A 57,671-nucleotide genomic window follows, 5' to 3' on the forward strand; every position below is an offset into this window, starting at 1 on the left:
ATAGATAAAGCCCGTTTATTTGTTTCCACCACATGGCGCTTCAGCATGTTCTGTTCCTCCAGATTATTGAGAATCCGGGATACAGTCGCACATTCCACATCACACGCTGCAGCGATTTCCTTCAGCATGCAGTTGCGATTCGCTGCCACATAGCGCAAAACCTTTGGCTGTCCGGGAGATAATCCGAATGCCTGCATATTTTGACGGATTCTGTTTCTCTGTGCATGAAATGTTTTAAACATCATAAAGTGAAATGCAGTTTTCATAGTGCCACCTCCATAATTAGCATCCTAATTATTAGCAACCTAACTATACTGCCCAAACGATCATCTGTCAATAAGTCTTATCTCTGTTTTACAAATGGCACGAGCTAAAATTGCAGGTTGCCTTACATGCCTTTATCCCCCTGCATGTTGCACACAGGTAGACTATTCATCCGACGTTGATTTTCAATCACTATGGAATACCAACTGGCTATTCCTTCACACATTCTCCCCTAAGAGTATGATTTTTTCATATTCTGCTTTGATAGCGCAGCCGTGTGCAATGACCTTTTCTTATCAGCTCAGGATTATCAGCCTCCGCTTCTTTTATGTGCCTGTTTCCGGATGGCTTGCCTCATAAAATATCAGAAAGAGGTCCCGATTGCGATGGTTGCATAGCCGTATATCCTGTAGGATAAGCTCCATCGTACAGCTTACACGCGCAATCACCACTTCAAAAGGAAAACATTCCCCAAACCGTCACTAAGGATTACCCTTGATGCACATGCACGGTACAAATCATCACCACTCATAACATTTTCCTCTTTCCTATTGTTTTCCTTTTTGAAAGGACTTTTCAAATAAAAATGAAGGCCCCATATCAAAGGGCCATATTATATTCAGGTTATTTCGGTGTCCAACAGCTCCATTCAAGACGATGCTGAATATCCTTTCAGACACGAGGCTATAAAGGTGAATATTCAATAGAACACATGCTTTGGTTACCCTGATAAGCATGGTAAAAAGGAATCGACTTCATTTGAATGAAATTGATTCCTTATATGATACCAGTATATACTTTACAGCAAACGTCCCTTCTTCCAGATTATCCAACAGTATTAATTTCCACAATAGGAGGCATCTGTCACATATATTGCGGCTATCCTTTTACTGTCCTCTGTATCTGTGTATTCCCTCAAAAACCTCTCCACCCGGCGATACCCTGCCTCATAATCTTTCCTCACCTAAGACCTTCCTCTTAGCAAAGTTACCTAAATCCGAAATTTTTTATAAATTTCATCGTACTGCAACCGAATAGAGGATCCGCCTTCTAAGGTATTCTCCGAATTCCACACATGAGCAGAGCGTTCAGGAGCAGCATGAAAGATATCGCATGAATCAGCGTATTGCGCTTAATAATCGGATGCTGTATCCGTCAAATCAGATAAAGGACTGAGAGCTGCTCCGCTAAGCTTACTGCTTCTTCTGCTTGTGTCTTGGACCCTGCACCGCCATGCGGTATCCGTAATACGTAATCAGGAAATATGTGCCATAAATCAGCAGGACGATACCCGCAGTCATCAGATTTGTTTTCCACATATTCTGCAGTCCAAACAGGAAGGAGAAGGCACCGGATACCACCGGAACACCGACCATAGCATGCACAATGGCAAGGCTGAGCGGCAGCATAAAATATATGGCAATCTGTCCCAGAATGGAATGATCTATCATCCTTTGCGGTGTACCGATTTTACGCAGGATGTCGTAGTTCGATTTGCTGTCATCTGCATCACTCAGCTGCTGAAGTGCCAGAACAGCTGCACTGGAGACAAGGAATACAATGCCCAGATACAGGCCGATGTAAACAAAGAGCATACCGGAGCCGAGAGAGCTTTCCCTGACCTCATCTCGTGTGATTCCGGAATACCGGTAATCCTGCATTCCTGTCTGCTTGGCATAATCCGTGATATTTTTTTCAACCCGTGCTTGATATGCGGAAACCTGCGCCTCCCTGGCAAGATCGATATTCCAGTAGGTCCTGACGGGTGCTTTGGATTGTACAACCGCATCCGGTACAACGACTGCCAGCATGATTTCCGGCATGGGACTGGTGCAGAGAAAGCTGGAGGTTTCCCGGGCGTTTACCAGCTTGAGCTTGTGACCATATACGGATATCGTCTTATGCGCATCACCGACGGCAGTGAGAGCATCCAGAATATCTTCCTTTGCGCTAATGAAGAATGCTTCTTTGTTATGAATGGATACGGGCTTATTTCCCTGTGATTCCATAGCTTTATTGTAGTCGCTCACGGATATATATTCCAAAGGTGCACCGGCATACAGCTTACCGGTATCATAGTCTTCCATAAGCGGAAGAATCGCCTTCAGTGTATCCCTGTCGGTATACACATTCACCCTGTTCCAGCGTTTGGCCTTTTGCACGTTCAGCAGCTGCTTCATATTTTCTTCGCTTATATTTTCGTCCTGCATGTACGTATACATATACGGTGTCGTCTGATCCACACTGTCAACCAGGCTGTGATGCAGTGAAAAGCCGCAGGACAATGCACCGATAGCAAGCAGCAGCATGAGACAGACGATTCCCATAGAGGTACTTGCAGAGCTGATTTTCGCATTGATCTGCCGCAAAACAACCATATGCAGATTGCGGTAATAGGTACGCTTGCTGAGACGGATAAACTGTAACAGAAAGCCGGACAGAGACATAAAGAACAGGATTGTCCCGATACCGCCAATCACCAGAATTGGTACAAGCATGACAGCAAATGTCTGCAGCGAGGATGTTGCCAGATAATAGGCCGTTGCAAGCAGTGTCAGAGAAATCAGCAGAACAAGCACGGACATCCATGGTCTGCGGATTCTTGCCTTTTCCATCTTCTTTTTTGATTGCAGCAGATCAATTAGCTTCACCTTTGCGATCACTCTGGAATTCAACAGCATGATAATAACGAATATCACCGTAAAGGATATACTTGTTGTTATTGCACTCGGTATGGAAAATATTACACGAAAGCTCATCGATACCTGCAGCATTCCAGCGCTGAAGATTCCCAGCAGCTGGGAGCATAGCGCGCCCAGCAACAGACCGCTCAGCAGAGAAAGAAATCCGACTGCCATTGTTTCATATACAAGAATTCTGGAGATATCCCGTTTCGGCATTCCCAGCAGCATATAAATCCCAAACTCCTGCTTCCTTCTGCGAATCAGAAAGTTATTCGCATACAGAATCAAAAAAGCCAAAACGATTGCGACAAACACAGACAGTACATTCATAAACTGTCCGACCGTCTTCAGTACGGTTGACTGCGACGTACTCAGATTCAATACCTGCTCCTGAGAGGAAAAGGAATTGAAGGTGTAAAACAGACATACGGAAAACATCAGTGTCATAAAGTAGACAAAATAATCCTTATAGCTTTTCTTTACATTTCGTAAAGCCAATTTTGAAAATTTCATAGCAGCACCTCATCTCTACAGAAATTATAGAAAATTTCACAGAAGTGTGCCATGGATGTCCCTTACATTCACCTTTCATAATTGTAATACAGCAAGCCATCTTTGTAATTTATCTAATGGATTTTCCCTTTATCAGTGTTTATACGCTTGCCTGGAGGCAGTTAATAGCGCCTGTAAACAGTGGAAAAGTATGCGATGCCGGTATGGTTGCTTCTTACATAAAAAAAGGGCCCAGATCCACCGTTTGAACGATGTACCAGCCCCTGTTCTATATCATAATCCAGCTTATTGAGATCCATGCAGTCCATGCCATTTCTTTATTTACATGGAACACATATCACCATATGATTATAATAAATAATTATTCTCACGATCCGCAATTTGCAAGGTAACCAGCTGATAGGTGGCATATCCCTGGATAACCAGCGGCTCCTGTTCGCATAGCGCTTCCGCTTCCTCACGACTGTCTGTTTTCAGAATATACATGCCAGCCATTCCCGGATATCCCTTGAACACACCGCAGATTTCCAATTTTCCCGCATCATCCAGTCCTCTTATGTTTTCCACATGCTCCGTAACTGCCTTCTTTGTCATTCTGTTGTAGGTCTTGCTTTTTTTAAGCATCATCATGTATCTGTATTTTTCCATTCGCCTTCTCCTTTAGCCTTTGTAAAGACATTTATATCCTAAGCTTATTTCATACAGCTTGCATCAGCAGCACATGTGTATCCCAGGCACCGGGTTACTCCGTATGGACAGTCAGATAGCCGATAATATCCTCAAATTCAATATGTCTTGCTTCATAAAATCTTCCGTTATAATATAAAGCAAGATGGTTCTTTGGTTTATCCCGTACCGTAACGATACAGCATTTGGGAAATGCAAAGGCCTTTCCTCTTGTGTAGGTCATCCTATCCTCATGAGATATACCAAAATAATGCAATGCCTCCATCACTCTCGATAAGGAACACTGCCATGGCTTCGTCTGCATGAAGTCGATAACATCTTCTATAGGAAGACCGCTGAGCATAGCGATACAGATTTGCCCGCAATATCCCGGTTTCGGATATACCACCTCCTGTATGTGATCTATTTTTCGTACGGGATGGTCTGTTGTATAGGGACTGTTCTTGTTAATTCTGGTTAATTCACGGATGATTTCAAACGAAACAGGTATCTCACCATCGCTGTTAAGCTGCTGTACAACAGCCTTCGCAACCGGTATGAAATAAGTGCCTGCCCCTTTGGAAATCAGCTTGCATTCAAACACAGTATCTTCCACCGTTACCCTTGCAGGGAGCATCCCCTTTTGATTACATGTCTCCCAGACATTAAAGGGGATCCTAATAAAATATCGGTTTCCCTGTCTGTATAGGTTTTCTGTGAATGTATACATCATACGTGTAATCTCCTCATACAGCCTCAATGGCTGATCGTTGCAATACTTTCTAATTTTTTTGTATGACAGCGTCCTCCTGACAGGAAATCCGGAAATCCTGCCCTGTCCTCAAGCATACCGGCTTACAGTCTCGTAAACAACCTGAGACTTCATTATCAGGAAGCTTTTTTCTCTGCTGCGTGCAGCATTCATTCCATCCTTTTTGCATATAAATCATAATTGACCTGCCACTCCCCGTCTTGCTGTACCATAATATCCTGCCAGTGGAAGTGATTTTCTGCAATCTTTGCAAACACCCACTTTCTGTGCTCGTCTTCGAGACTGGAAAGAACGATCCTGTCTTCCTGCTTTCTCGCCTCAAAGCGCATGATTCTTCCGGTATAGCCATAGGCAATTTCCCATGTACGGGTAGCCGGATTATACATGCGAAGCGTTGTCCCGTATTCAAGGTGCGGCAATACAATCACATCCTACACTGCCATTCCTTCCAGCACCCGGGAAAAATGCCATTCCCCTTTTCGCACTGCGCCTGTTGCATTGTCCATGTAATCGATATACCAGCTGCCAATCAGCATTCCGAAGAAATCATCCTCCTTGGGAATTGCTGCGTTTCTTTCGCTGCTTGCAAGGGCTTCATAGAAATCCTTCATATAATATCCTCCTCTGGTTTCACATTATTCATTTCCATGAACAGGACATCACACTACAAATATTTCAAAGTGTGTTCTCCTTCAGACGTTGTTTTCCTTTACTTGTGCGTCCAGCAGCGGCTGATACATCATCATTGCGTGGTTTTCTGCAACCAGCTGCTCCTCCAGAAGCGTCCCCTCCTTTGACAGCATCATACGGTAGAGCTGATTATGACGACTGTAGCCGCCCCACCATTCCCTACGCATTTCATGATTGCGCTCAACAATTTCATAGCGTACCTGCAGAGGATGCAGCATTCTCCATTCTCCATGCAGATGAGTCTTTCCCACATGAAGCCGCAGCTGAAAGGGCTGATCTGTCGGATTGCTAATCATCAGGTCACCATAGGGATAAAAGCAGGTGGCCCCGCTGCCGAAGGGCTGTGTGCGATTGGCATCCGGGAACACATCATACCCATGACGGTGGCGCTCCACAACCTGTAGCGGTGTATGTATCGTAATCCAGAACAGCAGGTTGGACAGCTGGCACAGCCCGCCGCCAATTCCGTATACAATTGTTCCATCCTTCAGCATTATGCCTTTCTTATAGCCCTTGGATGCCGACGGTTTCCCTATTGTTTTCCAATAGCTCAGCGTTTCCTGCGGATAGACGATGATACCGTCCAGCTTCTCCACCGCTAGGCGAAGGTTCACAATTTTATTCTCCTGATAAACCTCCTCTTCCTTTGTCAGATTTCGCTTCAGCAGACTTTTATGCTGAAAGCAGACATTGGGATAGTCCTCACTTCCATGTCCGCTGGCAAACTGCCGTTTTGATGTATACCATCCAATATATCTGCACCACGTATAATACCAGCCTCCCAGCATCAGCCGAATATCCGAACGCTTCTTTGTACGCAGATCCTCCTGTTTCTTTTTCATAGCACCACTCCTTTTCCTTCTATACGATTAGCCTTTTTACTTTATTTCAGTCTGCACAATCATCGTAAGCAGTTTTCAGAAAATAGCCTGCAGAAGTGCATGAAAAATACCAATCACGGCAATACCGCACAAAACCCCGCTCACAAATCTTCGCACATTCGTCGATGGAAGAACATCTGCCGCCTGAAGTCCCCAGTCAATCAGCATACTCAGCATAAACAGACCGTAAACAGCAAGCGGCAGCGTTACAGAAAACATCCATAGCAGAATGCCAAAGCCATACCCGAGATACAGTCCGCTGCATCTTGCACATACGGGACACTGATAGCCGTGAATAAAGAAGCTGCGCTCTGCTTTCTGATGGCAGGAACGGGAAAACAGATGCATCAGGGAGAGCCAGATGTCATCCGGATTCATCGATTAAATCTGGTACCGCAGTTATTGCAGATACAGATGGTTCTTCTGCGCTCGCCATCGGCACAGCACAGTCCGCACAGCATCCCGATCGGACCAAAACAGATAGCCCCAAGAATGCCGCTTGGCAGATTGTAGCTTTCATTGTTTCGCTCCTCGATGATGCGTAGATTCCTGCTGCCGCACGATGGACAGCAAACATGATCATAATTCCGATACATATAGATACCTGCCTTTCTGGTTTTATTATACTATAGGAAAGCAAGCTGTGCGCATCAATGTGTTTTCCATCATGAATTTCATTTTTATTGAAAATAGAAACAAACTGTTTCTACATATATATGGTTCACACGCAATGCTTACTTCCATACAAGACTGGTCCGCTCTTTCTTCATAAGGTATAGAAAAAAAGGAAGCCGAATTTCTATTTTGCAGAAAGGAATCCCTCTGCCGAATCCGGCTTCCTAAACATCTATTTACAGATGGCTTTTGTGCTGTTTTTTTTATACTTCTTCCTGTTTCATTTCCGAGTCGGGAATGGCTATGTTTTCTTTCTGACTCCATCTCTGAACGGTGGAAACCCGCTGGCCGTTTTTCTCATCCGTTGTCGCAATCAGCGTCGCATCCGCAACCTTGCTCAGATTGGATATCTTATCCGTCGGTGTTACGATAATTGCCTGAAAGCCGAGTGATTTCAACAGGTAAATGCATTCCTCGATTCGCTCATTATCCATTTTATCGAAGGCCTCATCAAAGATTGCCAGCTGCAGACCGTCGTTTCCTGCATCATATACGCTGAACAGCGATACCAGTACAGCGACATAAAACGGTGTCTGTGTTTCTCCACCGGAGCTGGAGCCGATCGTGGCACGCAGCGAGTTTCCGTTTTCCAGAATATCAAATTTCAGATAGGTGGTGAAGCGGGAAAGCAGCTGAACCTCTTTTTGCAGCTCCTGATACTTTTTGGGGTCCTGCATGGAGGATAAGGAAGAAATTTTATTAAACAGCTCATGAATCAGCTCCTCATTTTCCTCATACACCTTCGTGTTCAACAGATTGTGACCGTTTAATTCCTTGTTGGTGATCAGATTGTAATACTCACGGTAATCCTCATTGCAGGTACACACAAATTCATAGCTGGAGCGACCGAATTTATGCCTGCGGATAGAGCGGTTCAACCGGTCAATCTGCATTCGCACATTTTCAATTTTACTATTGAGCGCACTAAAGAAATTATTCTGGAAGCACTCATATGCCTTCTGCTGTGCGAGGCGGCATTTATCGATATAGTCCTCAACAATATTATCCGAATGCTTTTCATATTCCCGCTCATAATCATCGCATAAAAAATTCGGGTTGAGGGCAATGCGGAAGGTATCATTGTAATGAGTTTTTTTCGTTATCAGCTCCTGCTTGGAAATTTCAACACGGCTGTTCAGCTCCCGCAGTGCTTCCTCCAGCTGTTTCTGTTTCCTGCGGATACCGTCTGCCGTGGTGATTGCCCCGATTGTGTCCGGTATGCCTTGCTCGGGCTTTTTCGCTTCCTTAACCTGCTGCTGAAGCTCCTGTATACGTGCATTGCAAAGCTTCATATCCTCTTCCAGCTGACGGCGCCGGCTTTCCTGTTCCACCTGCAGCATATACAGTTCGTTTTTCTTTTTCTTTGCCTCATCCAGTTTTTGATCCAGCAGCAGAAGTTCCTGCAGGGATTCCGGTGTCTGAGCGGCACGCAGCTCTTTGATCTTTTGTTCCAGCTGCTCCACCTCTTTGGCCTTGCACAGTCCATCCTCCAGCTGACGGATAAAGTCATCACTGATAACGGTTTGCAGCTGTACCGCCTGCAATGTCCTTGTGACTGTTTCCAGCTTGCGGCAGGTGGAGGTGAGCTTTTGCTGGCGGATAATCAGCTCCTGCAGCTGCTTTTCTATGGAATCGGCACCGATAAAGGGTACCTTATACAATTCCGGATTCATATGCGACACTGCATAGCCGCTGTACAGCATACAGTCGCTGGTGATGCTTACCGGATAGCTTCGCAGTGTCTCCTCCGCTTCACAGCACACGACTCTGCCCAGCAGATATTCCACATAGGGGCGCACATCCTCGCGTTCCACCTGCACGCAGTCATACAGTGTTTTTGCATCGGGACGTTTCCCCGGCTTTGCCTTTGCGATATCCACAATGGAATAGGTATGAATCTTTTTTTCTTCCTTAATGGAGCGGTAAATGCGATAGGCATCCATGAAATATTCTGCCTCAACCACCAGATTCAGCTTCTGGTTATGGATGTAGCCTTCGATCGCATTTGTCCACGCCTCCTCCTGAATACTGAACAGGTCTGCGAGTATGCATACCTCTACCGGTTTTCCCACCTGCTGATAAAGCCGTTCCTCCAGCTCCTGCTTTAAAACGAGCAGCTTTTTCGGATATGTCTTTTTCCCGGCTTCCAGCGCACGGCGATTTGCCGCAAGCACCTCCTGTTCCTCCCTGCATGTCTGCAGGCTGTTTTGCATGGTTTGGCGCACAGTGGACAGGGTATTCTCGATGTCTCTCATCTGTCGCTGAATATCCATATAGGCATCCAGATCAAACGCAGCCAGCCGCTGTGCCGCATGCACGGACCTTTGTATAGACAGCTTGATTGCGGACAAATCGAAGTCCTCCAGCTGCAAGCCGTCATAATCCTCGATTTCCTCCAGCTGCTCTATCTGTTCCTTCAGAAATTCTCCCTTCGTAACCAGCTGCTGCTGAACGGCGGTCGTATCTCTTTGCAGGGTGTTTCTCTGCTCCAGATGCGCCTGTATCTTTCGTTCCAGAATATCTGCCGCATTATCCCTGCGTGCATCCCGTAAGGCTTCCATGTTCTGTTCCAGCAGTGCCCGCTGCTCCTCGGTTTCCCTTGATTCCTTTGTCAGCTTCTGATAGTTCCTTGTATATACCTCATATTGTGCGGCTGCCTCATCATGTTCCACCAGCATACCGTGATATACAGCTGCCTTTTGCTCCACACGCAAGTTCGCAACACGCTCCAGTTCCCCGCATATATCCGTATACTGTTCATGGATCAGGGAAAGCTGGGCCTTTTTCTGCTGTACCGTTTCCAGCTGTTCCTTCATCTGCCGGTAATCCTGAATTTCCTCCTGCATCTCTTCGAGATTAAGGTCTTCTTCCTCCTGACAGATATTTTTTACGATGAATTCAGAAATATTCATCATCGGTGTGTAAGCAACTGCCATTTTAAAGACATCGAAAAACCGCTGGTCCTTGATCAGCATGCGCTGACGGAAATAGTTTTTGTAATCCATATGTGTGGTAAAGGAACGGCAGCTGCGATCCTGAAAGCTGGCCAGCAGCTTCTTCATACGACGGATATTGAATACCGTTCCCTCATCCGTAAAGCAATGCTCGGGAATCGGCTGATTCATCATATAGTAGCAATGCTCCATGTCCCCCCGCGTAGGCCCGTTTACGTCAAATACGATACCAAAGCAGTAAATCCTATGCTGTTCATCCTCAAATTCCATACACAGATGTGAGCTGAACATCCCTTTATCACGCTTAAAGGTACCATCCTTGTATTTGCCCTTCAGATATCCCATCAGATCACGGGTTGTTTTATCATTTGCGGATTTATTGAAAATGGAATTGTCGGTTCGACCGAGAATGACCAGCTGCATGGCATCAATCAGCGCTGACTTCCCCTCACCGGTTTTACCGCTCAGAAAGACGATATCCTCAAAGCTCAGGATCGTCTTCTCGTAATACAGCCAGTTGACCAGCAGCATTTTCTTCAGCTTCATCGTCTTCCTCTCCTTCCTCATTACGCAGCTTCCTCAGAATTTCCTCCACCCGCTTCGGTGTGAGAACACAGGTGATATAAGGCAGTACCCAGATCAGCTCCTCATCCCCCTGTGTGTATTTCTGAAGAATATTCAGTCTTTGCAGGGACTGTAATGCCGCATGGATGTATTGCATCGAAGGCCTTACGCTTACCATCGCATGCACATCAACCAGCAGCTGCAGCAGCTCATTGACAGAAATACGTATGGTGAGAGATGCATCCAGCTCCAGCATTTTCTCCTCATAATAATTACGCAGAATCAGCAGAAGCTGCGTTTCCAGCTTTGTCAGACGATAGCGGCAGCTGCAGTCCTCCCGCTCATTGACCAGATAAATCATCCCCATATAAGATGAACGCTCCCTGCACAGCAGCCATCCCGCATAGCGGAGATATTCCTCGAAGCAGTCCCAGTGATCATGGATAAACACATAGTCTGCATTTCGTTCCTTTTTCTCAAACTGCCTGATTTTCGCATACTGGTAAATGCAGTTTTCTGCCAGTAATATATTGACGATCCGTCCGAATTCCTCGCGGTCCTTCAGATCCAGTTGTTCTACCTTCATTTTGTTACCTTCCTTTTAATCAACAGATTGGGGTAATGGAAATCCCCTTCTGTAATCCCTTCCGTCTGATTCGGAATCAGGGTTGCCTGCACATCCATTTTGCGGTCTCTTCCATATACATACACCAGAATGGAGCGGATATAGTCATCCATATCCTTTACCCCGATATCCTTCAGCTTTCCTACCGCTTCCCCATGCAGCTTCTCTGCATAGTAAGCCGATATGCTTTCACGGGTAAAGCGGGCATAGCGGTCAAAGCCAATGCGCTTTTCAAGCTCCTCCTGATTCTGGGTGCTCTCTTCAAAGGTGAAGGTCATCACTTCCCGCTCATCCCTACGCCTGCGTCGTTCAAAGGTGTACACCTCATCACGCTCCATGTAGCGGGTCTGCTGGATATTGATGGATTCACTGATCTGCTCACACACTCTCTGCGGCTCTTCCTTCATATGATGGATCAGTTCCACCAGCTTTCCCTTTAACCCCTGATCACTGTTGCACAGATACATAATTTTCTGCTTTGCCAGTCTGCGGTAACCCGCGTCGCTGTCCACCAGCTGGGCAGTCAGCGTTTCCACGATATTCAAATCATTGTACATGGCATACAGCATTTCCTCGATATGCTTTTTTGCCGTATCACGGCTGGCAACACGATAGTGACTTACCGCACTGTCTACAATTTTCTCCTTGACTGCTTCCTCCTGCAGAAGGGTTTCCAAAATACCTGCGACCGGGTTTTTAAACCGTTTTAAGCTGTCCTCCACAAGAGTTGGAAAAACATAGCCCTCCACAATATCACCATAATAAACATCAAAGAAATCATGATAGATTTTCGTCGATGCCTTTTTCACCTGAATCGCATAATAATCCCGTATTCTGGCATTGGTCTGTTCCAGTGTCAGAATCAGCTCCTTGAAATCGGCATAGGCATTGCGGATATGCTGATAGCTGTCTTCTATTTTCACGGGATCATCCATATCCTTTAGGGAGGCATGGATGCGAATCAGATAGCCGATCTGTTCCCGCTCCTTGATAATATCATTCACAAAGGAGATGAACACCCGGCTGTGATAGGGCAGAGACACCATTTTTTTCATCGTATCCATATGCAGATCGACATTGATCCAGGTATGCTTCTCAAACAGCCGTAACAGAAACTGGATATCCTGGTCATAAACATCCTTCTCACTGCGCAGCTCATTCTCGATATCGCTGTATTCCGCTTCCTCCTGAAAGTCGATTTCATATTTTTTATCCTGCACATAATCTTCCAGTAAATCCTGAAGCAGGGCACGCTCCATGCTCATGGTCTGATTGCGATAAATGCAGTCATGAATCTGCAGAAGCAGATCCACATAAATATCCCGGTTCTTCGATACCAGTATGGTAAAGAAGGATGGATCCATTTTCTCAAATAAGGACATGCAAGCCCACCTTTCAAACATTCGTTCCTTTATTTTACTATAAGCGAGGTAAAATATCCATGACTTTAGTGTATCGCAGAAAAGAAAAACAGCAGCTCCCTTCAAAAGGATGGGAACTGCTGTGAAATGCTGCACATAACTATTTTTCAAATGTCATCCTATGTGGACCAGGTCTGTCCGGTATCCTGCTTATGCACTGCTCTGGGACGCATGCAGCAGTATCCAAAACATGAGGTTACGGATATATCAAACACATCTTCCATCGATTGTATATTCGTTTTCCTGCTCTGCCAATGTCTGTTTTTCAGCTTCTATTCTACCGATTTCAGGGATTCCACCATCGGTATTTTTTTCAGCTTGCGATACATTACCAGATTCACAATGATGGCAAACACCATCGTGATTGCCACGGAATACAGGAAGGAAAGCTTTTCGATATTTCTTCCAAACATCACCGTATCCAGCTCTGCCAGCGACATAATCAAGGAGTGCAGGACGATTCCCAGCACCAGCCCTGCCAGCGCACCGATCAGTGTCAGGAAAATATTCTCTCTGTATACATAGGCACTGACCTCCTTGTCATAAAAGCCCAGTACCTTAATGGTCGCAATCTCACGCAGTCTCTCCGATATATTGACATTCGTCAGATTGTAAAGTACGACAAATGCCAGCAGTCCGGCTGAGATAATCAATACAACAACAATGAAGGAAAGGGATGCAATCGTATCCTGGAAGGATGCTGCAATTCCGGAATAGAAGGATACAGAATCAATGGTATCCTTTTTCATAAAGGCATTTCCCAGCGCCTGTTCATCCTTTTCACTGCTGTCCCGCATGATGGCAAACATGCCGGTATTTTGCGGTGTCTTGTGATAGACACTCTTATAATAGGAGGGTGTCATATATACGATATGCCCCACATAGTTCTCTGTAATAGCCGCAATTTTCACATCCTTCTTTACACCGTCCCCATTGTCGATTGGGAAGGTATCGCCGACCTTCAGATGTTTATCCTTGGCGATTTTCTCTGTGATAACTGCTCCGTCATTGTTTAAGCTGATCGCTTCATTGGAGCCGCGCTGACGCAGGGAGATATACGTATGCAGGCTTTCCACATCCTGAGGAACATACAGGTCGATTCCCTTATCCTCTCCCTCATCCGCATAGAAGCCGTGATATACCGCCATAGCAGTGGCAGACTTCACACGGGAGTCCTTTTGCAGCTCGTTCAAATCCTGTTCCTTCTGGCTGAGCGTATCCTCACCTTTATATGTCATGGTGACATCAAATTTGAAGATATCCCCATACTGCTTCACCGCAATTTCCCCGATGGAATCCTGAATACCAAAGCCGGCTACCAGCAGGGCACTGCAGCCGCTGATTCCAATCACCGTCATGAGGAAACGCTTTTTATAGCGAAAGATATTCCGCGCGGTCACCTTGTAAATAAAATTGAATCGCTTCCATATAAATGGAATACGCTCCAGTAAAATCTTCTTACCGTTTTTCGGAGCCTTGGGACGCATGAGGAGGGCCGGCGTTTCAACCAGCTCCTTATAACAGGCCGCAAGTGCTGCAGCTACCGTTATCATGGAGGCAAGCCCGATGGCAAGGGCCGCCAGTCCGATATCCGCCTGCAGCTGAACATCCGGCAGTGTATACATAATTCCCCAGGCATTGAAAATCACTGTCGGGAAGACAATCATGCCAATTACTGCCCCGCAGATTCCACCAAGGATACTGGCGATCGCCGCATAGGCTACAAATTTCATCGCGATATCCGGCTTGGAATATCCCAGTGCCTTCAGGGTACCGATTTCCTGACGCTCTTCATCGACCATACGGGTCATCGTCGTCAGACATACCAGAGCCGCAACAAGGAAGAAGAACAGCGGAAACACCTTGGCAATCGCTCCCATGCGGTCCGCAGCACTTCCATAATCCATATAGGAGTAATGCGAATGGCGGTCCAGTACATACCATTTCGGCGTTTCCATGCTGTTGATGTCTTCCTCTGACCGATCCAGCTTTTCCTTGGCCTCCTGCAGCTTGGCAGCACCGTCCCTTTCCTGCTTCTCAAGCTCCAGCTTTCCCAGCGCGATTTCCTTTTGTCCGTTTGTTATCTTATCTTGTGCGGCCGCACTTTCCTGCTGTGCGCTCACTCTGGCGGATGCCAGCTGCTGCTTTCCCGTCTCAATCTGCTGCTGGGCAGTCGCAATCTGGGTTTCGAGTGCATGCAGCTGAGAGGCTGCCATGGTTACCATTTCCTGCATTGTTGATATCTGTGCTTCCAGCATCGTTAATGCAGGAGAAGCAACCTGCCGCGAGGTTTCCAGTGCCGCCTTTTTCTCCTGCAGCAGCTGTTTTTCCAGCTCTGTTAGATTCGGATCCTGCAGCTGCGTATCCACTTTGGCAAGTTCCTCATCCAGTGAGGACAGCTTTTCTTTGGCTTCCGCTATCTGCTTTTGTATCTGCGGCAGATTGTCATCCAGCTTTTTCTGCTGCGCGTCCAGATAGCTTTTCGCACTGGAGTACTGAGATTTCAGCTGGGACAGGGTCTGTTCACTCTGCTGCAGCTGTGCATCCTTTTCCTGTATGGTTCTTTCCGCACTGCTTTTCTCTGCATTCAGGGTGGCCTGTCCAACAAGCAGTTCATCTTTTGCATTCTCCAGCTTGTCCTTGGCATTTTTTATTTCTGTCTCATATTTCTTTTTATTCTTCTCATATTCCATACGACCAGCTTCAACCTTGGCAAGGGCTTCCTTTTTGATATCGTCAAAGCGTTCCTGTGCACGCTCCTCTCCCAGTGCAGTGATTGTGGTCTTCTTGGGATCGATGATATCGAAATAAGCATCCGCATAGGAGTTGGGCTTCTTTGCGCCGTCAACCGTCACATACACCTCCGTATAGTAAGAGGATTTGAAGTTGGTATCCGGAATCACCGCATAATTATCAATACTGCCGCTGCCGATGGCAGAGCTGCCCTTTTCATAGGACAGATAATACGGCATCGTTACCTCTCCGACGATTTTATAGGTTGAGCGCTTTAATGACGCATCCAGTTTTTCGTCCGTACCGCTCGCAAAGGTTATCGTTTCTCCGATTCTGGAATCCGCTCCCTTGATATTGGTGTATTCGATGACGCATTCATCTGCTTTCTGAGGAAGCCGCCCCTTGATCAACCGCATCTGATTGATATAGTTTTCATCCTCTGCCTTCGCATTCATCGGATAAGACAGCAGCTTGTAGACACGCTGCTGATTGTTATGCGTATTGAGTACATCCATGCTGTAGCTGCCATACACGCCGGCCACTCCATCCACCTGCCGGATAGCGGAAACATCCTCCTTTGTCATGCCGATGGTCGACATAATCTTCAGATCCATGAAATTATAGTCATCAAAATAAGTATCCGCAGTATTTTTCATCACCGGTACACTGTCCCGTACTCCGGCGAAGAAGGCGACTCCGATGCCGACGATGGCAAAGATGGAAAAGAAGCGACCGAAGGATTTGCGGATTTCCCGCAGGGTATCTTTCAGAAGGGCTTTCTTTTTCATATCAGTATTCAATCCTTTCTACCGGTAAAGGATGCTCATTGATCGTGATGCTGTCAATTTTTCCGTTTCGTACCTTGATTACCTTATCTCCCATGGCAGTCAATGCCAGATTGTGTGTAATCACTACAACACTGACTCCGCGCTGCCGGCAGGTATCCTGCAAAAGCTTCAAAATCTGTTTTCCGGTATTGTAATCCAGTGCCCCTGTCGGCTCATCACACAGCAAAAGCTTCGGATTTTTGGCAAGTGCGCGGGCAATTGCCACACGCTGCTGTTCTCCACCGGACAGCTGTGCCGGGAAATTGGAGGCACGCTCCTTCAGTCCGACAGCTTCAATTGTTTCATCGATATCCAGCGGCTGCTTACAAATCTGAGTTGCCAGCTCCACATTTTCCTTTACAGTCAGATTCTGCACAAGATTATAGAACTGAAAAACAAACCCAATATCATAGCGCCGGTACGTTGTCAGCTGCTTGGCATTAAATTTACTGATTTCAGTTCCATCCACAAAAATATTGCCGCTTGTTGAGGAGTCCATGCCGCCAAGAATATTCAGTATTGTGCTTTTACCGGCACCGCTGGCTCCTGCAATTACTACAAACTCCCCTTTATCAATGGTAAAATCCACACCGGCAAGTGCCTGGATTTCCACTTCCCCCATTTTATATATCTTTTTCACATTCTGAAATTCAATATAAGCGCTCATACCGGTTCCTTCTTTCTGTGCTTTTCTATATTATACTAGAAATATATCGGAGAAGACAGCCATTTTCCATAAAAGCTGATGCAAAGTTTTCGCTGATGATACATTCATCCCCAAAGGGCACCTGATGGACAAGTGCGAGGAAAGGCAGAAGGATGATGCGGTGTGGTAAAGTGCAGCGATTATGCAGATGAAAGAGACACGTTCCCGCTGTATAACAAAGCTGAAAACAGAGAATAGGGTCTTGACGGATGCACTATCTTGTTTTACAATATAGCTGTAACTTGTATAACAAGATAGTGAGGAGGTGACGCCATGCTGCCAAGTCAGATGATGAAGGGGATTCTGGATAACTGTATCCTGATCGTGATTGCACAGGAGGATACCTATGGGTATGATATTTCGCAAAAGCTGAAGAGCTACGGATTTTCCGATATATCGGAGGGTACGATTTATCCGCTGCTTCTTCGACTGGAGAAAAACGGATGTATCAACAGTGAATTTCGCAAATCGGCTTCCGGCCCCAATCGAAAATACTATACCATTACAAAAGCCGGTCATCTGGAAATACAGGATTTTATGAAGCATTGGAAGGAATTGCAGCAGGGTGTTGCCGCTGTGATGGGAGGATATGCATATGAATCGTAACATGCGAATGCTGCACAACGAAAATAATCGTCTGGATAAGACTTTATGTGAAGATTACCAAAAGCTTATGACAGATATCGTATGTTATCTGCGAGGTGCCGATATCAGTGAGCTGCAGCAGGAAAAGGTCCGCTATGATTTGACACTGATGCTGCTGGAGGCACAGCAGCGCAATGCACCTCTGGATGAGGTGTTTCCCGAGGATTACAAGGCATTCTGTGACACGGTTATCAAAGAGCTGCCACCGCGCTCACAGCTGGAAAAGCTGCGGGAGCGTTTGCAGATTGTCTTTCTCCTGATTGCCATTCTGGGCGTTATCAATCTGTTTCTTTCAAAGGACGGCCTTCATGCATTACTGCAGCTCGATATACAAAGCACCTATCCGCTTTCCTTATCAACACTGCTGCTGGATATCCTGCTGGGCATAAGCGCCGTTTGCATTGTGCAGTGGATTTGCCGCAGCAGCTTTGAAAATGACGATAAGACAGTAAAACGGCGGTTGCTGCTCCTGTGGCTGTTTACATTATGCATCAGTGTTGGCTGTATGCTGCTGTTTCAGAATATCATCGTGCTGCGAATTCCGATATGGCTGTTTGTACTGTTTTGCTTCAGCTCCTATCTGCTGTATCTGGCTCTTGCGTTCTGCAGCTGTAAGGATGTGGCTTCATGATTCTGGAAGAACTGGCCCTATATGCAGACTGTTCTCTATGCAGGGGACTTTGCTGCAGAGCACTTTATTTTTCAAAGCTGGATGGTTTTCCGCAGGATAAGCCTTGCGGTGTATCCTGCAGCTATTTATGCAGCGATCATACCTGCAATATTCATCATGAGCTGAAGCAGAAGGGCATGAAGGGCTGTCTTGGCTACGACTGCCTGGGAGCGGGACAATTTGCCGTTCAAAAGAATGTACCTGCGGACCAGGATATGTTTGCAGTATACAGAAAGCTGTTTTCCCTGCATCAGATGCTCTGGTATCTCGGGGAAGCACTGCTGCAGAAGGAAACTGCTTCCTTCCATGGGGAATTGCAGGTGCTGATTCAAACACTGGACACGGTACGCAGACAGCCCTGGAGAAAGGTACTTACCGCTGATATCGACTCCCTGCATGAACAGACCAACCGCCTGTTAAAAAAGACGATGCAGCAAAAGCAGCTTCGGCATCCTTATCCTCATAAGCATCCAATGGGAAAGCGGTTCACCAATAAAAGACTGCGAAGCACGGATTTCAGTATGAAGTCTCTGCTTGCCGCTGATTTGTCAGGCTGCGACCTGCAGGGCTCCTGTTTTCTGGGAAGTGATATGCGGGACTGCCGCATTGCCGGCAGTGATTTGCGTAATTGTTTCTTTCTGACCCAGATGCAGCTCAACACCGCCATCGGTGACAGCTTGACTAGGCTCCCCAATCACCTGCACATACCCACCCACTGGAACACGGTATCATAAAGCGGATGGCGTCAGAAAGGAAAGCCGATGCCTGATGAAACGTATTTCGCCCCTTGCCCGGTTATCGTTCTTTGGACATGCGGAGATGCTTTTATAAATGGCAAACAGGAAGTCTGCTTCATCCTGAACGGATATGTTCCGTACCCGGATGTTCACATGACTTCCTGTTTTTTTATCTGATTTCCATAAAAGCTGGAGGCAGCATGGCATCTACCGCAAAAGCTCCTCCAGTTTCTCGGGATGCATCGGTTTTCCAAAATAATAGCCCTGAATATCGTCCAGTCCCATGGTTTTTACCTTCTCATATTCCGCCTTTGTCTCCACACCCTCCAGCAGAACACGAATGTTCACATCATGGCATAGTCTGACAACAAACTGAATAAAGGTCGCATCAAATTCACTGTTTAAAATATCCTTAATGAAAATCCGGTCGATTTTCACAATATCCGCAGGGGAATTTTTCAAAACACCGAGAGAGGAGTATCCGGTTCCAAAATCATCCATGGCGATACGCACACCGATGCTTCGTATCTCCTGAAAGATCGCCTGCAGCTCCTCACTGCTTTTCACCATATAGCTCTCCGTCATTTCCACAATGATATTGCGGCTGGGAACATGGCACTTCTTCAGCGTTTCCTTCATGAATGTGATGAATCCTTCCTCATACAGCTGCAGGTAGGATAAATTCACACTGACACAGAAATCCGGACACTTTTTCAGCCATGCTGCACATTGCCTGAGGGCTGTTTCAAATATCCATTTACCGATGGTGAGTATCATCCCGCTCTTTTCCAGCAAGGGAATGAACACCACAGGCGATACATTGCCATACATGCTGCTGTGCCATCTGGCCAGTGCCTCCGCAGCGATTATACGGCCGCTGTCTGCCTCCACCTGCGGCTGATACTGCAGGGAAAAGCCTTCGAAATCATGTTCCATGCTGTAACGCAGCTGTTCCAGCATATCCAGCTCCTGCAGCTCTGTTTCCGACATTTTCTTCTCATAGAACGTCAGTCTGTTCTTACCATTGCGCTTGCTTGCCTCCAGTGCATAACCGACGTTCTTCGTCAGTGACATCATATCATCGCCATCCTTTGGAAAGCAGGCACAGCCGGCAGAAACCGTGCAGTGGTATTTCTTTCCGTTCAGAATGCGCTGATGCCCCAGCTCCTGCTGGAGCCTGTGATAAAAGCCGGCAATCTCGTTGGAATCGGTACAGCTCCTGAGCAGAACGATAAATTCATCACCATCATTGCGGTACAGCCTTGCATATTCCGGAAGAACAGACTGGATGATCTGCGCCGTCTTGGCCAGCACCTCATCTCCAAACTGGTGATTGTACAGCTTGTTGATGCTGGAAAAACCATCCAAATCCAGGATCATCATGAAGAAATGCTCCTCCTTGGCAACCATCATCTGCAGCGTATCCTCCAGCTCATATTTGTTAAACTGACCGCTCAGATAATCGATTTTATTCTTACGTCCCAGATTGGTGATAATGCCGGCAAACAAAACCGGCTGTCCATCCTCATCCCGCTCCACATGACCGCGGCATCTGAGCCACACCCACTCGCCTCTGCGGTTTCTGGCACGATACTCCACATTGTGAAAATCCACACGGCCATCGGCAATTTCCTGATTCCCTTCCAGAAATATCTTCTGGTCTGCCTCATGAATTCTTGCGCCCCATACATTGGCAGCATCATGCACGATTTCCGATGGGAGATCAAATTCCTCAACCATGGCACGGGAATATCGGAAGCAGGAAGGGTCCTCCTTCATATTGCATACATAGATATAATCATCGCTGCTCTGCATCAGGGCACTCAGCAGCAGATCCTTATCATAGGAAAACTGGCGCACCTCCTCACTTTCATGGTAAGGGCGCAGCGCAAAGGCTTTTCTTGACTGCTCCAGATGATAGCGGCGTTTTGACAGATACATTTCATCATCTGCACGCATAATGATTTTTTTCACTGACAGCTCCATATCCGCCATGATCTGTGTAATTCCGAAGCAGAAGCCCATGGTATAGGGAAACTCCCTGCTTTCTTCCTCCAGTTCATTCAGAATTTGATCCAACAGGTTGCGTACCTCTTTTTTGGAAAGCTGTTGAAAAACAAGGAGAAACTCATCACCGCCCAGACGGATTGCGAAATCCCCGGTCTGCAGACTGCTGCGAATTTTTTCCGCTACCCTTTGCAGGATCCGATCCCCCTCCTGATGTCCACAGCGTTTGTTTACGGTATCCAGATCATTGATATCCAGAAGGACCGCAAGAAAGGAGGTACTCTGCGCTTTGGCTGTACGGATACAGGAATCCAGCAGCTCCTCCCCTGCCTCCTTATTCCACAGAGCAGTGAGATGATCATGCTGTATGTCCGCCTTACTGTTTGCCTTGCCTTTGCTTTGCATAGACGTCACCACCTTTTTGTTTCTTCTTTCATTGTACAACAAAAAGATGACGAAACAAATCAAAAACTGAGATTTCTGCCATATACTAGAAAGAAATCCGGCAGAGAAGGAGCCTCACTTAATTTCTTACAATTTATGGAAGGTTCTTTGTAAAGTTAAAACCGGCATGGAAATGCTTACCTGACCATGGTAAAATAGAAACATAAAATGAGGAGGTGCTTGCTTTATGACAGATAAAAAGAAACTCTGGGGGATCGCCGGTATCGTTGCGGCAGTTGCAATCGTTGCGGTTGCGGCGTATTTCTTATTCAGCGGCGGTTCAAAGCCGGAGTCCGTATTGCTTTCCTATACTGATCTTTTGAAAGAAGGCAAATACAAGGAAATGTATTCCCTGATCAGCAGCGACGCGAAAAAGAAATGGAAGGAAGAAGATTTTATTACGCGAAACAAAAATATTTATGAGGGGATCGACGCATCTGATTTCTCGATGGAAATCAAAGACAGTTCGGATACAGGGGATGACGGAAGCGAAATCAGCTATCATGTTCGTATGAAGAGTGCAGCCGGAACCATTGATTTTGACAATAAGGCGACGGTGGTTAAGGAAGACGGTGATTACCGTATTGTATGGGACAGCACGCAGATATTTCCGCAGCTGCATGATTCGGATAAGGTGAATGTGTCCGTTACCGAGGGGGAAAGAGGATCGATTCTTGACCGGAACGGAAAAGCACTGGCACAGCAGGGAAGTGTATTTCAGGTTGGCCTGATAGCAGGAAAGCTGGGAAATGAGGCGGACACGGTTTCTGCCATGGCCAGAGTTCTGGATGTCAGTGAGGACAGTATCAAAAAAGCACTGTCAGCCTCCTGGGTACAGGATGATATGTTTGTACCAATCAAAACCATCACAACAGCGAAGCGTGCGGAAATCATTGAGGAGCTTCGAAAAATTGACGGTGCCTTTGTACAGGAAACCACCGGACGCGTGTATCCGTATGGCGAAATGACAGCGCATATCACCGGATATGTGCAGAATGTCACCGCTGAGGATTTGGAAAAGCATAAGAAGGAAGGCTATACCGCAACCAGTATCATCGGTAAGAGCGGTCTGGAAAGTATTTATGAAAGCAAGCTGAGGGCAGTCAGCGGCTGTAAGATCATTATTGTGGATGAAAATGGTGATCTGAAGGATACCGTTGCCGAACAGAAGGCCAGAAACGGTCAGGATATTCGTACGACCATTGATATCGAAGCACAGCGCTCCGCATACAATCAGCTGAAGAAGGATGCAGGAAGTGCGGTAATCATAAATTCCCATACCGGTGAGGTTCTGGCAATGGTCAGTACACCGGCTTATGATCCCAATGATTTCGCAATGGGCATGGATAGCAAAACATGGGACTCCCTGAACAGCAACAAGCAGAAGCCGCTGTTGAATCGCTTTGTTTCCACCTATTGTCCGGGTTCTACCTTTAAGGCGATTACCGGAGCCATCGCTCTGGATTCCAAGACGATCACAGCGGAAACCACCTTTATAAAAACAGACAAATGGCAGAAGGATTCCAGCTGGGGAAAGAATTATGTAACGACGACGCAGTCCTATGCAGAGCCAAGCAATCTGAAAAACGCCTATATCTATTCCGATAATATCTTCTTTGCACAGGTAGCGGATAAGATCGGTGCAGAGACATACACCAGCTATCTCGATAAAATCGGATTCCGCAAGCAGATGGATTTTCCGTTCACAGTTGCGAAGTCCACGTATGGGGATGAACTGGAGAATGCACAGAAGCTTGCGGCAACCGGCTATGGACAGGGTGATCTGCTGGTATCCCCGCTTCATCTGACGGCCCTGTATACCGCCTATGTCAATGACGGCAGCATCCTGCAGCCATATCTGGTATATGAGGATGGAAAAGCAAAAACCATGGTGAAGAACGCGTACAGCGCAGCTACTGCGAAAACAGTGTTTGAAGACCTGCAGGCTTCCATGTCCGGATATGGGGATAACCCTACCAAAGCAGCCGGGAAAACCGGTACTGCACAGGTGAATCACGGGGAACAGGAAATCGGCTGGCTGAGTGCAGTCAATGATAACATAGCGGTTACCGTTATGATTGATGATACCAAGGATATTGGTGAAAGCCATTATGTCATACCGAAGGTGCAGAGTATTTTAAACGAGGTTAAATAGTACGTGTAAGGTATCCGGTGTTGACCGGATACCTTTTTGTACTTGCAGAAGCTTATGACTACAGCATTGTTTTTTGGCACTACTCTGTTCATTCCTGAAAGAACACGGTATAATACAGAGGTAGACGGAGGTGGAAATATGGCATTTCGCATTGTACACTGTAATATCAATGTAACGGATTTGAACAGAAGCATCGCCTTTTATGAGCAGGCACTGGGACTGCAGGTTGCCAGAAAGCTGGAGGCGGAGGATGGAAGCTTCACGCTTTGTTATTTGCAGGATGATACCGGCAGCTTTCAGATTGAGCTGACCTGGCTCAAAAATCATCCGCAGCCCTATGAGCTGGGCGAGAATGAGAGTCATATCGCTTTTGCAACAGATGATTTTGAAGCAGCACACAGACTGCATGAGGAGATGGGCTGTATCTGCTTTGAGAACAAAGAGATGGGAATTTATTTTATTCATGATCCGGATGACTACTGGCTGGAGGTTGTTCCGGCATAGGAACTTGTTTGGCTATACGTAAACATCTGCATTTTTTTGCAGGTGTTTTTATATGCAGTTATCGATGAATTCCCGGTTGTTTTTCAGTGAATCCCCTGAACAGAACCGCACGGTGATCGCTCTTTTATTGACACAGACAGGCGATATTTCTTCCTTTCATCATAGAGGTATCCTTTAAAAAAGAAAAAGTTCATAAAAACCATAACATTTTAGGAGTTTACCCCTTTTCATACAGAATTGCAGATGGAGGATGCGGCAGTCTATCTTCTGGAATTCGATACGTAGGATGCTGTAAAAGCCAGGCTTACGAATACAACGTCTGCATAATGTCCATATGAAAAAGCTGAGTCCTGTATCGGATTCAGCTTTTTAGATAGTGCGATTCTTTGTACAGTGAACGTGAAGCTTACTCTTTGCTTTCATAAATGGAAGCAGCGCAGATCAGCTGACACCGGATCATTTTTCTGTTGCCAGGTTTTTAAAGGGCTGTGTAGGCAGAGCCCTCTGCAAACATAAGCATTTTGCCGGTAGCACTGTATACCTGCTTTCAGTTCCTGAAAGAGTGTATGCATGTATGATCATTTCCATATCATATGGTGTGTCATTTGCAAAGCACTTTTCTACAAATTTTCATTTTGCATGAGTATCTACTGTCGTGCTCTTTTTCTTTTTGCGGATACTGCCGCCATACCTGCACCGGATGTCAATAAGGTAACCAGCAGCAGACCCGTGGAAGTCGCATCCGCTGTATTCGGCGCTTCCTCCTGATTCGTTTGCGTGGATGCTTCCTGCTTCTTATCACCTACGGTAAACTTTGTTTCTGCATAATTTCCGTCATGATACGTAAAACGTACCGTGTAGCTTCCCTTTTCCAGCGTATTCAGATACTCCGGCTTCAGGGTTAACACCGTGCTTCCGGATGTGAGTGTATAGTAATCACTACTGAGTGCACTGCCGTTGATAAAAATACCATACAGATCTCTCAGCTCTCCGGAACAGATCAGCTCCAGGGGCTTATTGCTTCCCATGATATAGGTTTGGTTTCCTTTCGTGATCACAGGTGTTTTCGTTCTAGCTTGGATAAGCCATGTACTGCCGGCAGGATCAACCTTCAGGATTCCGTTATTGGAATTGGTGATGTATTGATCTTCTATCATGATATCAATGGAAGCATTGCTCAATTCCGTCGGTTTTCCACAGAATTTTATTTGCATTCTCGTATCACCTTTTGCTACTCCATCCGCTGCAATCACCCGCATTCCTTTTGGTAAAGAGTAAAACCAGGAGGAAATATCGCTGCCCTTTGCCAGTTTATGGAAGGCTGCATTTGTCAACGTAATCGTGCTGTAGCTTGCAATTTCTTCATTTACATAACCGGTAACTTTGATCCTATCCAGCGTTCCTCTTGCCTCGGTAGAAGCTGCTGTACCATAAACCTCAATCGTGGTGTCTTTATGAATATTCATGATACTGAGAGTATACATCGTTTTCTCATCGGCAAATGATCTCATGATACGCTTTTCACCATCGATGACAGCATACGGCACGGATTCAAATGCTGTTTTCTCATCTGCATTCAGCGTAAGAATTACATTATCCAGTGGGGTGACACCTTCATTTTTTTCCAACGTGGCAGTTGCATTTTTTAAGTTATCAGTATTCAGAATCAATTTGGAAGAAGTCAGTACGACTGCTTCCCCCTTCACTGAAATCGTGTAGGAATCAGTGACATCGCCGTATATAGAGACGTCATAGTTATAAACCATGGCGGTACTATCACTTTCCCTTCGTATTGTTACGTTGCTGTTATCGCTACGAGCAAGCGGACTGTCCGTAAAGTAATATCCGTCCTTCGCCCTGACAGTCAGGGTAAGCTTACCATCGGTTTCTGTCTTTAAGGCTGCGTCCGCATTTTTTAATGCCGTTGTGTCCAGTGATGCCGCAGGTGCTGCTTTCTCCTGTGCTGTAAGTGGTGTTTCGGCACTCACTTCATCCGCATGGATGCTTACACCCCCGCTCATCATGAACAGCATGGCCAGCGCCATACAGGATGCTCCTGTTCTTTCCAACAATCTTCTTTTCATATCCTTGTCCTTTCCGACAGCTACTCGCTGTCTGATCGCATCTGTTTTCCGTATCAGGTGTTGTATGAAGCTACGGTCTGCTCAGCGCTCTTCTTTATTTATATAGAACTGCAATACCGGCAGCGGAAACCGTAAATGCGCAAAGCAGCATTCCTGCGGAAGTCGCAGCTGCTGTATTCGGTGCAGCGGCATTCGTTTTTTCATTTGGTGTCACAGCCCTTTTATCATTTTCCACCCGGATGGATGCCTTGCGCTCATGTCTTCTTCCGCCTTTAGAGTACCCTGAATGCTCCTGTTCCTACGTTGTGCCTTTTGCCCCCCTCATCCGCCTAGCGGATTGTCATTTGCATGAAGCAGTGACATCGTACTCAGCAGCATACCGGCCGCCATCGCATATCCGCTACTCTTTTCATAAAAGCCCTCATACATGGTTTCTCCTCTCTTAGAAAAACAATGACGCTTTTGACATCACAGTTCCCCATGTGAATGTTTAAATGCTACATACCCTGATAAAATTCTATATATATCATAATATCTCAGAAGAATAATAGCGATACGGCACGCCATTTCTTGAACAAATCTTGAACAATTTATCACACAGAAGTCACGTTTTGCCAATATAAAGTACGTCTGCATGCATATCCTGAAAAATCCGCTTCATCATAAGAAGAGATGGATTCTTTCGAATCATTGCCGTGCGGCTGTATCACCGAAGAACAGACAGGTAAACATTCCTTGTGCAAACATCTTGAAAATTTAGTGTTCTGGTCCTATAATGTACAGGAAAAGCGAGGTTCTATGAAAAAACTAACACTGGAAAACTGGCAGGAGCTGCAGCCGTATATTGCACTTGCCGATTATCATGAATACAATTCCAATACCATGACAATGCTGATGTGGACCAGCATGTATGAGGTCTATTTTGAAACTTATCCCAACTATGCCATCGCCTATACCTGCATGCCGCACCGTGAACCGGTCTGGCTGATGCCATATTGCACAAGGGATCATCGTTTTGAGGCTGTTCATGCGATCCGCACCTATTCTCAGAAGCATGGAATCGCCTTTGAAATTCATTCCATGACCAAAGAATTTAAAAACTGGCTGGTGGACACCTATCCGATGGAATTCCTTATATGGGACTGCTATGACGCAAGAGATTATGTATATGACCGCAGGCAGCAGGAAACATTGTCCGGTAAAAAAATGCAAAAGCGCAGAAATCACTTCCACGCCTTTTTAAAGCAGTATGAAGGACGCTTTGTTTACCGGCAGCTTGATGAAAGCACCAGAGAGGATGTCTATGCCTTTCTGCGCTACTGGCAGTCCTTCAAGGATGTGGATGACAGCATATCCGCCGAGGATACCGGAATTCATCTTTTGCTGGAGCATATAAAGGAGCTTCCGATCGAGGGCGGCTGTATCTATATTGACGGCAGACTGGAAGCATTTAACATTGCATCACGGCTGTCGAAGGATATGATTCAGATTCATGTGGAAAAAGCGAATCGTGAAATTCGCGGTCTGTATATCGCAATTCTAAAGCTGTATCTGGAAACACTGGAGGAGGACATCGTGTATGTCAACCGCGAGGATGATATGGGACTGCCCAAGCTGCGAAAGGCAAAGACGGATATGCAGCCGGTATGTAAAATTCAGAAATTCGGAAGCGTACATCAGGCGCTGAAAATCCAGCAGGCAGATGCTGCCTGGACAAGGAAAATCCGCTCCCTGTGGGAACAGCAGTTTCAGGAGGAAACGGCAGAAAGCACCCAGTTTTATTTTGAGCGCCTCTACCGTGAGGAAAACTGCCTTCTGCTGGTCAGTGAGGAGGAGCTGATCTGCATGCTGCAGCTTCGCCCCATGACAATCGTTCTGGATGGAAAGGATGTCCGTGTACCGTTTATTGTAGGAGTCGCCACCAATCCGGAGTATGAAGGCTGTGGCTATATGGGGATGCTGCTGCGGTATGCCTTAAAGACGGTACAAGGGAAGGCTCCGTTTGTATTACTGCAGGCTTATAACTGGGATTTGTACAAGAGCTTCGGATTTATTGAGCAGTATCAACGGGTTCGCTGGAAGCTGAAAAAACAGAGTGACGCTGCCGACGGCGGCACATGGAAGCAGGTAGAGGATGCACAGGATCTCTTAACCATGTATCTGCACTTCTGTGAACAGAAAAACGGCTGGCGGCGACGTGATCTGGCATATTATAAGAATCAGTTTCTTCCCAATGCGGCAATCTGGAATCAGAAAATCCTCGTCTATTGGGAGGATAACCAGCCAAGGGGATACATCGTACAGGAGGAATCAGCACAGGAGCTCCATATTCGTGAGTGCATCTATGCGGATGAGGAAGCCCTGCAGCATATGATGCGGTATTTGGCACAGGAAGAAAAAACGGTTTATGTCGATCTGGATACAGAGGCACAGGTGGAGGGCCGCAGGAAGCCGGAAACCTGTATGATGGTAAAACAGCTTGGGAAGCAGACATTTCCACAGGATTGCCTGTTTATTCGGGAGGAATTGTAAATAAGCTGCCTATGCCCTTATTATGAATGCAGAATGACTTATCTCCTCGATCTGACACTGTGCCTGCCGGAAGCCAGCAGTGCAGGAAGCCGGACAATCTGTGCACATAATTACATAAGCTTTTGAAAAAACAGCAGAATTGCTGTTCATCTGAAGAAAAAGGAAATCTCAAGCCAGCCTTTATACGGCATGGAAAGGGATTTCCTATTTTTTTGCTTACAGTCTGATTTTCTTACGCTTCCTTTAATAGCTCTTTCAGCTTTTCCACAGCCTCCGCAAAGCTACGCACAAAATATCCGTGCTTCAGGATTGCACCCAGAACATAATGATTCATCCCCATCGTCGGTACCGCATAGCAGTTGGCAGACTGCAGACGGATATCACTGTTGATACCGATAATAATTCTCGTATCCGATTTGATTGCGATTCCCAGCTCCACCATGACACCGGCATCCTCATTTGTCAAATCCGCTATGAAGATATCACACGCTTCCACAGCCTGTGTATCTCCCTCATAAATCATTTCCGGTGTCGGCAGGGATTGCTTGTTTTCGTTAAACGGCTGATCGATCGGATTGAAAATATCCAGCTCTGGAAATTCTCTTCGTAACATGACCCCTTCCGCTTTACGCTGGGCAACCTCTGCCTCATTAAACAGCGACCCTGCTACATAAACCTTTAACATCTGCATCACTCCTCATCTTTTCAAACTGCATTATACTATAGGATGCAGCTGTCCGTAAACGAAAACACCTTCCTGTTTTCTGCGTGACTGCCGCCTCATAACTGCTATAAAATTGCTCATAGCATTCCACTATCTGCCTTTTTTTGTGTATTGTGCTGTTTTATGTTAGCTGTACCGCTGTCAGCTGCTTTCTTCTAAAAAGTATATGGCAAATATGCGCAGTTGCTTATTCCTCCTGCTTTTTTTATACTATATACAGGTCATGACCTACTGCCTGGATTTTCCGCACGGACGCCGTCTCCTTCCTTTTACACGTGTGGAAAACCCGGCAGTTCAGCAGTGTTCAGGACTCTATTTTGCAGAAAATATGTTTCTTTTGGACTTCCTATGTATATCCTGTATATTTTTTCATCAGCATATGTAAAAAAGTGCGCAAATTGCATAAAACCTATAAGAAACATGATACAATAATTCAAAGGAAGGTGGTATTGTATGAAAGGCTATCAGCTGAAAATCACCCTGAAGGGTACATCGCCTCCCGTGTGGCGCCGTATCTGGATTCCGGCAGATATGACATTCCGAAATCTGCATGAGGCGATTCAATATTTATTTGGATGGATGGATTATCATTTATACGATTTTGAAATTGCCCGGGAGCATGTGAAGATCCTGTGCGATGATGGAGAAGCCTTTGAATTTGAAAGAGATACGGTTTTTAAGGATATGGATACCCCGCTGCATACCTATCTGAAAGAAAAGATGAAGCTTGTATATACCTACGATTATGGAGATAACTGGGAACATGTCATTCTGGTTGAAAAGCAGAATGAGGAGGCACTGTCCCAGATAAAGCTTCTGAAATGGAAGCAGGATAATCTTGCGGAGGATGCCGGAAATGTGGACGGCTATCAGGAAATCGTTGCGAAAGCGGCAGATGAAACAAACGAAGAGCATGAGAAAATGAAAAACTGGCTGGAAATGCAGCATATTCCCTTTGATGAGGAAATGGTGAGGGAGGATCTTGCCTCCATCACGCAGGAGGATATGTATTTCACATTGAGTCCGGAAGCCGGAATGGTTCTTAATGAAGCACTTGCCGCATTCATCAACCAGCTGGACAAGATGGAGCTTTGCGGTATGAGTCTGATAACAGCAGATGATCAGGAAACAAAAAAGGTGCTTGTAATCGCTCAGTATGAGGAAGGTTATAATATGCAGCTGTACGAGAATGAGACGGATTATATGCGCGGCGTGGAAAGTACACCTGAGCTGCCCGGCTATAATCTGTATGCCAACGGTGTAAGCATCATCTGTCTGGATCAGGGCTTTCAAAGGGGAGATGGCTGGGTAAGCGAGGATGGAACCTGTATTGTCAAAATCATGCAGACAGGCTATCTTCCTATGGATCCGGATGATGAGGCGGCTTATGAAATTGCGAATGACCTGCACGATTTTCTGGATATCCTGCAGTCCTGCGGCCACCGCAACCTGCCGGATTACAACGAGGGGCGAATGCTGTCGGGTATATGGAAAAAGGATGGCACGCTGGATATCAGTTATCCGGAAATCCGAATGCTGAATGAAAACATCACACTGCATTTGCAACCGGATCAGGCTGCTCTGCTGAACAGGAAGAAAAAAACGATCAGGGAGCTGCAGGTCGATCTGATTGCGGATTTGTTAGAAACAGTAGCAGATATCCGCCTGCCCCTGTATCTGACTCTTGAAAATGAAGATTATCAGCTGAAAATACCGCTGGATGATGAGAGCTATCGCGGTTTTGAGGAGATGAGCAGAAGTGTCGTATCCTTACTCTGCGGATTTATGGAAGAGTATGGAAGGATTACCACACTCATCGTTAATAATGATAATATGGCACAGATGCTCAGCGGACTATGTGAGGATTTATCAATAAAGCTGCGTATTGAAGACTTTATGAGTGAGGCACAAAAGCTCATGATGGAGGAGGACCTGCACCACGACTTTGAAATGCTGAATACGCTGGCAGGTATGAGTGAGGAGGAATTTTATCAGTTTCTCGATCAGCTCGATGAACACCAGCTGGAAGGCTTCAGTCAAATGATTGAGCAGTACATGGACAAATACGGACTGGACAGTGAGCATGACAGCCCGCTGCCGAAATTAAAAGCAAAAAAGCACTTCGATGCCTGAGTATTCTGTACGCAGAAGTCCTGTGATTGTCGAGAACAGAAGAAATGAAGCCAAGCCTTTTGATAAGAACAAAACAGTAAAAACGGAAAGCTGTATACATAGCATACGGCGCCTGCTCTTCTTATGCAATGCATAAGGTATCTTTCAGAGTGTTGAAAGACATACAATAGTCACAAGAGACTTATCCATTTGGTTATCATAAAGATTACATAAAAGGATCAATTCCATCGCTTTTATGAAAAGAAAACGATGAATCTGATCCTTTTTGCTATGCATGAGCTGTATCTTTTCCATCTTTAAGCAAGGGTTCATAATCAGAGTGCTTGCTTTGCTGTTCCTATAAGATAATAAGACACCTCATGTTTGCTTTCCTACGCTGTGACTGCAAATATTGTTCAAGATAAGGCATTGAAGAAAGAGAAGAAGGAACACACCGATGTTCAAATGCGCATTCCATAAGCACTTTTTTCATGCTCGCGCTCAGCTTCCAACCGGCATTTGCATGTCATCATCTGTTTGAGAATTGTTTAAAACTTGAAGCTCTCATTATAGTAATCCTGCAGCTGCTTTTGATATTGCTGTGGGGTCACATTACAGATTTCACGAAAATCATGAATGAAATGTGCCTGATCATAAAAGCCGCACTGCTGGGCAATGGCAGTCAAAGTAAGCTTTTGTTCCTTCAAAAGACTAACAGCCTGATTGATGCGCTGTATTTTCTGTATGGTTTTCATACTGCAGCCAAGGCGCTGCTGCACCAGACGCTGCAGATGCCGGCGGCTGTAGCCGAAGCTATCCATTACATCGGCGATACGCGCCTTACCGGAAAGTCCCTGCATAAGAGCTGCCATTGCATCATCCTGTTTGTTCATCATGGAGAGAAAAATGGTATCGAGCTGCTGAAAAAAGGACGCTTCCCCTTCCGCCTTGTCATAGGCTTCCATAATCAACGCATGACATCGGTGATTCACCTGCTTCAGCTCGATGCGCATATCACGATACGGATATTGGTCTGCCAAGAATAACGCATGGGAGCCTGAGGGACGAAATTCCACAAAATACTGAACCTGATCCTCACCCTCCTTTTTCCAGACGGTCACCATTCTGGTTGTCGGTCCCCAGTATTCCAAATCCAGACTGCTATCCTGCTTCATATTCATGACAATACAGCCGCTGATATCCGGAACCAGATGCAGCTGCTCGGTTATCATGTAGTGGCTGTGACAAATCGTATAGTGTGCAATATATGGTCGCAGCAGGGGGTGCGGCAACAGATACGTATGCGTATCCGTTTTCCACAGACAATCCTGAATATCCTGCTTCAGCTTCATACTATTTTTCAATATACTGTATTGCGATACAGTCCAGACCCGTATGCGCCGCAATTACGGCACTGATGGTATTGATTCTGATTTCTAGGCGGCTGTTTCTCTCCAACAGCTGTCTGCGGATATCCTCCGCTTTTTCCAGACAGCCGGAGTGAATCACATACACATAGCCTTCCCTGCCTGCCAGCTTTTCACTAATCGTATCCACAGCATGAGTAGCTGCCTTTTTCTCTGTACGCACCTTTTCCAATACGTCGATTTTTCCCTGCGTGGAAGGATCGATAATAAGCACAGGCTTGATTTTCAAAAGACTAGCTGCTGCGGCTGCCAGCGGTGTCAAACGGCCTCCCCGTTTCAGATGCTGAATATCATTCGGCAGAATCAATGTTCCGCTCGTCCTGATCAGCTTACTCAAAAGCTCACTAATTTCGGCACCGCTTTTTCCTTCATCTGCATATCGTTTTGCCAGCAGTGCTTCATGTCCCTGCAGATCACAGGTTGTAAAATCCTCAATATGAATGACTGGTATACCAATCTCTCTTGCCATTACCTGAATGGTGTTGAAGGTCGATGAAAGACCGGATGATAAGGGAACCGATACGATTTCTTCATAGCCCTGTTCCTTGATTGTACGTAGTGTAGCCTCGATAACACTGCCCACCGGCATACTCGTTTTCGGAGTATGCTGTTTACGCAAAGCTTCATATAATTCTTCCGTACTGATATCCACACCATCCTGATATGAGTGTTCTTCATCAATTACCTGTAATGGTAGAAGGAATATCCCATGCTCCTGTGCCTGCTGAATCGTCATAGCACTTCCGCTGTCCGTTAATATTGCTGTTTTCATATCCTGACACCTCTTTCATAAACTTACTTATTCATAACACACTCCTATTTTACACCAAATTACTCGGAAATGAAAATTAAAGTTTGTTTTGGTCTGTGAAAGAGAAAGCATATAAGCTTCTTAACTAAATATTTCATGAAATCGTGTAGTTTCTATAAGAAATTATCACACACCGAATGCTGTTCATTTGTTTCGACACAATTCTTCTGTGTACTTTACTGCTTTCATACATACACACTTTGGCGAATTCTTCTGTTATCGTCTTTTCCTGCAGCTTGTTCTACTGCACACTCATGACCACTGTGTATTTTTCTGTCATTTTGACAATCACTCTCGCTTGTCTTATGATATGTACGTGAGATAGCAATCACGTTCGATCAAAGTGTTTTATTATCTGTGGTGGAAAGGAGTACAGATATTCCTTATATCTGATAGTGAAGCAACATGAAATATTTATGGAAGGGTTCCTTTGTGGACAAGGAGGATATCCACATCGATCTGCATGATCGCGGGTATCAGTTTGGAGATGGTATCTACGAGGTAACACATGTTTACAATGGTGTGCTATTCGCACTGGATGAGCATATCGACAGATTGATAAACAGCGCTGCCTTTATCGAATTAAATTTACGGCATACAAAGGATGAAATCGCTGCATTCTGTAGAGGACTTGTAGAACAGAATCACATCGAAAACGGGTATATTTACCTGCAGGTAACACGTGGTGATGGAACGCTGCGCAATCATGGATTCTCCATGTATGAGGAGCAGCAGCCGGTATTCTGCGGTTTTGCGCAAAGCAGTACACGCAGTGAAGAAAAGATGGTCAAGGGGGCTGATGCGATAACAGTGGAGGATCGCCGTTCTCTTATGTGTAATGTGAAGTCACTGAATCTGCTGCCAAACTGTCTGGCCAAGCATGCAGCACAAAAAAAAGGTGTCAGCAAGGCAATCATGGTGCGTGACAATATCGTTACAGAGGAAAAGTCCGGCAATATCTTCATCGTAAAGGACGGCATAGTTCTTACTCATCCCAATGGCGGAAAAATTCTTCCGGGTATTACGAAACAGCTGATCATCGAGCTTCTCCATCAGCACAATATTCCGGTATGGGAAAAGGAATTTAGCGAGGAAGAGCTGCTGCATGCGGATGAGGTCATGGTAACCGATACCAACAGTGAAATTGTTCCTGTTATCAAAGTCAATGATATCATTATCGGGAATGGTGCACGCGGTGAAATAACCAAAAAAATCCAAATGCTCTACAAATCCCTAATTGAAGAGAAATGTGGTAAACTGTAAGTATGTAATCACTACGGGGAAGAAACGAAGCAATGTTTCTTCCTTTTTTCCATCAGGAGGGTTTATGAAAAAATCAAGAAGAAGTCAGCTTCTGCAGCATATTGCAGAAATCACATCCATCGCTATTGCGAATAAAGAATATACTGGTATCAATACCGACGCCTTTACCATCAGTCTCGATCTGAATCTTGACCGTGCTAATGTCAGTCGTATGCTGAATGATCTGTGGCGGGAAAATATTCTTATCAAAATACAGGGACGCCCCACCTTTTATCTGCACCGTAAAACACTGCTGAAGCGCTATCCCAATTCCTATATACCAGCGCTCATACCTAAAAATGAAGAGCTTGCCACTTATCTGGAGCACTCGCTTGTACTCTCTCAGGAAACAGCGAAGGAAGCATTTACCAGTTGCATTGGGCATTCCATTCGGGAGAGTATGTATCCCATCATTGAGGACATCAAGGTCTTTCTCACCTATCCACAGACCATGCGCTCCATCATGATCTGCGGTCCGCACAAAAGCGGAAAGCATCATCTATTACGCTGTATCATGCAATATCTGAAAATTGATACAGAGCAGCTACTTCATATTGACTGCGCAGCAATCGCGTTAGGAAAGCTGACAATTTCTGACATTATGCAGCGAATCGATACAAGCCTTGATCAGGAAAAAAGCAACATCATCCTGTTTGAAAACCTGGATGCACTCACGGAACTCCCTGCAAGCATTACGACGATGGAAACCTTGCTCCGCTTTTATCAGCGAATGGCAGAGAGCAATGAGCTGAACCTGCTATTTCTTGCCGTGACTGCAATGAATGAACACTTTCTACAGCTGCAAAAGCTGTTTCAGAAGGTATATGAGCTCCCTGATTTGAATAGCAGAACATTAAAGGAAAAGTATGAGTTTGTGTTGTATTTTATGCAAAATGAAGCAGATGCAATCGGTAAGACGATTTCTCTATCCTCCTCCATTCTAAATTGCTTTGCGACTGCATGCTATCCGGGGAATCTACAGAATCTGATGCAGGAACTGCGACACGCCCTTTCCTATGCATACATACAATCCTCACAACAGCAGGAAACCTTTATCACTATTGATTATCAGCATCTCTCAGATGAACTGCTTGCCAGTATCCGCAATGTATCCGATATACTTCCCATCATAGAAAGCATTACCTCCACACTGCAGGAAAAAAATCACTTTCTGATTCCGGAGACAGAATGTATTCCCCTGCAAAAGCTGCTGCACAGCTGTATTCAGGAGGATGGTATCCTGCAGGCATTCACACACCGGGAGCCAAGACTGTCCGAATACTGTAAGCAGGAGCTGCGCAATGCCGCAAAGCTGGAAATCAATCAGCTGTATTCACTGTCATTACAGAAGATACGGGACTGCATACAGCAGGTTTTGGATAAACATGCCTTCACAATACAGGAAAAGCAGCTGGATAAGCTGTGCATACGTATAAACAATCTATTTTCCATATTGAAGCATCACTCCTATTCCACCGCGTTCGTCCCCGATATGGATATGCAGGATACTGCTATACAATTGCTTTGTGAGGAAATATGTGAAGCATTAAAACAAACCTTTGATAGAAAGCTTCCGGATATGGAGCAGTTGTTCATGTATTGTTATCTGTTGTATTCCAGAGAGCATCACATAAAGGGCAGCATCGCTGTTTTGGTTGCCTGTCAGGGTGAGGGAATTGCTGAAAAATATGCCACCCATGTAAATACTATGAAGTATCAGGTGAAATGCCGGTACATCGATGAAACTGGTACAGCATCCACAAGAAATCTGACAGCCTTTCTCAGTACCGTTGTGGATAAGGTAAGGGAAATTGATGAGGGAAGCGGTGTTGTCATCATTACCGATTTTAATCCTCTGCTTGATTTTGATTCCGAAATTCGCAGCAGGACAGATATCGAAACGGTAACGCTTTCCCCAACCTCACTGCCGCTTCTGATTCAGGTGATGAATATGGTGAACAATCCATCTATACAGCTGGAGGATATACGGAATTATGACTATGGAACCGCCCTGCAGATACCGCAGAGCGATTCGACAGGCTATGGTATTGAGATACAGAAAACGCTGGATGATGTAGCGGACAAAATTCTATCAGAATCTCTTGTATTCCTGAATCCGAAGAAAGCTACAATGGCATTGTTTCGAGTATTGATGAAAATTTATGAGGATCTCGGACTAAATTATACTGATGAAATATCCATCCGTTTTATTTTCCACAGTGCGTTTATGATTGAGCGTGTAATTCGTAGAGAACCGTTGATCTATAAAAATACAAACAGTATCATTTCCACAAACCGTGAGGTTTATACTTCCATTGACCGCAACATGGAGCTGGTGAATGATGTATTCGGCATCAGCATTCCATCCAGTGAAATTGCACGACTTTCTGAAATTTTTGTTGATCTTATCAATGGTTGTGAACAGGAGGAATGTAGGACAGGCATTGATTGATACCAGGCAAAGCCATCATAATCATCTCATATCGCAATGCACTTATTGTTTCGATATCAACTATCATAGATCATTCTAAGGCGATTCCTGATAAGCACCAGTAAAAGGCTGATCCTGAAAAGTCAGCCTTTTATCTTCTATTTCTGTTCGTATCATCATGTTTTAAATACGTTTTTTATTACTACCAACACATGATAAATGTTTCCTTATTGCAGGTACTGCAGACCGCTTCTGCTTGATTCTTAACCTTAATACCGTATAGGCAGCATATTTTTTAAAATCAATGCAGCATAATCAAACGCAGGTACTACATGGAAAACAGGATGCATCTCTGCACCCTGTTTTCATTTTCTATAAATATCAATAATGCGGCGTATTTCCGCTGCATTATTCGCGATTTCCTCTTGTGTCCCTTTTGTAAGCAAGCCACCGAAGCCTACACAGGAAATCCCGTTTTCCAGCCACTCCTCTAAATTATCAAGACTTGCACCGCCACTTGCCATTAACGGCATTTCCGGAATCGGTGTTTGAATGATTTTCGCAAGCTGCGGCCCATAGAAATTGGAAATCGGAAAGGCCTTGATATAGGAGGCACCAACCTCTAACGCCTCCAGCATCTCTGTAATGGTCGTACAGCCTGGTGCGTATGGTATCTGATAGCGATTGCACATACGCGCGACCTCCCTGCTGAAATTCGGAGCAATGACGAATTTCGCTCCTGCCAGAATTGCCATACGGCAGGTTTCCGCATCCAGTATTGTTCCGGCTCCGACTAGCATAGTCTTTCCAAATTCATGATTCAGTGCCGCAATGACATCTCCTGCATTGGGGAGTGTATAGCTGATTTCCATCACATCAACACCACCCTGCAAACAGCCTCTTGCAATTTCCTTTCCCCGTTCAATACTCTCTGTACGAACGATTGCCATAGCACCGCATGCCTCCATACGGTTCACTATATCTGCTTTAAACATATTACATCTCTCCTTCCTGCACATAGTACTGCAGCATTTCCCGAATTTCAGCCAATACAGCCTCATTCGGCATAATGATTGGTTTTCTGCATTCTCCAGCCGCTATTCCAGCCATATTCATAGTAGCCTTTAATACCGACGGTATACTCCCCAGCTTCAACACCTTACGCAAAGGCTCGATCTTTTCCTGCATCATCTGCGCCTCTGCCAGCTTTCCTTGTTCAAAATATCTAATGATAGCCACATCAATATCGGTTAGCAGATTACTGGTAGCCGCCACTGCCCCCTGTGCCCCCAGCTTCAATGCCTTTAGTATCAGGGAATCACTCCCACTGAGGACGGCAAATTCCATCTCCCTTGTAAGCTCTATATACTGTTTAATCTGTTCGATATTACCACTGCTGTCCTTAATTCCGACAATATTATCATGACAGGCAAGTGCTGCTGCGGTTTGCGGTTCGATATTGTTTCCTGTATTTTTAGGAATATTATAAAGTATAATCGGTATGTTAACAGCATCTGCGACCGCTTCATAATGCTGTAATAGCTCCTGCTGGCTCAGCGGTACAAGAAACGGTGTAATTACACTGAGTGCAGTAATACCCGTCTGTTGCAAAGCCTGCGATAGCTCGATAACCTCCTGTGTGGAATTGCCGCCGCTTCCTGCATACACAGGAACTCTGCAATCAGCATATTCTACCACCATTGCGGCTAGCTTTACTTTCTCTTCTCTGCTTAAAACATGAAATTCACCGTTTGTTCCCAATATAAATATTCCATTAACCCCCTTTTGAATGAGACGTTCCACCAGCCCGCGTACCGCTTCCTCATCAATACTGCCATTTCTCATCGGTGTGACCATTGCAGTTATCAATCCTTTAACTGTCATTGCTGTTCCTCCCTTCGTGTGCGTTCACCAAGACTTCCTCCCGGATGCCATTTTAAATAATCCTTTCCGGTGATATTTTTACGATATTGCAGCAGAACGCTGAGACTCTGCAGCACAAGCAGCTCTACCAAAATACTGGCTCTCGGCGGTTTATTAAGACGATCGCCTTCCTGCTCCACATGAGCATACAGCTGTGCATCACTGTTTGCATACAGCCAGGAATCAGTATTTCCACAGACTGCAATGATTACGGCACGATTTTGCTTCAGCGTCGTTACCGTCTGCTTCAGTTCCGCAGTATTCCCGGAATTGCTGATGACGATGACCACATCCTGCTCGGCCACCTGACCGGCACTTCCATGAACCGCCTCTGTCCCATCCAGAAAATAAGCCGGTGTGCCGGTTGACGAGAGCAGAGATGCAGCATAGCCTGCAAGATGCGCAGGCTTTCCGATTCCCGTCACATGAATACGACAGCCTTTCTGTTCCGCTTCCTGAATGAGATTTCCAGCCATTTCCAGCTGCTTCATATCATATGCTTTCACCGCCTCGTGCAGTTGCGCCTCCGCAAGCCGCATAAAGCTTTGTATTTCTTTTATATGCTCCATACTTCCTCCTTTTTATACAATCTGTTTCCGAAAGTTTCCATATACCTGAATTTGTGAGCTGACGATTACAAACGCTTCCGGATCTGTTGTCTGAATCAGCTTCACCATATTCTGCATCTGATCCCTTGTCACGACACTGAGAAGGATTTCCTTCTCGGCCTTTGTATATGCACCAAAGCCGTTCCAGCAGGTGATTCCGCGCTCACTGTAAGCAAGCAGACGCTGACGCAAAAGAGCACTGTTCTCTGTAAAAATCATCAGCTCAACCTCAATATTTCTTTTATGGATACGATCCACGGCAAACGACAGCAGTGTAGAGTGGATCATAGAATACACAGCTGTTTGGAAATCATAAAATAGTAAACAGAGCAGATAGACGGAGGTATTCACCAACATATAAATACTGCCAACGCTTCCCTTGTTGCTCTGGGAAAGATAAATACCAATCACGTCAATGCCTCCTCCGCTTCCCTTTCCATTAAAGGTCATCACTGTACCAATCGCACATAAGACAGAGCCCACAATGACAGCAACCAGCGGATCCTGCAGGAGCAGCTCACGCTGCACAGGTATCAAAGATAGCATCAGGCTCTGCACAGCAATCGTCAGCAGCGTCATTACGGCAAAGCGCCTGGATACATAATGAAAGGCAAACAAAAAAATGAGAATATTTAAAAGAAAATTGATGATACCGGCAATATCAAAGGGAAACTGCATACCGCTGCATACCGTTATGAAATCTCTGAGCAGCTGAGCAATCCCCATGAAACCCGCACTATACACCTGTACAGGTATCAAAAATATATTCAACGATATTGCAAACAATACTGAACCCAGCAAAACCTGCAGGATATCCTTAACAGTTTCCTTCGTCATGTACATAAACCCGTTGAACGCGTTTCCCCATTCCACAGGTAACCTCCACCGCCGTTCCACCGGTTTCCCGTCCAAGCAAATTGGCACTGATGCGCTGTGTTCCCTCACTGCCCAACACTGTAATGGTATCATTCACCCTAACATCTGGGATATCAGTGATATCGACCATCATAACATCCATACAAATTTTACCAAGAATACGTGTGCGTTTACCGTGTACTAATACATACACCTGATCCGAAGCATACAGACACCGGGAATATCCGTCCGCAAAGCCCAGTGATACAACAGCAATGCGCATTGGCTGTGGGGTGATAAAGGTTCTGCCATAGCCGATGCCTTCTCCCTGCTTTACATCACGTATTGCATAGATGCGTGCTTTCCAGTTGACAATCGGTTCCAGCTTCAGATATTCGATATCCGCATCCGATCCCAGTCCATACAGATACAGTCCCACCCGCACCATATCCAGATGCATTTCCGGATTGGTGAGCGTTGCCTTGGAATTGCAGCAGTGACGAATACCGGGATCTATATGATCTTCTTCAAGACGATGCAACATATCACAGAACAGCTGATACTGCCGAGCAAGAAAGGCTTCATCCTGCAATGCTTTACTGCCGGCAGTTGAAAAATGTGTGTAAATGCCGGTAATCTGTAGCTGTGGCAGTTCATATAATGTCCGCACTTCTTTGTAGGCCTCTGTAATACGCTCCTCCTCGCATGCGATCCCCAAGCGATGAAAGCCGGTATCCAGCTTGATATGCATAGACAGGCGAAGCTTTTTCTGTTCACACAGCTCTGCAATATGCAGAGCATATGAATAGGATAGAGCACTGCAGGTGATATTCTTCTGTGCTGCCTCCTCTATATTGCTGTCATCAAGAAAGCCGAATACCAGAATGGGAGTTGTGATGCCCTGATCACGCAGCTCTCTGGCCTCATAAAAGGATGCTACCGCAAACCAGTCACTCATATCCTCGATTGCTTTTGCGATACGGACTGCCCCGTGTCCATAGCCATCAGCCTTCAGCACAGCTAACAGCTTGGTATCCTTTGAAAGCAGAGCTCTTACTTTTCTTGTATTTTCTTTCAGCTGTTGCAGATTCACCTCTGCATAGGTGCGATAAGGTAATACCTTCATATATTGTTCACGTATGAAGCATGTAAGATACGCCTCATACCTCTCCTTTCCTTCGCCTTTTTGAAAAAATGGATCAATGCTGTGCATAGACCCAAATTACATTAGAATATTCCAATCAGTACACCGAGCGCACATACAGCAGCCAGAATCAGTATGATTTTTACTGCGGATACCTTTTTGTTAAGAAGATATACAGAGAGCAGAACCATACTCAATGGCAGTATGTTTTTTAATATCACATCCAGCACATCCGCCTGCAAGGCAATCTTGCTTCCCTTCCCCAGAACAAATTCAAGCGGTGAGCTCAGCGTAACATAGCTGGCAGCCAGTGCCCCAAGTGTAATTCCACCCAATGTGGAGGTCATAGTTGTAATCCAGTTCAGCTTACCAATGGAGAAAATTTCCTGAATACCTTCTTTTCCTGTATGATAAGATTTCTTAAGGAGCCAGATGGCAAACGGCCAAACGATCGCTACCAGAATACCCTCTAAAAGGAAAGGCGCAATCAGATTACCTGTCTGACCAATACTGATACAAAAGGCAGTAACGATTGGCGCAATGGTACCGGCACGAACGGAATCTCCCAAGCCTGCCAGCGGTCCCATCAGACCTGTTTTTAAAGAATTGATTGCTTCATCGCTGATAGGTGCTCCATTGGCACGCTCCTCCTCCAGCGCCAGTGTAATACCGTGAATCGCAAGACCGCAATAAGGCTCAGAGTTATAAAATTGCATATGCCGCTTACAGGCAGCTGTCAGCTCTTCCGGATTATCCCCATACAGCTTCACCAGCACCGGAGATATGGCATAGAAGAAACCGGGAGCCTGCAGCCGCTCATAGCTGACACTCGCTTCCTGAAAAAACACCCATCTCCACCAGACCTTCATGAGGTCTTTATTGGTAATTCTCTTTTCCTGTTTTACTTCATTCCTTATTTCTTCCATGATTATTCACCTGTCCTTTTTGAAGATAGATCCGTATAGAAATAGGCAATGATGATTGCAAACAATGCTACAACGATCATTGAGAATCCCTGATAGGTCACCATCAGGAAACCCAGCAGAAAGAATAGAATAACCGATTTCTTGGACATCAGCATACGCAATGTCATCCCGATACCAACAGCAGGCAGCACACCCCCGATGACCTCCAGCATATGAAGTGGCATACCGGATAGTGAATCAATTGCGGTTTTTGCAACATCTGCACCAAAGTATACGACCAGTGCCACCGGAATGGTCATCAAAAACGCAGTCGTAATCTGTGGCGGCCATACATGCAGAAAGTTCATCCGTTTCACATCACCGGTTTCTGCTGCCTTATCCATCATGTGAACAAAGATACAGTTTTTCGTCATGTGTACCGTCCAAAGCAGATTTCCCAAAAGACCTATCGGTACCGCCATGGATACTGCAACCTCCGGAGAAGCACCACTGGCAAGAGCCAGAGCTGTGCCCACGATACCTGCAAGCGCAGAGTCAGTCGGCATCGTACTGCCGACCATGATCACGCCGATAAACGGAAGATTGATAGCAGAACCGATGATCAAGCCCTGCACAGGATCCCCCATAATCAAACCGACAATCGCCCCGTTTACCAGCGGCTGACGGACATAATTCCCCATGAATGCTGTCAGCCATGGCGTACCACTCTGACACAGGAAGTATAAAAACCCAATCAGAATCGCCTGAATTACATTTATATGCATACGTATTCCTTACGGCTGTTAGCTATACAGTATACAGCCGTTTCTCCTTTCGTTTCAAATAATTTATTGTATTAAAGATATTTCCCTAAATCCTCAGCCTTTTCCGTAGGAACGACCTGTACCTTCATCATCAGCTCCATCTTTCGAAGCTCTCGAAAAACCTCACGTTCCTCATCAGAAGCGGCAATATTTTTATAAAGCTTGCTTCTTCCGGCTTTCATCCCCATACCCCCGACATTGAGATATTCCAGCTTTACGCCGTTGTTCAGCAAAGTCAGAATTACCTGCGGTGTTTTGACCAGAATCAGAATTTTCTCCCCTTTTCCATCCTCCTTTAGATAGGCTGCAGCATCTGTATCATTGAATACCTTCAGGGAAATCGTTGATGGTATTAGTGATTTCATCATCATGACCACAAAGGTATCCTTGCAAAGCTCGTTGTCGATAATAACAACCTCATTGGCATCACACTGCTTCAGCCAGGCAGTCATGACCTGTCCGTGTATCAGACGGTCATCAATTCTTGCAAATACAATTTGTTTCATAATTCTTCTCCTTTACGTTGTGCGAATTCTTCCATTCCCACGATTGACTTACAGCAGCGTGTCCAGAGGAATCCCTTTTTCTTCCGGAACAATCTGTATTTTTACCGATATACCGCTGTGACAAAGCTTTTTTAATACTTCCAGTTCTTCATCCGATGCACATATATTCTTGTATAGTACCTTTCGGTTTTCCCTTGCCCCCATACCGCCGATGATGATTTCATGAAGCTCGATGCCTCCCTCCAGCAACAGATAAAAGGTTTGCGGATATTTTGCCAGTAAAACAAGTCCGGCACCGTCATAATCTCGTAGATATGCAATTCCTGCTTTTGTATCCAGCACCTGTATCTGAATACCTCTTGGTACCACCATAGTGATAAAGGAACGGATGAAGGTGTCGTGATAGGTTTCATCATCGATAATCAGAATATTTTTTGATTTTACAAAGCGTACCCAGGATGTCATCACCTGGCCGTGAATCAGTCTGTCATCAATTCGTGCCAATAGAATATTGCTCATAACGCTTCTCCTTTTACTGAATCATATCAGTATTAGAAACCTTGGCGAATTCTTCGAAAAACTCCTGAATTCCTTCCTTTCCGGCATTCTGTGCCATACGACTGATTGCATCAAGACCAAGGTCCTGCATGCGTCCGCTTAAGGCTTCCAGAATCATTGGCAGATTAGCGCCTGACATAATTCGGTATTCATGTTTTCCCTGCAGAGCGCGATAGCTCATTGTCGCCTGGTTATAAGGACTTGCCAGCAGCAGATCACAGAATACGACCACACCGTCACCATCATCCAGCTCGACGATTTTATCAGTGAGTTCTTTTCCGAAGACATCGATGCTGGTTTCGTGCAGAATGGAAATCGTATCAATACGTTCCTGTTTTCCCGCAATCAGCTCAATGCTGTCAAGAATTCCTCTGGCAAAGCCTCCATGGGTTGCAATTAAAAATCCAACCATGCTTCCTCCTGACTAAAGTAATCAATTACTTTGTATATTCCTATGTGTTCTATAGCACGATGCAAGATAGCAAGCGTCCGATCAAGAAAGCGATTACATCTGCTACACTCATAGTTTAATCATCTCCTTTTCCGCTGTCAAACTGCTCAGCTTTTACACAAAAATGGAATGTGTGGTCGTGAAAGTACTGTTATTTTTGCATGCATTTTATCATCCGTAATTACTGTGTAATCATAATACAGGTAAAGGACACATAAAGAAAACAGAGGAACACATATCTTCTTCATGTGTGTGCTTTAACAGGAAGCAATCTACACTATTTTTCTTTTCAAAAAGCAAAAGTCTGCAAAAAAAAACGGGAAATTCCCGTCGCATTCTATGATTTATTATCTAACCTTATATTCTGATGAAACCGATCCGGCAGCTCTTCTGCCTCATGTGCTTCCTGCAGCATTTCCACATATGCCGCAAAGGCTCGTTCAGCAGACTGATAGATACCGCTCTTTCGGATGATATTCGCCGGGTATGCCCCCTCGATCAGCCAGTATTCATTCCCTGTATCACTCTCCAGAAGCCATACCTCGCTATCGCCCGCTTCATCCGCAAAGCTTTCCACATACATGATGCTCTCCACAGTCTCCGGCTTCAAAATCCCTTCCGCATAGCTGCGCAGCTGTTCCTTCTTCACTGTTTCATTCATAAACGCTTCCCTCTTTCCTTAGTTTCTGTTATCTTATGATCTCTGCTTATGCCAGATACTGCAATGCATATCCCACAAAGACAGCCAGTGACAGCAGCATGGCATCCTCATCAATATCAAACTGTGCATGATGATGCGGCATTCCGGTATGACACGATTGAGAATTTCTGGAGCCGATAAACGCATAACAGCCCGGCACATGTGCCAGATAATCGGCAAAATCATCCGCCTGCATCATTTTCTCCTGATTATGAATTACCCTATCCTTACCAACCACTGCCTGTGCAACCGGTGTGAGTTCTTCAACTACCTGATAGTCATTGATCAGGGGTGCCGCAAAATCCCGGAATTCCACCTGAGCACTACCACCGTATAAGGAAGCTGTCTGCTGTGCAATCTCACATACCCGCTGATTGATATTGGCTCTTGTCCGGGATGAGAAGCTGCGTGTTGTCCCCTCCAGCAGCGCTTCCTTTGCCACAATATTATACTGCGTTCCGGCATGCAGCGTACCGATTCCGACAACCGCAGTATCCAGCGGAGACAGGGAACGCGATACGATGGACTGCAGATTTATCACGATTTGTGATGCGATATACAGCGCATCAACGCCCTTTTGCGGAGTGGACACATGTGCCCCTTTTCCCTGCACAACGATACGGAAATAATCACAGCTTGCATTGATTGGTCCCGGTGTCAGAGAGATTGTCCCGACATCCAGACTGCTGCACATATGGGCTCCAAAGATACGATCTGCCCCATCCAGACATCCTTCCCCGATAAAGGTGCGTGCCCCCTGGCCGATTTCCTCTCCCGGCTGAAAAAAGAAACGGATTTCACCGGCGAATTCATGCCTTCGCTCCTGCAGCAGCTTCACCGCATGCAGCAGTACCGCTGTATGGGCATCATGGCCGCACGCATGTGCATACCCGGAATTCACACTGCGATAGCTTTTATCCAGCAAATCCTCCATGGACAAAGCGTCCATATCCGCACGCAAAACAAGAACCTTTCCACTTCCTTTTTCTCCGCTTATGCTGGCAAAAACCCCGGTTTCTCTGATTCGGCGGTGTGCAACGCCAATCCGCGTCAGCTCCTCCTCTATTTTTGCGGCTGTCTCATATTCCTTCATGCTTGGCTCCGGATGCATATGAAACCAGCGGCGAAGTGCAATCAAAGACTTCTGCTCTTTTTTTATCCACGTATCTATCTGCATACCTGCCTCCTGTAATCTTTTGTTTTCTGTCATTTAATCGACTGTCGAACGAGCTTCCGGCTGTTCTGTACAGCGAAGAAGCCGTCTTGCGTGATAAAGCTTATCGGAGTTCTTTTCCTTCTGAATTATAAACGTATGATGGAAAAATGGCAAGTCGTGATTCTGCACAAGCGCATCAAACAATACTGTGTCTTTTCCTATACGCTCGCGTAGCAAAGGCTTCCGCAGGAGCTTTTATTCCACAATGCCAGCTAAACATGCCGTGTGCAACATGGCTTTCCACACGTAAAGCCAAAGCAGCGAACGCATAAAAAAACGATTTATATTTGTATAATTACGCAGGAATGTTAAAATAAAGAAAAGGATGATTATCATGAAAAAACAGCTACGCACGTATCCTAAACCATACATCTATACCCTGTATTCACCACATGCACCGCATGAGGCGCTTCTCTTTTACAAACGGGACCGCCGGAAACAGCATTCCCGGTGAAAACTACGATTATGAGCAGGATACGCCCCTTTTTTATGATTGTTCTCATCATCCTGAGCTCCTCATTCTTCCTTTCCTTTATCAACCGCTATGATAACAAATATTACAATGTACAGGCTCCAGTAAAAAACGGACAGCTTTTAAGCAATCAGCTGAGGCTGGAGGATAATGCACTGTATTCTCTGGTGGATAACTGGCTGTTTTATCCACACATCTACCGCAATGCAACAACCAATCAGGATGCCAGAGGTGTCTATACCTACCTTGGCCAGTACCCGGATTTCTCCATGCGTGATGCTTCACGCTCCCCTTACGGTGTATCCAGCTATCAGCTGAGCATTCCGGCGACAGAAAGCGGACAGACGATATCCATCTATTTTCCTGAAATCGATATTGCCTCTGAAATATGGCTGGATGATACACTGGTTGCTTCCAATGGCAATGTGAAAACAGCTCCCATCAAGGCCCGCATACAAAATACCGTCATTACCTTTTCCACAGAAAAAACACATACCCTTTATGTCATTGCGGCAAACGACACGCATTATTACAGCGGTATGTATTATCCATGCATATTATCCACCCCGCAGGGGATACAGAGCATGATTCTGCGAAAAGTCTTATTTTACGGATTCCTTGTATTTTCCTCTTTAAGCATTGGATTGTATTCCCTGAATTTATGGATCAGAAACCGCAGAGACAGCGTTTCCCGTTGCTTTGCGACAGCCACCCTTGCCTTTTCTCTGTTTGCATCCAGAGAGCTTCTCCGTATGTCTGGAATCTCTCATGTGACCATATTTTATGCCTTCATGGACGCGGCTTATTTTCTTATGATGTATAAGATTCTGGAAATCAATACCCTGCTTTCTCCTTTATCGAAGAAAAATCTGATTACCAGAGGAATGCGACTGCTTTCCATCGGTATGTGTATCCTGCCCTTTGCCAACCTGTTTATGCTCGGCAAAAATGCGGATGCCCTGCTTGCATATGGCTGGATCGTAGACGGCTTTAAATACATCAGTGTGCTTTATATTTTGTATACCACGCTGTATGGAAGCCGATACCGACGCATGGAGCTATGGCTGCTGGGAGCGAATACCTTTTATATTTTCGGTATTCTCTACACGCTGCTTGGCGCAAATCTCTTTGAACCCCTTTGCTATGGATGGCCGAATGACTATTTTTCCTTTTTCATTGTACTGTCTCTGGCAGCCCTCATGATTCAGCGCAGTGAACAGATGGCAAGGGAAAACGAACGGCTGACAATTCATTTACAGGAAACCGTAGAACAGCGAACGGAACAGCTGCACACACTGTTAAGTGAAAGAAAGGCCATGCTGGCAGAATTTGCCCATGATCTGAAAGCTCCCCTCAGCAGTATGCAATCCTTTATCGAGCTGATCCGTATGCAGGATACCCTGATTGATGATGAGGTTGATGGGTATTTAAAAATACTGGAACGAAAGGGAGCTGAATTACAAAATCGAATGACCGTCCTACAGAAATTCTCCTCTATGGATAAGGGGAGTCAGGATAAGCATGTTCTCGATCTGACACAGTTTCTGAAGCAGTTTCATGATTTTAACAAGGCAGATTGTGATGCGGCGGGAATCTACTTTCTGTATCTCTCTGCCAGGGAGCCCTGTCCTGTATTTGCGGATGAGAAGCAGCTAACGCGTTCGCTTGAAAACCTGCTGTACAATGCCTTATCCTTCACGGAGATGGAAGGAACCATCACCCTGTCCCTTTCCACAGAGGACAGCAATGCGCATATCGTTGTGGAGGATACCGGCTGTGGAATTGCACCGGACAGACAGGAACAGATTTTCCACAAGGGTGTATCTCTGCGGGAGGATTCCACAGAGCGCGGTCTTGGTCTTTACATCACCAAAAGTATAATTGCCGAGCATAACGGCTCCATCTGGGTGGAGTCTGACGGTGAGCACGGCTCTGCCTTTCATATCCTGCTTCCGCTTGCCTACAGCAACCTTCAAGAATCTGTCAAACCATAAGGCAGAGACTGGGTATGTGTGACTTTTCTGTTATAATAAAGTCAACGTTTGAAGAATGATTACAATACACAGAAAGGAATGAACGCATATGAAATGGTACGAAAAGCAGAAAAAGCTGTATACACAGAATCAGGAGGAACAAAAAAACACCCCTTTTGGGGACCGTGCATCTATAAGGGGGAACGACGCAGTCGACCATGCAGCTTTATCGGCTGCTGTGCAGGAGTCTTTAAAGAGTCAAAACGAGCAGCTGCAAACCGGAAAAAACGATGAGGCAGAGAGTTTTAAAAGCAAAGAAACCACGGTTATTCAGGAGCACACAACCTTACAGGGAGATATGAATACGGAAGACAATATCACCATACATGGTGTTTTCATTGGAAATATCAGCTGTGGCGGCGATCTGACGATCAGCGGCAGCGTGAAGGGAAATATAAGCTGTAAGAATGCTGTTATACAGCAGGCCAAAATAGAAGGGGATATCGTGTGTGATACACATCTTGAAATCAGTCAGGGCTCCTGTGTCCACGGCAATGTGAACGCCAAGCAAATACTCTGCGGCGGTCAGATCATCGGGGATACCCGAATCGAGGGGAAATCCCAGTTTCTGGCGTCCTCTGCGATTTCCGGTGACATTCAGACGCAGTGTCTGGAGGTGGAATGCGGCGCCGTGCTGCAGGGAAATCTTCAGGTACAAGCTTCCTGTTCTGCTTAACCATGACCCGGCTCATAATCGTTAAGCAGACAGGATTATCTATCGGAAACAACAGCTGACATGAAGTCATAAAGCGACTGCCCTGCCTATCGTAAAACGTAAGCCGTCATCACGTATCAGCCTGAGGCTAGTACATACAGCGTAGCAATCAAAGCTCGTAAAAGACACGATGTTTATGAATATTTGATATAAGCACAGTGCTTTGTTTCCATATCAAGACCACAGTAGATATCCACAGCCAAATTAAAACATCGTGTTTGTTTCTGAAACGTACACGATGTTTTTTCATCCTGAAACAGGTGGTTCCACGAACTTATAGCCCTTGCCCCAGACGGTCTGAATAAACATATGATCCGCCCAGGCCTCCTCCAGCTTTTTACGAAGATTGGCGATATGTACCTGCACTGTATGTGTGGAATTCATATCCGGCATCTTCCATACCCGCTGGTAGATTTCCGATATGGTATACACATGCTCCGGTGTCTGTGCCAGCAGTACCAGGATATCAAATTCCGACATGGTTAACGGAACCCTGTTATCCTGAATCTGTATGGTTCTGGCATCCAGATTGATCCGGAGTGGGAAAAAATTCAAAATCTTCTGTCTGGAGGGTATTTGATAATACTGCCGTATCCTTGCCTGTATGCGAAGATACAGCTCTTCCAGAGAAAACGGTTTGGTAATATAATCATCCGCTCCCATCAGAAATCCATTCTTCAAATCCTCCTGTGAGGAAAGATTCGTCAAAAACACGATGGGCACAGAGCTGAAGCTGCGTATTTTCCGACACAGATCAAACCCGCTTTCCCCCTTAAGAAGCACATCCAGAACGATACAGTCTATCGTTTCCTGTTTCAGCACCCGAAGACCCTGTGAACCGCCGGTGGCAGTAAATACATCCTCATTGTTCTTCTGTAGATACTGCTCTGCAGCAAACAGTACATCTTTATCATCATCAATGATAAGAATCTTACTCATGATCCATCCTCCATGTCATTCTTATTGTATATTGTATCAGAAAAGTGAATGACAAAACATGGAAAACCGGATGGCTTGAAACTTTCTTGAACATTTAGGAAATTTGAAAAAAGGCTTTGGCATTGTCATAGAATACCTTTTGAAGTGCTTCTTCATCCAGACCGCTGACGATCACCTTCTGCATTTCCACTGACGGATGATGAAACGGGCCATCAGTGCCGAACAGGATACGATCTGCACCGACACTCTCGTATGCCTCTTTGATTTTTGTATGCATCGGCATACCGCTCATTTCCAGATACAGATTCGCATAGCGACGAGCCATTTTCAGGCTTGCGTCGATATACACACCGTGTCCGTGTCCCATATGAATCATCATCACCTTGACATTGGGAAAGCGCTCTGCGAGAAGCGCAATACTCCAGGGAAGGGAATAGGGTGGATGTCCGCAGTGAATACAGACAGGAACCTGATAGTGCTCTGCCATCTCCATGATAGGATCAACACATACATCGTCCGCCACAAAGGCATGCCTGAGCGGATTCAGCTTTACTGCCTGAAAGCCTTTCTCCAGATACTGCATCAGCAGCTGTGTGCAGTTTTCCTTGAGCGGGTTAACATACACAGCACCAGCAAAACGATCCGGCCATTCGCTGATTGCCCGGTATACGGCCTCATTATTCTGGGAACAGATAACCGTTTTCTCAATCTCATACATATCCATCAGCTCGAGAAGCTGTTGTGGAGTCGCCGCTACATTTGCCCAGCCGCCGATTTCACCGATATGCGCATGTGCATCTATTTTTTTCATATACGTTTCTCCTCAAAAAATGAAAGCATCTCCGTGCGGGACAGCATCGCAGATAGTACCGTAAAAAGGACGAGTCCGATGACTGTCTGCATACAGATTCTCGCAACAGAGGCGATTGCAGGTACAACCCCGGTCAGGGGTATTTTAACAAGTGTATAAGCAATAATCTGAAAAACGCCTCCCGTTCCCGCTGCAATCAGTCTGTTTTTTAATCGTGATTTCTCCAGTAAAAGTCCCATGATCCAGCCCATGGCATATTTTATAATAAAGGTTGGCAGCACCCAGACAGCGGCACCGCTCAGCAAATCGGATAAAGCACCACCAAGGCCGCCGGCCAACGCCCCCTGTTTTCTCCCCAGAACCATCACCCCCAGAAAAATCATACAGTCCCCCATATGCGTGTACCCTCCGGTTGCCGGATTGGGTATCTTTATAATATAGGTTGCGGTAAATATCAAAGCTGTCATAAGTGCTGTCATTGCCAGCTCCTTTGTCTTTTCATGCTGCATACAAGCTCTCCTCTCTATGAAATTGTATACATTCTACCATTAAACTGTATATTGAAAAATGAACAGTTTTACGAAAATAAAAGATAACAGTTTTATTAGCATAAGAGATGGATTTGTTTGCATTCGATAAAAGCTATCCACTCATTAAGGGCAGCTGTTTTCAATATGTTTCATCAATGGGAAAAGCATGCACATTTCCTTACAGTATAAGCATATAAGGTAATTGTGTTTGAAATCACACCACGATTGTATGCTTCTTGTCAGAGAATGCACGATTTACACCGTATATGAAAAAGCGATTTCCCATTGCATCAAGAGAAGGAAATCGCCTTTCATTATTTTTTACAGCTGAACATTTTCTTATTTAAAGAATTCGTTATTTTCAATGAAATTTATAAATGCCCTGCACTGCTCTGCCAGAAAGGGCTCGCTTTCTTTTAAAACCAGTTTCCCATCTGTCACCTGTTCCAGTGCATTTGGTATCGTAAGCCGCGGCACATTCATAACCCTCATATTGAGAAAGCTCAACAGGGTGACCAACTGATCCTGTGCAATCAGCGTACCGGACATGCCGGGTGTAATACCGCTTACGGCTGCCGGCTTTCCATTTAAAACCCGCTTCTGTGCTTCATCCGGACGAGACATCCAATCCAGAAAATTTTTTAATACCCCGGAAATGCCATGATTGTATTCCGGTGAAAAGAACCATATGCCATCCGCCTCCTGAAGCTGCGCACGCAGGCGCTGTACAGCAGCAGGTGCCGGAAACTCAATATCCTCATTCATAAAAGGTAGATCCTGATAATCGAGTATTTCAAATACAAGCTCGTCACCGCAAAGAGCTGCGGCTGCTTCTGCCAGCTGACGGTTCAGGGATGCTTTGCGAAGAGAACCGACCACAGCTGCAATTTTTATTTTTTTCATAAGCTGCCTTCTTTCTATATCTGTATTCTAGTCCTGCGTGATGGAAAGTACAAGATATATGCCTGAAATCCTTTTATTCTCGCTTCAGTATATGCGATGATTTTATTTTTATGCGTATACCTCAAATATGACATAGCATTGTCATATTATGTCTGATACAATGGAGTCAGAAAGGAGGGATCGCATGCAGATACAGAGAATGTTTGAAATCGTCTATATCCTTTTACAGAAACGAAGAGTAACTGCCAAGGAGCTCGCAGAGCATTTTGAAGTCAGCACGCGTACGATTTACCGTGATCTTGACGCACTTTCCATGGCGGGAATACCGCTGTACACCAATAAGGGACATCAGGGTGGTATATTTTTGATGGAGGATTATGTACTCCACCGTTCCATGTTCAGTGAAGAGGAACAGCAAAAGCTGATGGCTGCATTGCAAAGCTATCATATTGCAGACCCGCAGGATGTGGATTCCCTGCTTACAAAATTAAGCTCCACCTTTTCCGCAAAGCTGACCAACTGGATTGATGTTGACTTTGTGGACTGGGGATCCGACCACAGTGCCAATCGCAAATTCCTTCTGTTGAAGGATGCGATTCTTGATAAACAGAGGATACAGTTTTCCTACCATTCCTCCTATGGCGCCAGCACTACAAGAACGGTTGAACCATTGCAGCTGCTGTTTAAGGGGTCCGCATGGTATCTGATCGGCTACTGTACAGGAAAACAGGCACAGCGTTATTTCAAGCTGAACCGCATGGAGAACCTGTATAACACAAAGGAACATTTTGAGCGGGAGCTGGATACATCCAGTCTGCCGCATGATCAGAATGAATATAAGAAGGATTTGATCCATCTGGTTCTGGAAATGAAGGAAAATGTCGCCTATCGCATCTTCGATGAATATGATTCCTCCTGCTTCCGGCGAAGAGAGGATGGAAGCTTTCTTGTTACCATTGATTTTCCAAAAAGCGAATGGATATACGGGTATCTCATGTCCTTTGGAGATTCCCTACGCATCCTGGAGCCTGTGGATATACGGGATGAGGTTATCAATAGAATGCGACATGCAGTCAAGCAGTATGAGTAATATGACATACTGATGTCCTATATGGTGTGATAGGATATAGAAAAAGGAGATGGAAGCGATGGAAAAGAATATAAAGCTTGACTATAAGAAAAAGTATAAGGACCTCTATCAGCCGAAAACCACGGGTATGCTGATCGATATAGCGGCAATTCCCTTTCTGATGGTGGATGGAAAAGGAAATCCGAATGAGGAGGATGGTGATTACAGCAAGGCGATGCAGTTGCTTTACGGTATCACCTTCACGATCAAAATGAGCAGAAAGGGGACTAAGGCTCTGGAGGGCTATCACGATTATGTGGTGCCGCCGCTGGAGGGACTGTGGGAAATGAAGGGAATCAAGGGAATGGATTATTCCCGTAAGGAGGATTTCCTGTGGACATCCATGCTCCGCCTTCCAGAATATGTAACGGAGGATGTGTTCGCATGGGCATGTGAGGAGTTTCATAAAAAGCACCCGGAGGCAGATATCAACCGCGTACGTATGGAATGGTATGAGGAGGGGCTCTGCGCACAAATACTGCACAAGGGCTCCTATGATGAGGAACCGGCATCCCTAAAGAAGCTGCATACCTTTATTGAAGAAAACGGCTGCTGTGTGGATATCGGCTCAACTGCAGCCAGCGGACAGCTTAGAAAGCATCACGAAATCTATCTGGGAGATCCGAGAAAGTGCAAGCCGGAAAATCTGAAAACGGTATTGCGCATACCGGTAAGAAAACGATAACGGAAACCATCCGTAAAGGAGAAAAAGAGCATGGAATATATACAGCTGACACAGGAAAATTTACAGAAGGAGCATATCTGCTGCAGTATGACAGAGAAAAAAGGGGATCACAGCGTCACGGATAAAAAGGCTTGGCTGAAGGAACGCATGGAGGAAGGGCTTGTATTTTATAAGGCCGATGTACGCGGTAAGGTTTTTATTGAATATATACCTGCTCAAGCCGCATGGTTCCCTATTCAGGCAGACAACTGGATGCACATCAACTGTCTGTGGGTTTCCGGAAGCTTTAAGGGCTGCGGCTATTCCGATGAGTTGCTGGAGCACTGCATTGCAGATGCCAAAGCGAAGGGAATGCATGGTCTTACGATTTTATCAGGAAAAAAGAAGCTGCCCTATTTGAGCGATCCCTCGTATCTGAAATATAAAGGCTTCATCCCTGCTGATGAAGCAGGTGAGTATGTTTTGATGCATCTGCCGTTTCATGCGGGTGGAGAGAAGCCGCGCTTTGCGGATGGTGTATTGCGACCTCAGCATCCGGAAAACACCTTTGTATTGTATTATACCGATCAATGTCCGTTTGCCAGTCAGTATGCGCTCAAATTCGCGGAATGGATGAACAACTGGGAACAGTCCTGTGTTGTTCATCATATAACCACACGGGAAGCTGCCCAGAGCTGTCCGGGACCGGTGAGCGGCTATGCGCTGTTTTATGGAAATACGTATCTGACAAATGAAATCCAGTCGGAGAAAAAGGCTGAAAAGCTTTGGAAAACCTATGGAAGCAAGACTGTGCAGGCTGGATGATATCTTCCTGGTAGGCTGTGAAACAAAACTGGGAACATCCCTGAGCAGAAATGCCGGCATTTCCATGGCATTCTGGAAAAGGTTTAATGAACAGCTGAAAATGTATCATGTGAAGCAGGGAAAGCAGTTTGTGAAATATGCCCTTACCCGGCGCGGATCACAGGGTCTGACCTATGCATGTGCTGTTCCCAGTGCACAGCTGTATCCGGATCACTTTCAGATTTACCGTATTCCCAAAGGGGAGTATCTGTGCGTGGAGCATCATGGTGATATGGCAAAGCTTCCGGAAACCATCGATAGAATATTCAAGCAGGAGCTGAAGGACAGACAGCTGACACCTGCAAAGGGAGCGCTTGTTTATTTCGAAAAGTATGATGAGCGGTTTCACTACCGTCAGGACGCTTCGGTTATTGAGCTATATATTCCACTCGCAGGAAATGCATGCAAGCCCATGGAGGAGATTGAGGCGAAGACAATTTTACAGGGGGGCGGAAATACCATCGGGCAGTTTTCCTGGTTTGGTATGGATTTTAATATGAATCTGTATAAGGGCTGCAATCACGGCTGTATCTATTGCGATTCCAGAAGCAGCTGCTATCAGGTACAGGAATTTGACCGTGTACGGAAAAAGAAGAATGAGCTGCTTATTCTGGAGCGTCAGTTAAAGGGTAAACGGAAAAAAGGAGTGATAGGCATCGGAGCCATGTCGGATACCTATAACCCTTTTGAAAAGCAGCAGGAAATTACAAGAGGTGCATTACAGCTGATCGACCGCTATGGCTACGGTGTGGGAATCGATACCAAAAGCACCCTGGTGCTCCGTGATCTGGATTTGCTGGCACGCATTGCCTCACATAATCCTGTTATCATCAAGCTGACAATCACCTGTGCGGATGATGCTCTGGGAAAGATGATTGAACCGTATGCCCCAAGCTCAAGTGAACGCTTTCTGGCATTGGAGGAATTGCACAGGGCCGGTATCTATGCGGGGATTTTGATGATGCCCATTCTTCCCTTCATCAATGACACACCGGAAAACATCACCGGTATCGTCGAGCTTGCGGCAAAGCATCATGCGAAATTTATCTACCCTGCATTTGGCATGACTCTGCGGGATAATCAGAGGGATTATTACTACTATCAGCTGGATCATTATTTCCCGGGAAAACGCAGACTGTATGAACAGCGCTATCATAATGTTTACAGCTGTGATTCTCCACATGCCGCAAAGCTGTATAAGCTGTTTCAGACAGAGTGTCGAAAATACGGTATCCGCTACCGTATGAATGATATAATCCGAGGTTATAAAAAGCAGCAGGTTCATCAGGGGCAGCTGAAGCTGTAGAGCGATAGATGCTTTCCTCCTGCGAATTGAGCAATAAGAGAATTTCATCAGCTCC

General features: G+C 45.5%; 48 protein-coding genes and 1 pseudogene (1 of these 49 only partly in view). 15 read left to right on the plus strand and 34 right to left on the minus strand.

The window, feature by feature from the left end; all coding sequences use genetic code 11:
* The 13 genes and pseudogenes from G4D54_18935 to G4D54_18995 all read right to left on the minus strand — a co-directional run.
* Positions 1–266: the 5' portion of a winged helix-turn-helix transcriptional regulator gene (locus tag G4D54_18935; GenBank protein QJA04350.1), read on the minus strand. It extends 163 nt beyond the left edge of the window; only the first 266 of its 429 coding nucleotides appear in the window; the start codon lies at positions 264–266; the stop codon falls past the left edge of the window.
* A 1,191-nt stretch (positions 267–1,457) separates the two neighbouring features.
* Positions 1,458–3,461: an ABC transporter permease gene (locus G4D54_18940; GenBank protein ID QJA04351.1), complete on the minus strand. Its 2,004-nt coding sequence runs from the start codon at positions 3,459–3,461 to the stop codon at positions 1,458–1,460.
* A 348-nt stretch (positions 3,462–3,809) separates the two neighbouring features.
* Entirely contained in the window at positions 3,810–4,109 is a 300-nt protein-coding gene (locus G4D54_18945) for a hypothetical protein (protein QJA04352.1), read from the minus strand.
* A gap of 94 nt (positions 4,110–4,203) precedes the next feature.
* On the minus strand, positions 4,204–4,860 hold the full coding sequence (locus tag G4D54_18950; protein ID QJA04353.1) for a DUF1905 domain-containing protein: 657 nt from the start codon (positions 4,858–4,860) through the stop codon (positions 4,204–4,206).
* Positions 4,861–5,048: 188 nt separating this feature from the next.
* Positions 5,049–5,510 (minus strand): annotated as a pseudogene (locus G4D54_18955) (hypothetical protein).
* A gap of 81 nt (positions 5,511–5,591) precedes the next feature.
* A complete protein-coding gene (locus G4D54_18960; protein ID QJA04354.1) occupies positions 5,592–6,431 on the minus strand; it encodes a VanW family protein in 840 nt (279 codons plus the stop codon).
* Between the two features lie 75 nt (positions 6,432–6,506).
* Positions 6,507–6,848: a DUF2085 domain-containing protein gene (locus tag G4D54_18965; protein ID QJA04355.1), complete on the minus strand. Its 342-nt coding sequence runs from the start codon at positions 6,846–6,848 to the stop codon at positions 6,507–6,509.
* Complete coding sequence (locus G4D54_18970) at positions 6,845–7,066, minus strand: hypothetical protein (GenBank protein QJA04356.1); 222 nt, start codon at positions 7,064–7,066, stop codon at positions 6,845–6,847. Before G4D54_18970 ends, G4D54_18965 begins: the two co-directional genes overlap by 4 nt.
* Before the next feature lie 282 nt (positions 7,067–7,348).
* Positions 7,349–10,630 (minus strand): hypothetical protein, encoded by a 3,282-nt coding sequence (locus G4D54_18975; protein ID QJA05240.1) that lies wholly within the window; start codon positions 10,628–10,630, stop codon positions 7,349–7,351.
* The gene (locus tag G4D54_18980; protein ID QJA04357.1) at positions 10,581–11,249 is read right to left on the minus strand and encodes a DUF4194 domain-containing protein; all 669 of its coding nucleotides are present in this window, start codon (positions 11,247–11,249) and stop codon (positions 10,581–10,583) included. The genes G4D54_18975 and G4D54_18980 overlap by 50 nt, the downstream gene beginning before the upstream one ends.
* A complete protein-coding gene (locus tag G4D54_18985; GenBank protein ID QJA04358.1) occupies positions 11,246–12,670 on the minus strand; it encodes a hypothetical protein in 1,425 nt (474 codons plus the stop codon). Before G4D54_18985 ends, G4D54_18980 begins: the two co-directional genes overlap by 4 nt.
* 311 nt (positions 12,671–12,981) lie before the next feature.
* Positions 12,982–16,230, minus strand: a complete 3,249-nt coding sequence (locus G4D54_18990; protein ID QJA04359.1) for an FtsX-like permease family protein — start codon at positions 16,228–16,230, stop codon at positions 12,982–12,984.
* A 1-nt stretch (position 16,231) separates the two neighbouring features.
* Positions 16,232–16,936, minus strand: a complete 705-nt coding sequence (locus tag G4D54_18995; GenBank protein QJA04360.1) for an ABC transporter ATP-binding protein — start codon at positions 16,934–16,936, stop codon at positions 16,232–16,234.
* 312 nt (positions 16,937–17,248) lie between these two features.
* Here G4D54_18995 and G4D54_19000 point away from each other — a divergent pair, with 312 nt between their 5' ends.
* The 3 genes from G4D54_19000 to G4D54_19010 are packed head-to-tail and all read left to right on the plus strand — an operon-like array spanning position 17,249 to position 19,024.
* Entirely contained in the window at positions 17,249–17,581 is a 333-nt protein-coding gene (locus G4D54_19000) for a PadR family transcriptional regulator (GenBank protein ID QJA04361.1), read from the plus strand.
* Entirely contained in the window at positions 17,571–18,251 is a 681-nt protein-coding gene (locus tag G4D54_19005) for a hypothetical protein (protein QJA04362.1), read from the plus strand. Before G4D54_19000 ends, G4D54_19005 begins: the two co-directional genes overlap by 11 nt.
* Positions 18,248–19,024, plus strand: a complete 777-nt coding sequence (locus G4D54_19010; GenBank protein ID QJA04363.1) for a pentapeptide repeat-containing protein — start codon at positions 18,248–18,250, stop codon at positions 19,022–19,024. The genes G4D54_19005 and G4D54_19010 overlap by 4 nt, the downstream gene beginning before the upstream one ends.
* Before the next feature lie 210 nt (positions 19,025–19,234).
* On the opposite strand, the gene G4D54_19015 is transcribed toward G4D54_19010, so the two are convergent.
* Positions 19,235–21,439 (minus strand): EAL domain-containing protein, encoded by a 2,205-nt coding sequence (locus G4D54_19015; protein QJA04364.1) that lies wholly within the window; start codon positions 21,437–21,439, stop codon positions 19,235–19,237.
* Positions 21,440–21,665: 226 nt separating this feature from the next.
* Here G4D54_19015 and G4D54_19020 point away from each other — a divergent pair, with 226 nt between their 5' ends.
* The gene (locus tag G4D54_19020; GenBank protein ID QJA04365.1) at positions 21,666–23,633 is read left to right on the plus strand and encodes a penicillin-binding transpeptidase domain-containing protein; all 1,968 of its coding nucleotides are present in this window, start codon (positions 21,666–21,668) and stop codon (positions 23,631–23,633) included.
* 138 nt (positions 23,634–23,771) lie between these two features.
* Positions 23,772–24,137: a lactoylglutathione lyase gene (locus G4D54_19025; protein ID QJA04366.1), complete on the plus strand. Its 366-nt coding sequence runs from the start codon at positions 23,772–23,774 to the stop codon at positions 24,135–24,137.
* A 647-nt stretch (positions 24,138–24,784) separates the two neighbouring features.
* Here the strand turns inward: G4D54_19025 and G4D54_19030 are convergent.
* Positions 24,785–26,182: a hypothetical protein gene (locus G4D54_19030; protein ID QJA05241.1), complete on the minus strand. Its 1,398-nt coding sequence runs from the start codon at positions 26,180–26,182 to the stop codon at positions 24,785–24,787.
* 837 nt (positions 26,183–27,019) lie between these two features.
* Here G4D54_19030 and G4D54_19035 point away from each other — a divergent pair.
* The gene (locus G4D54_19035; protein ID QJA04367.1) at positions 27,020–28,753 is read left to right on the plus strand and encodes a GNAT family N-acetyltransferase; all 1,734 of its coding nucleotides are present in this window, start codon (positions 27,020–27,022) and stop codon (positions 28,751–28,753) included.
* A 232-nt stretch (positions 28,754–28,985) separates the two neighbouring features.
* Here G4D54_19035 and G4D54_19040 read toward each other — a convergent pair whose 3' ends face one another.
* The gene (locus tag G4D54_19040) at positions 28,986–29,438 is read right to left on the minus strand and encodes a nucleoside 2-deoxyribosyltransferase (protein QJA04368.1); all 453 of its coding nucleotides are present in this window, start codon (positions 29,436–29,438) and stop codon (positions 28,986–28,988) included.
* A 492-nt stretch (positions 29,439–29,930) separates the two neighbouring features.
* Here G4D54_19040 and G4D54_19045 point away from each other — a divergent pair, with 492 nt between their 5' ends.
* Positions 29,931–31,610 carry a plasmid pRiA4b ORF-3 family protein gene (locus G4D54_19045; GenBank protein ID QJA04369.1) on the plus strand — a complete coding sequence of 560 codons (1,680 nt, stop codon included), beginning with the start codon at positions 29,931–29,933 and terminating at the stop codon, positions 31,608–31,610.
* A 527-nt stretch (positions 31,611–32,137) separates the two neighbouring features.
* On the opposite strand, the gene G4D54_19050 is transcribed toward G4D54_19045, so the two are convergent.
* Together G4D54_19050 and G4D54_19055 are read right to left on the minus strand one after the other, a co-directional pair.
* Positions 32,138–32,941, minus strand: a complete 804-nt coding sequence (locus G4D54_19050; GenBank protein QJA04370.1) for a helix-turn-helix transcriptional regulator — start codon at positions 32,939–32,941, stop codon at positions 32,138–32,140.
* 1 nt (position 32,942) lies between these two features.
* Positions 32,943–33,788: a DegV family protein gene (locus G4D54_19055; protein QJA04371.1), complete on the minus strand. Its 846-nt coding sequence runs from the start codon at positions 33,786–33,788 to the stop codon at positions 32,943–32,945.
* A 444-nt stretch (positions 33,789–34,232) separates the two neighbouring features.
* Between G4D54_19055 and dat the strand changes: the two genes are divergently transcribed.
* Complete coding sequence (dat, locus tag G4D54_19060) at positions 34,233–35,090, plus strand: D-amino-acid transaminase (protein ID QJA04372.1); 858 nt, start codon at positions 34,233–34,235, stop codon at positions 35,088–35,090.
* Positions 35,091–35,154: 64 nt separating this feature from the next.
* On the plus strand, positions 35,155–37,581 hold the full coding sequence (locus tag G4D54_19065; protein QJA04373.1) for a PRD domain-containing protein: 2,427 nt from the start codon (positions 35,155–35,157) through the stop codon (positions 37,579–37,581).
* A 344-nt stretch (positions 37,582–37,925) separates the two neighbouring features.
* Here the strand turns inward: G4D54_19065 and G4D54_19070 are convergent, their stop codons facing one another.
* From G4D54_19070 to G4D54_19125, 12 genes are all read right to left on the minus strand, one after another.
* Entirely contained in the window at positions 37,926–38,555 is a 630-nt protein-coding gene (locus G4D54_19070) for a ketohydroxyglutarate aldolase (protein QJA04374.1), read from the minus strand.
* 1 nt (position 38,556) lies between these two features.
* Positions 38,557–39,444 carry a 4-hydroxy-tetrahydrodipicolinate synthase gene (dapA, locus tag G4D54_19075; protein ID QJA04375.1) on the minus strand — a complete coding sequence of 296 codons (888 nt, stop codon included), beginning with the start codon at positions 39,442–39,444 and terminating at the stop codon, positions 38,557–38,559.
* Complete coding sequence (locus tag G4D54_19080; protein ID QJA04376.1) at positions 39,441–40,052, minus strand: SIS domain-containing protein; 612 nt, start codon at positions 40,050–40,052, stop codon at positions 39,441–39,443. The genes dapA and G4D54_19080 overlap by 4 nt, the downstream gene beginning before the upstream one ends.
* Before the next feature lie 12 nt (positions 40,053–40,064).
* Positions 40,065–40,964 carry a YitT family protein gene (locus G4D54_19085; protein QJA04377.1) on the minus strand — a complete coding sequence of 300 codons (900 nt, stop codon included), beginning with the start codon at positions 40,962–40,964 and terminating at the stop codon, positions 40,065–40,067.
* On the minus strand, positions 40,909–42,159 hold the full coding sequence (gene alr, locus G4D54_19090; GenBank protein QJA04378.1) for an alanine racemase: 1,251 nt from the start codon (positions 42,157–42,159) through the stop codon (positions 40,909–40,911). The genes G4D54_19085 and alr overlap by 56 nt, the downstream gene beginning before the upstream one ends.
* 14 nt (positions 42,160–42,173) lie before the next feature.
* Complete coding sequence (locus tag G4D54_19095; protein ID QJA04379.1) at positions 42,174–43,016, minus strand: PTS system mannose/fructose/sorbose family transporter subunit IID; 843 nt, start codon at positions 43,014–43,016, stop codon at positions 42,174–42,176.
* Positions 43,017–43,018: 2 nt separating this feature from the next.
* Complete coding sequence (locus tag G4D54_19100) at positions 43,019–43,780, minus strand: PTS sugar transporter subunit IIC (GenBank protein ID QJA04380.1); 762 nt, start codon at positions 43,778–43,780, stop codon at positions 43,019–43,021.
* A gap of 71 nt (positions 43,781–43,851) precedes the next feature.
* A complete protein-coding gene (locus G4D54_19105) occupies positions 43,852–44,325 on the minus strand; it encodes a PTS sugar transporter subunit IIB (protein ID QJA04381.1) in 474 nt (157 codons plus the stop codon).
* Between the two features lie 48 nt (positions 44,326–44,373).
* Positions 44,374–44,844: a PTS sugar transporter subunit IIB gene (locus G4D54_19110; GenBank protein QJA04382.1), complete on the minus strand. Its 471-nt coding sequence runs from the start codon at positions 44,842–44,844 to the stop codon at positions 44,374–44,376.
* Between the two features lie 13 nt (positions 44,845–44,857).
* A complete protein-coding gene (locus G4D54_19115) occupies positions 44,858–45,295 on the minus strand; it encodes a PTS sugar transporter subunit IIA (GenBank protein QJA04383.1) in 438 nt (145 codons plus the stop codon).
* A 376-nt stretch (positions 45,296–45,671) separates the two neighbouring features.
* The gene (locus tag G4D54_19120; GenBank protein ID QJA04384.1) at positions 45,672–45,995 is read right to left on the minus strand and encodes a hypothetical protein; all 324 of its coding nucleotides are present in this window, start codon (positions 45,993–45,995) and stop codon (positions 45,672–45,674) included.
* Positions 45,996–46,041: 46 nt separating this feature from the next.
* Positions 46,042–47,211 carry an amidohydrolase gene (locus G4D54_19125; protein ID QJA04385.1) on the minus strand — a complete coding sequence of 390 codons (1,170 nt, stop codon included), beginning with the start codon at positions 47,209–47,211 and terminating at the stop codon, positions 46,042–46,044.
* Positions 47,212–47,739: 528 nt separating this feature from the next.
* On the opposite strand from G4D54_19125, the gene G4D54_19130 reads away from it, so the two are divergent.
* Together G4D54_19130 and G4D54_19135 are read left to right on the plus strand one after the other, a co-directional pair.
* Positions 47,740–49,716, plus strand: a complete 1,977-nt coding sequence (locus G4D54_19130) for a HAMP domain-containing histidine kinase (GenBank protein QJA04386.1) — start codon at positions 47,740–47,742, stop codon at positions 49,714–49,716.
* A gap of 88 nt (positions 49,717–49,804) precedes the next feature.
* On the plus strand, positions 49,805–50,431 hold the full coding sequence (locus tag G4D54_19135; GenBank protein QJA04387.1) for a polymer-forming cytoskeletal protein: 627 nt from the start codon (positions 49,805–49,807) through the stop codon (positions 50,429–50,431).
* A 285-nt stretch (positions 50,432–50,716) separates the two neighbouring features.
* On the opposite strand, the gene G4D54_19140 is transcribed toward G4D54_19135, so the two are convergent.
* The 4 genes from G4D54_19140 to G4D54_19155 form a co-directional block, all read right to left on the minus strand.
* A complete protein-coding gene (locus G4D54_19140) occupies positions 50,717–51,409 on the minus strand; it encodes a response regulator transcription factor (GenBank protein QJA04388.1) in 693 nt (230 codons plus the stop codon).
* A gap of 94 nt (positions 51,410–51,503) precedes the next feature.
* Positions 51,504–52,220, minus strand: a complete 717-nt coding sequence (locus tag G4D54_19145; GenBank protein QJA04389.1) for an amidohydrolase — start codon at positions 52,218–52,220, stop codon at positions 51,504–51,506.
* Positions 52,217–52,729 carry an ECF transporter S component gene (locus G4D54_19150; GenBank protein QJA04390.1) on the minus strand — a complete coding sequence of 171 codons (513 nt, stop codon included), beginning with the start codon at positions 52,727–52,729 and terminating at the stop codon, positions 52,217–52,219. The genes G4D54_19145 and G4D54_19150 overlap by 4 nt, the downstream gene beginning before the upstream one ends.
* A gap of 360 nt (positions 52,730–53,089) precedes the next feature.
* The gene (locus tag G4D54_19155; GenBank protein ID QJA04391.1) at positions 53,090–53,653 is read right to left on the minus strand and encodes an NAD(P)H-dependent oxidoreductase; all 564 of its coding nucleotides are present in this window, start codon (positions 53,651–53,653) and stop codon (positions 53,090–53,092) included.
* 184 nt (positions 53,654–53,837) lie between these two features.
* Between G4D54_19155 and G4D54_19160 the strand changes: the two genes are divergently transcribed.
* The 4 genes from G4D54_19160 to G4D54_19175 are packed head-to-tail and all read left to right on the plus strand — an operon-like array spanning position 53,838 to position 57,616.
* On the plus strand, positions 53,838–54,743 hold the full coding sequence (locus tag G4D54_19160) for a YafY family transcriptional regulator (GenBank protein ID QJA04392.1): 906 nt from the start codon (positions 53,838–53,840) through the stop codon (positions 54,741–54,743).
* 58 nt (positions 54,744–54,801) lie between these two features.
* Positions 54,802–55,467: a transcriptional regulator gene (locus G4D54_19165; GenBank protein ID QJA04393.1), complete on the plus strand. Its 666-nt coding sequence runs from the start codon at positions 54,802–54,804 to the stop codon at positions 55,465–55,467.
* Positions 55,468–55,497: 30 nt separating this feature from the next.
* Complete coding sequence (locus G4D54_19170; protein QJA04394.1) at positions 55,498–56,271, plus strand: GNAT family N-acetyltransferase; 774 nt, start codon at positions 55,498–55,500, stop codon at positions 56,269–56,271.
* Entirely contained in the window at positions 56,243–57,616 is a 1,374-nt protein-coding gene (locus G4D54_19175) for a radical SAM protein (protein ID QJA04395.1), read from the plus strand. The genes G4D54_19170 and G4D54_19175 overlap by 29 nt, the downstream gene beginning before the upstream one ends.
* Positions 57,617–57,671 lie beyond the last annotated feature (55 nt).

The organism is [Clostridium] innocuum (assembly GCA_012317185.1).
Lineage (GTDB): Bacteria > Bacillota_I > Bacilli_A > Erysipelotrichales > Erysipelotrichaceae > Clostridium_AQ > Clostridium_AQ innocuum.

What these genes read in the sequence shown, in the direction of transcription:
- G4D54_18945 (QJA04352.1), bottom strand. Translation starts at nt 4,109, where the DNA reads ATGGAAAAATACAGATACATGATGATGCTTAAAAAAAGCAAGACCTAC.
- G4D54_18995 (QJA04360.1), bottom strand. Translation starts at nt 16,936, where the DNA reads ATGAGCGCTTATATTGAATTTCAGAATGTGAAAAAGATATATAAAATG.
- G4D54_18975 (QJA05240.1), bottom strand. Translation starts at nt 10,630, where the DNA reads ATGCTGCTGGTCAACTGGCTGTATTACGAGAAGACGATCCTGAGCTTT.
- G4D54_19005 (QJA04362.1), top strand. Translation starts at nt 17,571, where the DNA reads ATGAATCGTAACATGCGAATGCTGCACAACGAAAATAATCGTCTGGAT.
- G4D54_19145 (QJA04389.1), bottom strand. Translation starts at nt 52,220, where the DNA reads ATGAAAAAAATAGATGCACATGCGCATATCGGTGAAATCGGCGGCTGG.
- G4D54_19025 (QJA04366.1), top strand. Translation starts at nt 23,772, where the DNA reads ATGGCATTTCGCATTGTACACTGTAATATCAATGTAACGGATTTGAAC.
- G4D54_19125 (QJA04385.1), bottom strand. Translation starts at nt 47,211, where the DNA reads ATGCAGATAGATACGTGGATAAAAAAAGAGCAGAAGTCTTTGATTGCA.
- G4D54_19135 (QJA04387.1), top strand. Translation starts at nt 49,805, where the DNA reads ATGAAATGGTACGAAAAGCAGAAAAAGCTGTATACACAGAATCAGGAG.
- G4D54_19140 (QJA04388.1), bottom strand. Translation starts at nt 51,409, where the DNA reads ATGAGTAAGATTCTTATCATTGATGATGATAAAGATGTACTGTTTGCT.
- G4D54_19170 (QJA04394.1), top strand. Translation starts at nt 55,498, where the DNA reads ATGGAATATATACAGCTGACACAGGAAAATTTACAGAAGGAGCATATC.
- G4D54_19100 (QJA04380.1), bottom strand. Translation starts at nt 43,780, where the DNA reads ATGCATATAAATGTAATTCAGGCGATTCTGATTGGGTTTTTATACTTC.
- G4D54_19050 (QJA04370.1), bottom strand. Translation starts at nt 32,941, where the DNA reads ATGAAGCTGAAGCAGGATATTCAGGATTGTCTGTGGAAAACGGATACG.
- G4D54_19110 (QJA04382.1), bottom strand. Translation starts at nt 44,844, where the DNA reads ATGAGCAATATTCTATTGGCACGAATTGATGACAGACTGATTCACGGC.
- G4D54_19045 (QJA04369.1), top strand. Translation starts at nt 29,931, where the DNA reads ATGAAAGGCTATCAGCTGAAAATCACCCTGAAGGGTACATCGCCTCCC.
- G4D54_18950 (QJA04353.1), bottom strand. Translation starts at nt 4,860, where the DNA reads ATGATGTATACATTCACAGAAAACCTATACAGACAGGGAAACCGATAT.
- G4D54_19055 (QJA04371.1), bottom strand. Translation starts at nt 33,788, where the DNA reads ATGAAAACAGCAATATTAACGGACAGCGGAAGTGCTATGACGATTCAG.
- G4D54_19095 (QJA04379.1), bottom strand. Translation starts at nt 43,016, where the DNA reads ATGGAAGAAATAAGGAATGAAGTAAAACAGGAAAAGAGAATTACCAAT.
- G4D54_19105 (QJA04381.1), bottom strand. Translation starts at nt 44,325, where the DNA reads ATGAAACAAATTGTATTTGCAAGAATTGATGACCGTCTGATACACGGA.
- G4D54_18985 (QJA04358.1), bottom strand. Translation starts at nt 12,670, where the DNA reads ATGTCCTTATTTGAGAAAATGGATCCATCCTTCTTTACCATACTGGTA.
- G4D54_19040 (QJA04368.1), bottom strand. Translation starts at nt 29,438, where the DNA reads ATGTTAAAGGTTTATGTAGCAGGGTCGCTGTTTAATGAGGCAGAGGTT.
- G4D54_19115 (QJA04383.1), bottom strand. Translation starts at nt 45,295, where the DNA reads ATGGTTGGATTTTTAATTGCAACCCATGGAGGCTTTGCCAGAGGAATT.
- G4D54_19160 (QJA04392.1), top strand. Translation starts at nt 53,838, where the DNA reads ATGCAGATACAGAGAATGTTTGAAATCGTCTATATCCTTTTACAGAAA.
- G4D54_19080 (QJA04376.1), bottom strand. Translation starts at nt 40,052, where the DNA reads ATGGAGCATATAAAAGAAATACAAAGCTTTATGCGGCTTGCGGAGGCG.
- G4D54_18990 (QJA04359.1), bottom strand. Translation starts at nt 16,230, where the DNA reads ATGAAAAAGAAAGCCCTTCTGAAAGATACCCTGCGGGAAATCCGCAAA.
- G4D54_18960 (QJA04354.1), bottom strand. Translation starts at nt 6,431, where the DNA reads ATGAAAAAGAAACAGGAGGATCTGCGTACAAAGAAGCGTTCGGATATT.
- G4D54_19120 (QJA04384.1), bottom strand. Translation starts at nt 45,995, where the DNA reads ATGAATGAAACAGTGAAGAAGGAACAGCTGCGCAGCTATGCGGAAGGG.
- G4D54_19000 (QJA04361.1), top strand. Translation starts at nt 17,249, where the DNA reads ATGCTGCCAAGTCAGATGATGAAGGGGATTCTGGATAACTGTATCCTG.
- G4D54_19150 (QJA04390.1), bottom strand. Translation starts at nt 52,729, where the DNA reads ATGCAGCATGAAAAGACAAAGGAGCTGGCAATGACAGCACTTATGACA.
- G4D54_19010 (QJA04363.1), top strand. Translation starts at nt 18,248, where the DNA reads ATGATTCTGGAAGAACTGGCCCTATATGCAGACTGTTCTCTATGCAGG.
- G4D54_19155 (QJA04391.1), bottom strand. Translation starts at nt 53,653, where the DNA reads ATGAAAAAAATAAAAATTGCAGCTGTGGTCGGTTCTCTTCGCAAAGCA.
- G4D54_19165 (QJA04393.1), top strand. Translation starts at nt 54,802, where the DNA reads ATGGAAAAGAATATAAAGCTTGACTATAAGAAAAAGTATAAGGACCTC.
- dat (QJA04372.1), top strand. Translation starts at nt 34,233, where the DNA reads ATGAAATATTTATGGAAGGGTTCCTTTGTGGACAAGGAGGATATCCAC.
- G4D54_19020 (QJA04365.1), top strand. Translation starts at nt 21,666, where the DNA reads ATGACAGATAAAAAGAAACTCTGGGGGATCGCCGGTATCGTTGCGGCA.
- alr (QJA04378.1), bottom strand. Translation starts at nt 42,159, where the DNA reads ATGCACAGCATTGATCCATTTTTTCAAAAAGGCGAAGGAAAGGAGAGG.
- G4D54_19130 (QJA04386.1), top strand. Translation starts at nt 47,740, where the DNA reads ATGATTGTTCTCATCATCCTGAGCTCCTCATTCTTCCTTTCCTTTATC.
- G4D54_19015 (QJA04364.1), bottom strand. Translation starts at nt 21,439, where the DNA reads ATGCAAAGCAAAGGCAAGGCAAACAGTAAGGCGGACATACAGCATGAT.
- G4D54_19030 (QJA05241.1), bottom strand. Translation starts at nt 26,182, where the DNA reads ATGGCGCTGGCCATGCTGTTCATGATGAGCGGGGGTGTAAGCATCCAT.
- G4D54_18965 (QJA04355.1), bottom strand. Translation starts at nt 6,848, where the DNA reads ATGAATCCGGATGACATCTGGCTCTCCCTGATGCATCTGTTTTCCCGT.
- G4D54_19065 (QJA04373.1), top strand. Translation starts at nt 35,155, where the DNA reads ATGAAAAAATCAAGAAGAAGTCAGCTTCTGCAGCATATTGCAGAAATC.
- G4D54_18970 (QJA04356.1), bottom strand. Translation starts at nt 7,066, where the DNA reads ATGTATCGGAATTATGATCATGTTTGCTGTCCATCGTGCGGCAGCAGG.
- G4D54_18940 (QJA04351.1), bottom strand. Translation starts at nt 3,461, where the DNA reads ATGAAATTTTCAAAATTGGCTTTACGAAATGTAAAGAAAAGCTATAAG.
- G4D54_19175 (QJA04395.1), top strand. Translation starts at nt 56,243, where the DNA reads ATGGAAGCAAGACTGTGCAGGCTGGATGATATCTTCCTGGTAGGCTGT.
- dapA (QJA04375.1), bottom strand. Translation starts at nt 39,444, where the DNA reads ATGACAGTTAAAGGATTGATAACTGCAATGGTCACACCGATGAGAAAT.
- G4D54_19070 (QJA04374.1), bottom strand. Translation starts at nt 38,555, where the DNA reads ATGTTTAAAGCAGATATAGTGAACCGTATGGAGGCATGCGGTGCTATG.
- G4D54_18980 (QJA04357.1), bottom strand. Translation starts at nt 11,249, where the DNA reads ATGAAGGTAGAACAACTGGATCTGAAGGACCGCGAGGAATTCGGACGG.
- G4D54_19035 (QJA04367.1), top strand. Translation starts at nt 27,020, where the DNA reads ATGAAAAAACTAACACTGGAAAACTGGCAGGAGCTGCAGCCGTATATT.